At 72.2% G+C, this 56800-nt stretch carries 50 protein-coding genes and 1 pseudogene (1 of these 51 cut by a window edge); 17 read left to right on the top strand and 34 right to left on the bottom strand.

Annotated features, from left to right (window positions below):
- From ACZ61E_RS10495 to ACZ61E_RS10480, 4 genes and pseudogenes are all read right to left on the bottom strand, one after another.
- On the bottom strand, positions 1–500 hold the 5' end (the start) of the coding sequence (locus tag ACZ61E_RS10495; RefSeq protein WP_469699173.1) for a branched-chain amino acid ABC transporter permease. The gene continues 604 nt to the left of window position 1, outside the view; only the first 500 of its 1104 coding nucleotides appear in the window; it begins with the start codon at positions 498–500; its stop codon lies off the left edge, out of view.
- Positions 493–1383, bottom strand: coding sequence for a branched-chain amino acid ABC transporter permease (locus tag ACZ61E_RS10490; RefSeq protein ID WP_469699172.1), 891 nt, complete (start codon positions 1381–1383; stop codon positions 493–495). Before ACZ61E_RS10490 ends, ACZ61E_RS10495 begins: the two co-directional genes overlap by 8 nt.
- Before the next feature lie 77 nt (positions 1384–1460).
- Positions 1461–2381: pseudogene (locus ACZ61E_RS10485) on the bottom strand (ABC transporter ATP-binding protein); the annotation flags it as partial.
- Complete coding sequence (locus ACZ61E_RS10480) at positions 2378–3178, bottom strand: ABC transporter ATP-binding protein (RefSeq protein ID WP_469699171.1); 801 nt, start codon at positions 3176–3178, stop codon at positions 2378–2380. The gene ACZ61E_RS10480 and the pseudogene ACZ61E_RS10485, both read right to left, overlap by 4 nt.
- A 205-nt stretch (positions 3179–3383) precedes the next feature.
- On the opposite strand from ACZ61E_RS10480, the gene ACZ61E_RS10475 reads away from it, so the two are divergent.
- A complete protein-coding gene (locus tag ACZ61E_RS10475; RefSeq protein WP_469699170.1) occupies positions 3384–4583 on the top strand; it encodes an RsbRD N-terminal domain-containing protein in 1200 nt (399 codons plus the stop codon).
- Positions 4584–4691: 108 nt separating this feature from the next.
- Here ACZ61E_RS10475 and ACZ61E_RS10470 read toward each other — a convergent pair whose 3' ends face one another.
- A complete protein-coding gene (locus ACZ61E_RS10470; protein ID WP_469699169.1) occupies positions 4692–5846 on the bottom strand; it encodes a glycerate kinase in 1155 nt (384 codons plus the stop codon).
- A gap of 176 nt (positions 5847–6022) precedes the next feature.
- Between ACZ61E_RS10470 and ACZ61E_RS10465 the strand changes: the two genes are divergently transcribed.
- The 3 genes from ACZ61E_RS10465 (at position 6023) to ACZ61E_RS10455 (ending at position 8908) form a co-directional block, all read left to right on the top strand.
- Positions 6023–6523 carry an NUDIX domain-containing protein gene (locus ACZ61E_RS10465; protein WP_469699168.1) on the top strand — a complete coding sequence of 167 codons (501 nt, stop codon included), beginning with the start codon at positions 6023–6025 and terminating at the stop codon, positions 6521–6523.
- Positions 6524–6692: 169 nt separating this feature from the next.
- Positions 6693–8042 (top strand): hypothetical protein, encoded by a 1350-nt coding sequence (locus ACZ61E_RS10460; RefSeq protein WP_469699167.1) that lies wholly within the window; start codon positions 6693–6695, stop codon positions 8040–8042.
- A 140-nt stretch (positions 8043–8182) separates the two neighbouring features.
- A complete protein-coding gene (locus ACZ61E_RS10455) occupies positions 8183–8908 on the top strand; it encodes an SIR2 family NAD-dependent protein deacylase (RefSeq protein WP_469699166.1) in 726 nt (241 codons plus the stop codon).
- A gap of 50 nt (positions 8909–8958) precedes the next feature.
- Here ACZ61E_RS10455 and ACZ61E_RS10450 read toward each other — a convergent pair whose 3' ends face one another.
- The 6 genes from ACZ61E_RS10450 to ACZ61E_RS10425 all read right to left on the bottom strand — a co-directional run bounded on the left by ACZ61E_RS10450 (position 8959) and on the right by ACZ61E_RS10425 (position 16043).
- The gene (locus ACZ61E_RS10450; protein ID WP_469699165.1) at positions 8959–9477 is read right to left on the bottom strand and encodes a methylated-DNA--[protein]-cysteine S-methyltransferase; all 519 of its coding nucleotides are present in this window, start codon (positions 9475–9477) and stop codon (positions 8959–8961) included.
- Between the two features lie 13 nt (positions 9478–9490).
- On the bottom strand, positions 9491–10975 hold the full coding sequence (locus tag ACZ61E_RS10445; RefSeq protein ID WP_469699164.1) for an AlkA N-terminal domain-containing protein: 1485 nt from the start codon (positions 10973–10975) through the stop codon (positions 9491–9493).
- A 95-nt stretch (positions 10976–11070) separates the two neighbouring features.
- Positions 11071–12477 carry a phytoene desaturase family protein gene (locus ACZ61E_RS10440; RefSeq protein WP_469699163.1) on the bottom strand — a complete coding sequence of 469 codons (1407 nt, stop codon included), beginning with the start codon at positions 12475–12477 and terminating at the stop codon, positions 11071–11073.
- Between the two features lie 143 nt (positions 12478–12620).
- Positions 12621–13469 carry an inositol monophosphatase family protein gene (locus ACZ61E_RS10435; RefSeq protein ID WP_469699162.1) on the bottom strand — a complete coding sequence of 283 codons (849 nt, stop codon included), beginning with the start codon at positions 13467–13469 and terminating at the stop codon, positions 12621–12623.
- A 90-nt stretch (positions 13470–13559) separates the two neighbouring features.
- Entirely contained in the window at positions 13560–15371 is a 1812-nt protein-coding gene (locus tag ACZ61E_RS10430) for a gamma-glutamyltransferase family protein (protein WP_469699161.1), read from the bottom strand.
- A 213-nt stretch (positions 15372–15584) separates the two neighbouring features.
- A complete protein-coding gene (locus ACZ61E_RS10425; protein WP_469699160.1) occupies positions 15585–16043 on the bottom strand; it encodes a DUF2269 family protein in 459 nt (152 codons plus the stop codon).
- Positions 16044–16127: 84 nt separating this feature from the next.
- On the opposite strand from ACZ61E_RS10425, the gene ACZ61E_RS10420 reads away from it, so the two are divergent.
- The 3 genes from ACZ61E_RS10420 to ACZ61E_RS10410 all read left to right on the top strand — a co-directional run bounded on the left by ACZ61E_RS10420 (position 16128) and on the right by ACZ61E_RS10410 (position 18409).
- Positions 16128–16478 carry a PadR family transcriptional regulator gene (locus ACZ61E_RS10420; RefSeq protein ID WP_469699159.1) on the top strand — a complete coding sequence of 117 codons (351 nt, stop codon included), beginning with the start codon at positions 16128–16130 and terminating at the stop codon, positions 16476–16478.
- A complete protein-coding gene (locus tag ACZ61E_RS10415; protein WP_469699158.1) occupies positions 16475–17215 on the top strand; it encodes a permease prefix domain 1-containing protein in 741 nt (246 codons plus the stop codon). Before ACZ61E_RS10420 ends, ACZ61E_RS10415 begins: the two co-directional genes overlap by 4 nt.
- Before the next feature lie 141 nt (positions 17216–17356).
- Positions 17357–18409 (top strand): lipoate--protein ligase family protein, encoded by a 1053-nt coding sequence (locus ACZ61E_RS10410; protein ID WP_469699157.1) that lies wholly within the window; start codon positions 17357–17359, stop codon positions 18407–18409.
- Between the two features lie 204 nt (positions 18410–18613).
- Here ACZ61E_RS10410 and ACZ61E_RS10405 read toward each other — a convergent pair whose 3' ends face one another.
- The 8 genes from ACZ61E_RS10405 to ggt all read right to left on the bottom strand — a co-directional run bounded on the left by ACZ61E_RS10405 (position 18614) and on the right by ggt (position 28151).
- A complete protein-coding gene (locus tag ACZ61E_RS10405; RefSeq protein ID WP_469699156.1) occupies positions 18614–19615 on the bottom strand; it encodes a TIGR03842 family LLM class F420-dependent oxidoreductase in 1002 nt (333 codons plus the stop codon).
- A gap of 20 nt (positions 19616–19635) precedes the next feature.
- Positions 19636–21039 carry a dihydropyrimidinase gene (hydA, locus tag ACZ61E_RS10400; protein WP_469699155.1) on the bottom strand — a complete coding sequence of 468 codons (1404 nt, stop codon included), beginning with the start codon at positions 21037–21039 and terminating at the stop codon, positions 19636–19638.
- Between the two features lie 96 nt (positions 21040–21135).
- Complete coding sequence (locus tag ACZ61E_RS10395) at positions 21136–22407, bottom strand: aspartate aminotransferase family protein (protein WP_469699268.1); 1272 nt, start codon at positions 22405–22407, stop codon at positions 21136–21138.
- 86 nt (positions 22408–22493) lie between these two features.
- Positions 22494–23336, bottom strand: a complete 843-nt coding sequence (locus ACZ61E_RS10390; RefSeq protein WP_469699154.1) for a nitrilase-related carbon-nitrogen hydrolase — start codon at positions 23334–23336, stop codon at positions 22494–22496.
- A gap of 255 nt (positions 23337–23591) precedes the next feature.
- On the bottom strand, positions 23592–25103 hold the full coding sequence (locus ACZ61E_RS10385) for a hypothetical protein (RefSeq protein ID WP_469699153.1): 1512 nt from the start codon (positions 25101–25103) through the stop codon (positions 23592–23594).
- 281 nt (positions 25104–25384) lie between these two features.
- Positions 25385–25765 carry a PPOX class F420-dependent oxidoreductase gene (locus ACZ61E_RS10380; RefSeq protein ID WP_469699152.1) on the bottom strand — a complete coding sequence of 127 codons (381 nt, stop codon included), beginning with the start codon at positions 25763–25765 and terminating at the stop codon, positions 25385–25387.
- Positions 25766–25861: 96 nt separating this feature from the next.
- Positions 25862–26113: a helix-turn-helix domain-containing protein gene (locus ACZ61E_RS10375; RefSeq protein ID WP_469699151.1), complete on the bottom strand. Its 252-nt coding sequence runs from the start codon at positions 26111–26113 to the stop codon at positions 25862–25864.
- Positions 26114–26321: 208 nt separating this feature from the next.
- Positions 26322–28151, bottom strand: coding sequence for a gamma-glutamyltransferase (gene ggt / locus ACZ61E_RS10370; protein WP_469699150.1), 1830 nt, complete (start codon positions 28149–28151; stop codon positions 26322–26324).
- A gap of 213 nt (positions 28152–28364) precedes the next feature.
- Between ggt and ACZ61E_RS10365 the strand changes: the two genes are divergently transcribed.
- Together ACZ61E_RS10365 and ACZ61E_RS10360 are read left to right on the top strand one after the other, a co-directional pair.
- Positions 28365–29108 carry a hypothetical protein gene (locus ACZ61E_RS10365; RefSeq protein WP_469699149.1) on the top strand — a complete coding sequence of 248 codons (744 nt, stop codon included), beginning with the start codon at positions 28365–28367 and terminating at the stop codon, positions 29106–29108.
- Between the two features lie 11 nt (positions 29109–29119).
- Complete coding sequence (locus tag ACZ61E_RS10360) at positions 29120–29365, top strand: hypothetical protein (protein WP_469699148.1); 246 nt, start codon at positions 29120–29122, stop codon at positions 29363–29365.
- 477 nt (positions 29366–29842) lie between these two features.
- Here the strand turns inward: ACZ61E_RS10360 and ACZ61E_RS10355 are convergent, their stop codons facing one another.
- The 4 genes from ACZ61E_RS10355 to pcaDC form a co-directional block, all read right to left on the bottom strand.
- Positions 29843–30283 (bottom strand): DUF6278 family protein, encoded by a 441-nt coding sequence (locus ACZ61E_RS10355; RefSeq protein WP_469699147.1) that lies wholly within the window; start codon positions 30281–30283, stop codon positions 29843–29845.
- 111 nt (positions 30284–30394) lie between these two features.
- A complete protein-coding gene (locus ACZ61E_RS10350; RefSeq protein WP_469699146.1) occupies positions 30395–31174 on the bottom strand; it encodes an exodeoxyribonuclease III in 780 nt (259 codons plus the stop codon).
- Between the two features lie 93 nt (positions 31175–31267).
- Positions 31268–31900 carry an MBL fold metallo-hydrolase gene (locus ACZ61E_RS10345; protein WP_469699145.1) on the bottom strand — a complete coding sequence of 211 codons (633 nt, stop codon included), beginning with the start codon at positions 31898–31900 and terminating at the stop codon, positions 31268–31270.
- Positions 31901–32036: 136 nt separating this feature from the next.
- Complete coding sequence (gene pcaDC, locus ACZ61E_RS10340; protein WP_469699144.1) at positions 32037–33356, bottom strand: bifunctional 3-oxoadipate enol-lactonase/4-carboxymuconolactone decarboxylase PcaDC; 1320 nt, start codon at positions 33354–33356, stop codon at positions 32037–32039.
- A gap of 500 nt (positions 33357–33856) precedes the next feature.
- Here pcaDC and ACZ61E_RS10335 point away from each other — a divergent pair, with 500 nt between their 5' ends.
- Positions 33857–35506 carry a prenyltransferase/squalene oxidase repeat-containing protein gene (locus tag ACZ61E_RS10335; RefSeq protein WP_469699143.1) on the top strand — a complete coding sequence of 550 codons (1650 nt, stop codon included), beginning with the start codon at positions 33857–33859 and terminating at the stop codon, positions 35504–35506.
- Between the two features lie 179 nt (positions 35507–35685).
- Positions 35686–36603 carry an aromatic prenyltransferase gene (locus ACZ61E_RS10330; RefSeq protein WP_469699142.1) on the top strand — a complete coding sequence of 306 codons (918 nt, stop codon included), beginning with the start codon at positions 35686–35688 and terminating at the stop codon, positions 36601–36603.
- 71 nt (positions 36604–36674) lie between these two features.
- Here the strand turns inward: ACZ61E_RS10330 and ACZ61E_RS10325 are convergent, their stop codons facing one another.
- From ACZ61E_RS10325 to ACZ61E_RS10290, 8 genes are all read right to left on the bottom strand, one after another.
- Positions 36675–38612 carry an anthranilate synthase family protein gene (locus ACZ61E_RS10325; protein WP_469699267.1) on the bottom strand — a complete coding sequence of 646 codons (1938 nt, stop codon included), beginning with the start codon at positions 38610–38612 and terminating at the stop codon, positions 36675–36677.
- A gap of 300 nt (positions 38613–38912) precedes the next feature.
- Positions 38913–39158: a PhzA/PhzB family protein gene (locus tag ACZ61E_RS10320; RefSeq protein WP_469699141.1), complete on the bottom strand. Its 246-nt coding sequence runs from the start codon at positions 39156–39158 to the stop codon at positions 38913–38915.
- Between the two features lie 260 nt (positions 39159–39418).
- Positions 39419–41533 (bottom strand): MMPL family transporter, encoded by a 2115-nt coding sequence (locus ACZ61E_RS10315; protein ID WP_469699140.1) that lies wholly within the window; start codon positions 41531–41533, stop codon positions 39419–39421.
- Between the two features lie 16 nt (positions 41534–41549).
- Complete coding sequence (gene sigJ, locus ACZ61E_RS10310; protein WP_469699139.1) at positions 41550–42530, bottom strand: RNA polymerase sigma factor SigJ; 981 nt, start codon at positions 42528–42530, stop codon at positions 41550–41552.
- 130 nt (positions 42531–42660) lie between these two features.
- A complete protein-coding gene (locus ACZ61E_RS10305; protein WP_469699138.1) occupies positions 42661–43167 on the bottom strand; it encodes a PhzA/PhzB family protein in 507 nt (168 codons plus the stop codon).
- 19 nt (positions 43168–43186) lie between these two features.
- Entirely contained in the window at positions 43187–43837 is a 651-nt protein-coding gene (phzG, locus tag ACZ61E_RS10300; protein WP_469699137.1) for a phenazine biosynthesis FMN-dependent oxidase PhzG, read from the bottom strand.
- 232 nt (positions 43838–44069) lie between these two features.
- Positions 44070–45311: an FAD-dependent monooxygenase gene (locus ACZ61E_RS10295; protein ID WP_469699136.1), complete on the bottom strand. Its 1242-nt coding sequence runs from the start codon at positions 45309–45311 to the stop codon at positions 44070–44072.
- A 54-nt stretch (positions 45312–45365) separates the two neighbouring features.
- On the bottom strand, positions 45366–46271 hold the full coding sequence (locus ACZ61E_RS10290) for an aromatic prenyltransferase (protein WP_469699135.1): 906 nt from the start codon (positions 46269–46271) through the stop codon (positions 45366–45368).
- 317 nt (positions 46272–46588) lie between these two features.
- Between ACZ61E_RS10290 and ACZ61E_RS10285 the strand changes: the two genes are divergently transcribed.
- From ACZ61E_RS10285 to wrbA, 4 genes are all read left to right on the top strand, one after another.
- On the top strand, positions 46589–46825 hold the full coding sequence (locus ACZ61E_RS10285; RefSeq protein WP_469699134.1) for a hypothetical protein: 237 nt from the start codon (positions 46589–46591) through the stop codon (positions 46823–46825).
- A gap of 269 nt (positions 46826–47094) precedes the next feature.
- The gene (locus ACZ61E_RS10280) at positions 47095–47652 is read left to right on the top strand and encodes a cupin domain-containing protein (RefSeq protein ID WP_469699133.1); all 558 of its coding nucleotides are present in this window, start codon (positions 47095–47097) and stop codon (positions 47650–47652) included.
- Positions 47653–47657: 5 nt separating this feature from the next.
- Complete coding sequence (locus ACZ61E_RS10275; protein WP_469699132.1) at positions 47658–48800, top strand: DegT/DnrJ/EryC1/StrS family aminotransferase; 1143 nt, start codon at positions 47658–47660, stop codon at positions 48798–48800.
- Between the two features lie 124 nt (positions 48801–48924).
- On the top strand, positions 48925–49536 hold the full coding sequence (gene wrbA, locus ACZ61E_RS10270) for an NAD(P)H:quinone oxidoreductase (RefSeq protein WP_469699131.1): 612 nt from the start codon (positions 48925–48927) through the stop codon (positions 49534–49536).
- Positions 49537–49722: 186 nt separating this feature from the next.
- On the opposite strand, the gene ACZ61E_RS10265 is transcribed toward wrbA, so the two are convergent.
- Both ACZ61E_RS10265 and ACZ61E_RS10260 read right to left on the bottom strand, forming a co-directional pair.
- Entirely contained in the window at positions 49723–50688 is a 966-nt protein-coding gene (locus tag ACZ61E_RS10265) for a class I SAM-dependent methyltransferase (protein ID WP_469699130.1), read from the bottom strand.
- Between the two features lie 29 nt (positions 50689–50717).
- Complete coding sequence (locus ACZ61E_RS10260) at positions 50718–51827, bottom strand: type III polyketide synthase (RefSeq protein WP_469699266.1); 1110 nt, start codon at positions 51825–51827, stop codon at positions 50718–50720.
- A 152-nt stretch (positions 51828–51979) separates the two neighbouring features.
- On the opposite strand from ACZ61E_RS10260, the gene ACZ61E_RS10255 reads away from it, so the two are divergent.
- Together ACZ61E_RS10255 and ACZ61E_RS10250 are read left to right on the top strand one after the other, a co-directional pair.
- Positions 51980–53140, top strand: a complete 1161-nt coding sequence (locus tag ACZ61E_RS10255) for an AfsR/SARP family transcriptional regulator (RefSeq protein WP_469699129.1) — start codon at positions 51980–51982, stop codon at positions 53138–53140.
- 275 nt (positions 53141–53415) lie between these two features.
- Positions 53416–54933: an FAD-binding oxidoreductase gene (locus ACZ61E_RS10250; RefSeq protein ID WP_469699128.1), complete on the top strand. Its 1518-nt coding sequence runs from the start codon at positions 53416–53418 to the stop codon at positions 54931–54933.
- 90 nt (positions 54934–55023) lie between these two features.
- Here ACZ61E_RS10250 and ACZ61E_RS10245 read toward each other — a convergent pair whose 3' ends face one another.
- A complete protein-coding gene (locus ACZ61E_RS10245) occupies positions 55024–56589 on the bottom strand; it encodes a class I adenylate-forming enzyme family protein (RefSeq protein WP_469699127.1) in 1566 nt (521 codons plus the stop codon).
- Between the last annotated feature and the right edge of the window lie 211 nt (positions 56590–56800).

The following is a 56800-nucleotide window of genomic DNA, read 5'->3' as shown; positions in this document are numbered from 1 at the left end:
ACCGGGACGTCGCGCCCGTTGAACCCGCCGGTCAGACCTCCCGCGTTGAACAGGACGTGCTGCCCGATGAAGATCAGCGCCAGCGTCGCGATGCCCAGGTAGGCGCCGCGCAGCCGGCCGGCGATGGGGCTGAAGAGGCCGCCCGCCGCGCCCGCGAGGAGTACGGCGAGCACGGCCGCGAGCCAGGTCGGCAGGCCGAGTCCGGTGAGCTGCCGGCCGTTCTCCTCGCCGCTCTCGCCCGCGAGGACGCAGTAGCCGTAGGCACCGACGGCGAGGAAGAAGGAGTGGCCCATGGAGAGCTGTCCGGTGGCGCCGGTCAGGAGGTTGAGGCCGATGGCGCCGATGGCGGCGGCCATGGCGAAGAGTCCGGCCTGGAGCCAGAAGCGGTCGAGGTAGAAGGGCAGGGCGAGGAGCAGCAGGGAGCCCGCGAGCCAGGCGTAGGCGCGGGGGTGGCGCAGGAGGGCGCGCGCGGTGGCGGGGACCCGCGTGGTGTCAGACACGGGCGAGCTCCTTCGTACCGAAGAGTCCGGCCGGCCGGACGAGCAGCACCACGACCATCACGAGATACGGCGCGAGGTCGCCGAAACCGCGCCCGAGGAAGGTCAGATCGCTCTGGTAGCCGGTGGCGAAGGACTCGGTGACGCCGACGACGAGTCCTCCGGCGAGCGCCCCGGTCGTGGAGTCGAGGCCGCCGAGGATCGCGGCCGGGAATGCCTTGAGCGCGGCGAGTGAGGTGGCGCGTTCGAGGCCGGGCGTCGGGAAGACCGTGAGGAACAGCGCGGCGACGGCGGCGAGCGAGCCCGCGACCGCCCAGGCGGAGAGCGAGACCCGGCCCAGGCGCACTCCCATGAGTGCGGCGGTCTGCGGGTTCTCCGCCGCCGCGCGCATCGCGACGCCCCAGGTCGTGTAGCGGAAGGCGAGCAGGAACGCGGTGATCAGCAGCGCCGCGGCGACGAAGGCGGCCACCCGGGTCTGCGCGATGGTGATGTCGCCGATGGTGAGGAGTCTGTCGCCCCAGGGGTCGCCGAGCGCCAGGACGTCGGTGCCGATGCGGCGGGTGAGTTCGGTGGTGAGGAGGATGTCGACGCCGATGGTGACGATGGCGAGGACACTGTGGTCGGCGCCCCGGTAGCGGCGCATGACGGTGTACTCGACGGCCGATCCGACGACGGCGGCGCCCGCGATGCCGACGGCGAGCGCGGGCCAGAAGCCGATGTCGTCGTGGAGTACGGCGGTGACGTAGCCGCCCGCGAGGAGCAGCGAGGCGTGGGCGAAGTTGACCACTTCGGTGGCCTTGAAGATGACGACGAAGCCGAGGGCGATGAGGGCGTAGACGGAGCCCATGGAGAGTCCGCCGAGGAGGAGTTCGACGAAGGTGGTCATGATGGGGCCTCCTCGTTGGTGTGGTCGCCACGGGCGTTTCCGGCGCCACCGGCGCTCCCGGCGCTCCCGGCGCTCTCGCCGAGGTAGGCGCGGACGACGGCCGGATCGCTCTGTACCTGGGCGGGGGTACCGCCGGCGATCCGCCGTCCGAAGTCGAGTACGGTCACGGCGTCGGCGAGCCGCATCACCATCCCCATGTCGTGTTCGACCAGCACGATCGAGATGCCGAGGCTGTCGCGTACGCCGGCCACGACGGCCGCGGTACGGCGCCGTTCGTCGGCCGTCATCCCGGCGACGGGTTCGTCCAGCAGCAGCACGGTGGGCTCCATGCACAGGGCGCGGCCCAGCTCGACGAGCTTCTGCTTGCCGTACGGCAGGGCGCCCGCGGGCCGGTCCAGATCGGCGGCCAGCCCCACGAACTCGGCGATCTCGCCGACCCGGGCGCGGTGTTCACGGGCCTCGCGGGCGGCGGACGGCAGACGGAGCCCGGTGGCGAGGAAACCGGCGCGGGTGAGGCGGTGGCGGCCGAGCAGCATGCTGTCGGCGACGGTCGCGTGCGGCGGGAGCGCGAGGTTCTGGAAGGTGCGGGCCACACCGAGCGCGGCGATACGGTGCGGGGCGAGCCCGGTGAGTTCGGCCGCGCCGAGACGGACGCTGCCGGAGGTGGCGCGGTAGACGCCGGACAGCACGTTGAAGCAGGTGGACTTGCCCGCGCCGTTGGGGCCGATGACGGCGTGGACGCTGCCGGGTTCGACGGTGAAGGAGACGGAGTCGAGCGCGGTGAGTCCGGCGAACCGGACGGTGACGTCGGTGACGGTGAGGGCGGGGCTCTCGGTGGGACCGCCGGCGGGATCGCCCGCGCGTGGGGCCGTGTGCGGGGCTGCGTGCGGGGCCGTGTCCGCGTCCGGGTGACCGGCGGCGTTCCCGACCGTCCGTTCGGGATGTCCGGCCGAGGTGCGGCCCGGCGGGACGGCCGGCCTCCTCTCGGGGTCCGTCACGCGCTCCACCTCCGCAGCACCGGCGCGGAGTCCTGGGCCCGGCCCGCGTCCTCGGCGGCCGTCTCGTCGACGACTCCGAGGTAGCGGCGGCGTACCTCGTCGGAGGAGGCCAGTTCGGCCGCGTCCCCTTCGAGCGTCACCTCGCCGACCTCCAGGACGTACGCGCGGGACGCGAGCCGCAGCGCCATGGCCGCGTTCTGCTCGACCAGCAGGACCGCCGTGCCCCTGGCGTTGATCTGCTGGATGGTCTCGCCGATCCGGGCGGCCATGAGGGGGGCGAGTCCGAGGGACGGTTCGTCCAGGAGGAGCAGCCGGGGGCGCGCCATGAGGCCCCTGCCGAGCGCGAGCATCTGCTGTTCGCCGCCGGAGAGCAGTCCGGCGCGCTGGCCCGCGCGGTCCGCCAGCACGGGGAAGAGTTCGTGCACCTCGGCCAGGGACGCCGCGTACCGCTTACGGCCGCCGGAGGCGCCGAGCGCCCCGGCCCGGAGGTTGTCGGCGACCGTCATACGGGCGAACACCTGTCGCCCTTCCGGGACCTGGACGACACCGGCGGCGACGACACCGGCGGCGCTCAGGGCGCCGATGGACCGGCCGTCGAAGTGGACGGTGCCGCCGCCCGCCGTACCCCGATGGAAGCCGAGGGTGCGGGAAATGGCCCTCAGCAGCGTGGACTTGCCCGCGCCGTTGCCACCGAGCACCGCGGTGATCCCGCCGGACGGTACGTCGATCGACACCTCATGCAGGGCGCGGACCGGGCCGTAACCGACGGACAGGGCACGCACTTCGAGCGCGGCCATGCGTTCTCCTCTGCGTTTCGCCGGGCGTTCGGATGTCCTGATTCGGATGTCCTGACATGCCGTGGAGGCACACCTCAGCACCGGGCCGGGGCACCGTCCACGGCGCGGGACCGAATCGCTGCCGATGACCAGCGGTGCGGCGGCCGGATTGTGCACGCGCACAAGGGCTGTCGCACCACGCCTCCCGGTGGCATCCTCACCAGCCATGGGTGGCCGCAGAGCGCGCACTGATCGTGAGTGGTCGGTCCTGGTGACCGCGTCCCGGGTACTGCTGGAGCGCGTCCCGGCGCTCACCGACCAGTTGCTGGACGAACTCACGCTCCACTCCGAGCAGTTCGACGCGGCGGTGCCGCGCGACGAGCACTGGCGGCAGATCAACGAGGCGATGCGGTACGGGATCGAGGCGATCACGGCCCCGCGTACGGCCCCGCGCCGCGATCTGGCGTACGCGGAACAGCTCGGCCGGCGGCGGGCGGAACAGGGTCTGGCGCTCGATCTGCTGCTGCACGCCTACCGGCACGCGGGCTATCTCGTGTGGGACGAACTGCTGCGCGTCGTCGGCGAGACGGACCCCGACGACTTACCGATGCTCGTGCACACGGCGTCCCACATGTGGGCGGGCGTCGACCGGCAGGCGACGGCGGTCGCGGAGGCGTACCGCGGTACGGAGCAGTCGATGCGACGACGCAGCGACGAGCGGGTGCAGGCGCTGCTGGACGCGCTGCTGGAGGGCCGGTCGACGCCGGGCCTCGCGGCACGGGCCGCGGCCGGCCTCGACCTGCCCGAGCAGGGGCGTTACGCGGTGGTGGTCGTCCGGGTGGAGCGGCGGGACGGGCGCGAGCCGTTCCGGCGGGTTGCCGCGGCGGAGGGGATGCGCTTCTTCTGGCGGATGCGGACGGACTGCGAGATCGCGGTGGTGGCGTTCGACGGCGCGACGGGTCTGGCGGAGCTGACGGCGGAGCTGGTGCGGCCCTGCCAGGGGCCGGGCGGTGTCAGCCCGGTCGTGGACAGCCTGTCGGACCTCGGCCGGGCGCGGCGGCTGGCGGAGACGGCGCTGCGTACGCTTCCGCCGGACGCGCAGCGGATCGTCCGCCTGGACGAACGCCTCCCGACGGCCCTGGTGGTCAGCCAGCCGGAACTGGCGGCCCGTCTGATCGCCGATGTCTTCGGCCCGCTGCTGGACCTGGACCCGGCGGACCGCGCGGTGCTGCTGGAGACGCTGGACGCGTGGCTGGAGTACGGGGGGTCGGCGGGGCGGGCCGCGACGCGTCTGTACTGCCACCGCAACACGGTCTTCAACCGCCTGCGCCGCCTGGAACAACTGACGTCGCGCTCCCTGTCCCGCCCCCGCGACCTGATCGAGATGACCCTGGCACTCGACGCGTTCCGCCTGACGCCCGGGTAGCGGATCGGGCCTGTCCGGCGCTTGAGGACCCCACCGGGCCGGGCGCCTTCGCGCCCGGCCCGCGCTTGGGGGCGACGCCCCGGAGACCCGACCGCGGCGGGCCGGACGTCAGGTCAGGAAGTCGCGTGCGATCCCCGTCGACAGCCGCTCCAGCAGCGGCCCCGCCTCCGCCATGCAGCGGGCCGGGTCCGGCTCCAGGTCCGTCAGGGCGTACGCGCGCCGGATCCCCGCGCGGCCGAGGGCCTCCACGGGCAGCGCGAGCCGGCCGCAGACCGCGATCACCTCGATGCCGCGCGCGCGGGCCGCCGCCGCGACACCGGCCGGGGCCTTGCCGTGCAGCGTCTGCTCGTCCAGGGATCCCTCGCCGGTGATGACGAGCGTCGCCCGGTCCAGCGCGGGGCCGAACCCGAGCACGTCGAGCATGACCTCGATGCCGGGCCGGAAGCCCGCGGCGAGGCCCACGAGGGCGCCGTAACCGATACCGCCCGCGGCGCCGGCGCCGGGTGAGAGCGCCGATTCGGCCGCCTTGGCCCCGACGCTCTTCTCCAGGACGCGCGCGTAGTGCGCGAGAGCCGCGTCGAGCGTGGCGACGTCCTCGGGGGACGCGCCCTTCTGCGGACCGTAGACCGCAGCGGCGCCCTTCGGCCCGGTCAGCGGGTTGTCGACGTCGCTGGCGAGGACGATGTCCGTCTCGGCGATACGGGGGTCGAGCCCGGACAGGTCGACCGTCGCCAGCTCGCGCAGGCCGCCGCCGCCCGGTCCGACCGGCCGGCCTCCGGCGTCCAGGAAGCGTCCGCCGAGCGCGGCGAGCATGCCCGCGCCGCCGTCCGTCGTGGCGCTGCCGCCGACGCCGAACACGAGGGTGCGCGCGCCCGCGTCGAGCGCGGCGCGCAGCAGTTCGCCGGAGCCGTACGTACCGGCGGTGAGCGGTGCGAAGACGCCGTCCGGGAGATGCTGGAGGCCCGACGCCTCGGCCATCTCCACGACGGCCGTGCCGTCGCGCAGCGCGTACGCCGCGGTCAGTTCGTCGCCGAGCGGCCCGGTGACCCGTACCTCGCGCCGTTCGAACCCGGCGGCCACGGCCGCGGCGACGGTGCCGTCACCGCCGTCCGCGACGGGCAGCGACTCGACCGTCACGCCGGGGGCGGCGAGGCGCAGCCCGGCCGTCACCCGCTCCGCGACCTGCACGGCCGTGAGCGAGCCCTTGAACTTGTCCGCCGCGACGAGCACGTGCGCGGCCTCGGTTACTGCTCCGTCCGTCACCTTGTCATCCTTTGCTTTCGAACAGGCAGTCGCGCCGCACCGACCCTATCCGGCCACACGGCCTCCTGCCCATGGGCGGCGCTCACCTCCGGGGCGGCGGAAAGACCGGCGAACCTCCCGTGGACATGGGTGCGGTCACGGCGCCCCGGAGGGGGTCCCTGATCTAGGCTTTCCGCGTGACGACCTCTCGCGATGCCGACTACGTCTCCTACATCGCCGGGCTGCCCCGTGTGCTCGCCGGCGCCGCCGTGCTCTTCCGGGACCGGGAGGGGAGGGTGCTGATCGTCGAACCCGGCTACCGGCCCGGCTGGGCACTGCCCGGCGGGACGATCGAGTCGGACGAGGGCGAGACACCCCGGCAGGCCGCGCGGCGCGAGACGCTCGAAGAGATCGGGCTGGACGTCGAGTTGGGGCGGCTGCTGGTGGTGGACTGGAGCCAGGCACCGGACCGGCCGCCCATCGCCGCCTATCTGTACGACGGCGGCGTGCTGGACGACGAGCGGCTCGGCGAGATCCGGCTCCAGCACGAGGAGTTGCTGTCCTGGCGTCTGGTGGAGCGGGCCAGGATCCCGGAGTTGATGATCGGCTCGCTCGGCGGTCGCGTCCTGGCCGGGCTCGACGCCCTCGAAGAAGGCACGGGGGCCGTCGAGTTGGAGAACGGCCTGCGGGTCGGGTGACCGGCTCGCGTGCGGTGGTGACGGGTGCGGCACGAACTGCTCTCATATGTCATGTACGCGCCGCACTACCGTCCTGCCGCGGTTGACGTCGGTTCACATCGCGTTGGCTCGCCGTGCACGCGCGCCCTGCATGATCCAGAATCCCCAGGCCAAGGACACCGGAGGGAACATGCGACGGCAGACTCGCGGCTGGCTGACGGCCGCGCTCACGACAGCGGTGGTGGCGGCGGGCGCGGTCACCGCGTCGGCGCGGACGGCGGAGGCGGCAGAACCGGCGGAACAGGCGGACGCGGCCACGGCGGCGGACGCGACACTCACTCCGGTGGCGGAGACCACCGCCGGGCGGAGCGCGCCCAAGCCTCCCGTGCTCCCGGCGACCGTGAACGGCGGCGCCTGGAAGTCGGGCCACGTCCAGGGCATGGCCGTGGACCGCCGCAAGGGCTTCATGTACTTCTCGTTCACCAACCTCCTCGTCAAGACGGACCTCGCGGGCGAACCGGTCGGCTCGGTCACCGGCTTCACCGGGCACCTCGGCGACCTGGACTTCAACACCGGGGACGGCAGGGTCTACGGCTCCCTGGAGTACAAGGCGGCGGAGGCCTTCTACATCGCGATCTTCGACGGTGACCGCATCACCGAGATGGGCATGGACGCCCAGTCGGCCGATGTCGTCTCGACCGTGCATCTCCAGGAGGTCGTGGACGACTACACGGCCGACATGGACGGTGACGGCGTCTTCGACGGCAACACGGCCGACACCGCCGACCACCGGTACGGATGCAGCGGCATCGACGGCGTCGCGTTCGGTCCCGCCTTCGACCGCGGGGGCCGCGACGCCGGACGGGGCCGGACCGGTGGGCAGCTGCTCACCGTCGCGTACGGCGTCTACGCCAACACCACCCGGCAGGACAACGACCACCAGGTGCTGCTCCAGTACGACATCCGGCGGTGGAAGAAGTTCGAGCGCCCGCTCACCGAGGCAGACCCGCACACCAGCGGCCCCGGATCGCCCGACGGCAAGTACTTCAGCTACACCGGCAACACCACCTACGGCGTCCAGAACCTCGACTACGACGCGCACACCGGCAACTGGCTGATGGCCGCGTACAAGGGCACCAAGACGCGGTTCCCCAACTACTCCCTCTTCGTGCTCGACGGCTCCCGGCGCCCGGTCACGGGCCCGGTCGGCGGCCAGCCGACACCGGAGCGCGGACGGCTGCTGCCGCTCCTCGCGCAGGGGCTCCACCACCCGCCGACCGGCATTCACGGCTGGGAGTCGACCGGTCAGTACGGGCTCGTCTCGCTCGACGACGGGCGCTACTACCTCGCCGAGGCCGGCACGGTCGTGGAGGACGGCGTGACCAAGCAGACGGGCAGGGCCGTCATGAACCACTGGACCGGCAGCACACCCACCCCCTTCACCCCGGTCGCCGCCGTCGTCCACGACAGCGTGACCGACCCCTCCGACTACGCCGGCCACGCGCCCCACCCGGATCACCCCGGCCACCTCCGTCCGTAGGCGGGCGCGGCGGGCCCGCACAGAAAACCCGGCAGAGAGCAATGGCGGAGAACACCGACAGGAGGGCCCCGCAGAGGGCACCGCCCGTCCGAACGGCAATCGGGTCGCCCGCCCCCGGCTCCGCCGCATACCCTCGCGGCATGACTCTCGTCGCGATTCTCAGCGGCGCCGGGATCTCCACGGACTCCGGCATTCCCGACTACCGGGGGCCCAACGGCGTGTGGCGGCGCGACCCCGCGGCCGAGAAGCTGGTCACGTACGACTCGTACATGAACGACCCGGAGATCCGCCGCCGCTCCTGGCGCATGCGCCGTGAGAGCCCGGTCTTCCGCGCCGAGCCCAACGCCGCGCACCGCGCCGTCGCCGAGCTCGACCGGGTGGGCGACGGCGCGGTCCGGGTGATCACGCAGAACGTCGACGGGCTCCACCAGCTCGCCGGGACCCCCGCCCGCAAGGTGCTCGAACTGCACGGCACGGCGCGGGCGGTGGTCTGCACGGGGTGCGGGGCGCGGTCCACCATGGAAGAGGCGCTGGCCCGCGTCGAGACGGGCGAGGACGATCCGCCGTGCACCGACTGCGGCGCCGTCCTGAAGTCGGCGACGGTCATGTTCGGACAGCGGCTCGACCCGCAGGTCCTCGGGCAGGCCATGTCGATCGCCAAGGCCTGCGACGTCTTCATCGCCGTGGGGTCGACCCTCCAGGTGCAGCCCGCCGCCTCACTGGCGGGGATCGCGGCCGAGCACGGCGCGCGGCTCGTCGTGATGAACGCCGAGCCCACGCCGTACGACGAACTGGCCGACGAGATCATCCGGGAGCCGATCGGCACGGCGCTGCCCACGCTGCTGAAGCGGTTCCACGCGGGCTGAGGGGAGCGGGGACCGCAAGGGGAACGGCGGCGGGGCAGGCGGGCCCCGGTTCAGAAGAGCGTGCCCGCCTCCGCCCCCGGGCCCGTGCCCACGCGCGCGGCGCCCTCGAACGCCAGCAGACGCTGCTTGCGGTCCAGGCCGCCGCCGTATCCGGTGAGACCGCCCGTGGAGCCGATCACCCGGTGGCACGGCACGATGATGCTCACCGGGTTCCTGCCGTTGGCCAGTCCGACCGCGCGGGACGCCCCCGGGTTGCCCAGCGCGTCGGCCAGTTGACCGTACGACCGGGTCTCGCCGTACGGGATCGCCAGGAGCTGGTCCCAGACGCTGCGCTGGAACGGCGTGCCGTGCAGGCACAGCGGGACGTCGAACCCGGTGCGCTCACCCGCGAAGTACTCGCCGAGCTGGTCGATCACGGCGCCGAACGGGCCCGCGTCGGTCTCGCCGAACGTCTCCCGCGGCGGGCGGTGGCGGTGGTCGGTCATGTAGAGGGCGCTGAGCACCCCCTCGGTCGCCACGAGGGTCAGCGGCCCGTAGGGGCTGTCGATCTCGGTGTGTGCTCTGCTCATGCGGTGAACTCCTTTACGCGGGGAGGATGTTGATGGCGTGGTCCTCGGTGGCCCAGAGGTACTGAACGGCGTACGCGCGCCAGGGCCGCCAGGCGGCGGCGCGGGCCGTGAGCGCGGCGGGCGTCGACGGGAGGCCCAGCGCCCGCGCGGACCGGCGGACACCGAGGTCGCCCGGCAGGAAGGCGTCCGGGTCGCCGAGCGCGCGCATCGCGATCACCTCGACGGTCCAGGGGCCGAAGCCCGGGAGCGCGTGGAGCCGCGCCCTGGCCTCGTCCCAGTCGCTGTCCGTGCCGAGCGGGAGCGTGCCGTCGGCCAGCGCGGCGACGAGGGTCGTGAGCGTGGCGCGGCGGCTGCGCGGCAGGGCGAGGGCCTGGGGGTCCAGGGCCGCCAGCGCCCCGGTCGTGGGGAAGAGATGGGTGAGGCCGCCCTCCGGGTCGTCCACGGGTGTGCCGTACGCCGTGACGAGACGGGCCGCGTGGGTGCGCGCCGCGGCGGTCGACACCTGCTGGCCGAGGACGGCGCGTACGGCGAACTCGGCGGCGTCGGCGGTACCCGGCACCCGGCGGCCCGGTGCCTTGTCGACCAGCGGCGCCAGCAGGGGGTCGGTGCGCAGCTGCTCGTCCACGGCGACCGGGTCGGCGTCCAGGTCGAGCATGCGGCGGCAGCGGCTGATGGCGACGGTGAGATCGCGCGGGTCGGTCAGCGCGAGCCGGCAGGCGATGTGGTCGGGGCGCGGTGTCAGGGCGACGATGCCGTGTCCGTACGGAAGACGGAGCGTGCGCCGGTACGCGCCGTCCCGCCACTCCTCTACGCCGGGGACCGCTGTCGCCGCCAGATGGCCGAAGAGGTTGTCGGGGGTCAGCGGTGCGCGGAAGGGCAGCCGCAGACTGATCACGCCGGACGTACGGGGTCCGCGGGCGGCGGCGTCCGGGCGCCGGGCGGCGCGTGCCCGCAGTTCGGTCGGGGCGAGCGCGAACACCTCGCGGACGGTGTCGTTGAAGGCGCGGATCGAGGAGAAGCCCGCGGCGAAGGCGACCTCGGCCATCGGGAGGGTGGTGGTCTCGATGAGCAGACGGGCGGTCTGGGCCCGCTGGGCGCGGGCCAGGGCGAGCGGTCCGGCACCGAGCTCGGCGAGCAGTTGCCGTTCGATCTGACGCTGCGAGTAGCCGAGCCGTCCGGCGAGTCCCGAGACGCCTTCGCGGTCGACGACACCGTCGTGGATGAGCCGCATGGCGCGGGCGACGGAGTCGGCGCGGGCGTTCCACTCGGGAGAGCCGGGGCTGGTGTCGGGCCGGCAGCGCTTGCAGGCCCGGAACCCGGCCTGCTGGCAGGAGGCGGCGCTGGGGTGGAAGACCATGTTCTCGGCCTTGGGGGGCACCGCCGGGCAGCTGGGGCGGCAGTAGATGCCGGTGGTCAGGACGGCGGTGAAGAACCATCCGTCGAATCGGGCGTCCTTGGACCGGACGGCACGCAAGCAGCGCTCGGTGTCGGTGTGCATGCGTCAAGCATCGGTCACGCGGGGTGGGCGGGGCTGGCGGGAATCCGACATCGACCTCACGCTGCCAGGGGCCATGGCATCGGCTCTGGCGTCTCTCAGCCCGCCCGCAGCTTGCGCCACACCGCCTTCGCCGCGTTCTGGCCCGACATGCCGTGCACGCCCGGCCCCGGCGGGGTCGAGGACGAGCAGATGAAGACCGCCGGGTGCGGGGTGCCGTACGGCGACAGGGAGAGCTTGGGACGCACCAGCAGCCGCAGACCCGCGACGGAGCCGCTGGCGATGTCCCCGCCGACGTAGTTGGCGTTCCGGGCGGCCAGCTCCGGCGGTCCCGCGGTGGCACGGGCCAGGACACGGTCCCGGAAGCCGGGCGCGAAGCGCTCGATCTGCCGCTCCATCGCGTCGGTCAGATCGCCCTCCCAGGCGTGCGGCACATGACCGTACGCCCAGAAGACATGCTTGCCCTCGGGGGCGCGGGAGGGGTCCACCAGGCTGGGCTGGGCGGTGATCAGGAAGGGCGTGGCGGGGGCGCTGCCGCCGTACGCCAGGTTCAGCGCGGTGCTGATCTCGCCCTTCGTGGGGCCCACCTGCACGGTGCCGGCCCGGCGCGCGGCCTCCGCCGTCCAGGGCACGGGCCCGTCCAGCGCGTAGTCGATCTTGAACACGGCGGGGCCGTACTTGTACGAGTCGTAGACCCGGCCGAGGCCCGCGATACGGGCGAGCGCGGTCGGCGTGGTGTCGAAGACGTACGCACGGGCCGGGGGCAGGTCGTCGAGCCGCTTGACCTCGAATCCGGTGTGGACCGTGCCGCCGAGGTCGCGCAGATAGGCGGCGAGCGCGTCCGAGATGGACTGGGAGCCGCCGCGCGGCAGCGGCCAGCCGTTCTCGTGCGCGGCCAGCGCGAACATCAGCCCGACCCCGCCGGTCGCGACACCGCTCAGCGGGGCGATGACATGGGCGACGAGCCCGGCGAACAGCCCCTTCGCCTTCTCGTCCTTGAAGCGCCTCATCAGGATGTTCGACGAGGGGATCCCGGCCAGCCCGAAGCGGGCGAGTGTGAGGGTGTCGTGCGGCAGCCCCCTGGGGGGCAGGGCCATGAAGTCCCGGGCGAAGTTGTCCCACTTGCCGAGGAAGGGGGCGAGGAGCCGGCGGTACGCTCCCGCGTCGCGCGGGCCCAGAGAGGCCGCGGTCTCGGCGACGGAACGGGACAGCACGGCGGCCGTGCCGTCGTCCCAGGGGTGGGCCATGGGCAGCTCGGGGTGCAGCCACTCCAGGCCGAACCGCGCGAGCGGCATGTCGTTGAAGGCGGGCGATCCGGCGCCCAGCGGGTGTACGGCGGAACACGGGTCGTGGCGGAAGCCGGGCAGCGTCAGCTCCTCGGTCCGCGCTCCCCCGCCCACGGTGTCACGGGCCTCGAACACGGCGACGGAGAATCCTCGCCGGGCCAGCTCGACCGCGGCGGTCAACCCGTTGGGTCCCGCCCCCACGACGACGGCATCGAGCATCGACGGCACCTTCGGACTCCTTCGTCAGCCGATGGCAGAGGAACCAGGATATTCCTGACCCCTGACACCCCGTCGGCGGGGCGGCGGATGCCGCCTCCGGCACGGTCCGCCGGCTCCGTCGGGCTCCCGGACCGGCTCCGGCCCTAAGCCCCGGTCTCCGCCGGCGTACCCGTCAGCAGGTGCTCCCGCACCCGCCGGGCGGTCACCGCGTCCCGCGCCGCCGTGAACGGCAGCGCGTTGCCACCCGTGATCCGGAAGGGCTCGCCCGTGAGGGTCGTCTGCGCGCCGCCCGCCTCCGTCACCAGCAGCAGGCCCGCCGCGTGGTCCCAGGCCAGCTCCCAGCTGAAGGCGACGGCGTCGAGCGCGCCGCGCGCGATGTCCAGATACTCCAGCCCGGCCGATCCGCAGGGCCGCGCGGCGATGTCGTCGGCGCTCCGGACGCCCAGCAGCGCCCGCTTCTCCTCGGGGGTGGTGTAGTCCGGGTGCGAGGTCGCGACGTCGAGCACCGCGTCGGGCCCGGGGGCGCCGCAGCTCAGCGGGACACCGTCCAGCCGGGCGCCGCGGCCCCGTACCGCGGTCGCCATCTCGCCCGTCGCGGGCGCGTACGTCCAGGAGGCCAGCACCTCACCGCCCTGGGCGAGCGCCACGAGCATGCAGAAACCGGGCTCGCCCCGGACGAACTGGCGGGTGCCGTCGACGGGGTCGACTATCCACACCGGCGCGTCGCCGCTCAGCGCCCCGTACACGGCCGGGTCGGCGTGCACCGCCTCCTCGCCCACCACCACGGAGCCGGGCAGCAGGGCCGTGAGGGCCGCGGTCAGGTGCTCCTCGGCGCCCCGGTCGGCGCTGGTCACCAGATCGTGCGGGCCGGACTTCTCGACGATCTCGTGGGCGGCGAGCTGCCGGTAGCGCGGCACGACCTCGGCGGCGGCGGCATCGCGCATCGCCGCCTCGACAGCGGAAAGGTCACCGTTCAGAAAGTCATCGATCATGCCTCAAGAGAACCACAGAGGTGCGACAACGCAGGTGGGAGCGGAGATGACGGCTCGATGGCGGCTGGGCGTCCGGCCATCGCACGGCCCTCACCGGCCCACCGCGTACCCCTGCATCCCGCGCGGGTTGGCCGCGGCGAGAAGCACTCCCGTGCGCGGGTCCCTGGCGACCGCGCAGAGCCGCCCCTCGGACCAGGGTTCGCCGACGGTGACGTCGTGGCCCCGGTCGCGCAGCGCGTCCACGACGGACGCGTCCATGGCGGGCTCCACGGTGAGGCTGCCCGGCCGCATCCCGCGCGGGTAGAAGGAGCTGGGAAAGCTGTCGTTGTGCCAGTTGGGCGCGTCGATGGCGCCCTGGAGGTCGAGTGCGCCGCGCACATGCGGGCGCAGCGCGACGGCGAGGAAGAAGTGGAGCTGCCACTGGTCCTGCTGGTCGCCGCCGGGGGTGCCGAAGGCCAGGACGGGGATGCCGTCGCGCAGGGCGACGGACGGGGTGAGGGTGGTGCGCGGCCTGCGGCCCGGCGTGAGGGAGTTGGGCAGTCCGTGCTCAAGCCAGGCCATCTGGAGGCGGGTGCCGAGCGGGAAGCCCAGTTCGGGCACGACGGGGTTGGACTGGAGCCAGCCGCCGCTGGGCGTCGCGGCGATCATGTTGCCCCACCGGTCCACGACATCGAGATGGCAGGTGTCGCCGCGGGTCGCGCCGTCGCGGGCGACGGTCGGCTCGCCCGCGCCCGCGGCCGGTACGCCGAGGGCGTCGAAGCCGGCCTCGCCGGCGGCCACTGCGGTGGCGTGCGCGCCGAGGACGGGCGTGCGTCCGTCCGGGCTGCCGGGGCGCAGTCCGTAGGAGGCCGTGTCGCCGATCAGGGCGCGCCGCGCCGCGTTGTACGGCTCCGAGAGCAGGGTGCCGAGCGGTACGTCGGAGGCGTCGCCGTACCAGGCCTCCCGGTCGGCCATGGCCAGCTTGCAGCCCTCCGTAAGGAGGTGGACGTACTCGGCGGAGCCGTACGCCGGGAGCTCGGGTACGGGTGGCAGGAGGGCGAGTTGCTGGAGGAAGGCGGGGCCCTGGCTCCAGCCGGCGGCCTTGCAGAGGGTCCAGCCGTTCCAGTCGTAGGTCGCGGGCGTCTCGTACGCCGCGGACCAGCCCGCCAGGTCGGCGGCGGTCAGGGTGCCGGTGTGGTGGGAACCGCTGGTGTCGAGGGTGGGCCGGCCGGACTGGCGTATCAGCGCGTCGGCGATGAATCCCGTGCGCCAGATGGAGCGCGCGGCCTCGATCTGCGCGACGCGGTCGCCGCCGCCCGACTCCTCGGCCTCGGCGGTCAGCCGGCGCCAGGTGGCGGCCAGGGCGGGGTTGCGGAACAACTCTCCGGGGGCGGGGGCCCGGCCGCCCGGCAGGTAGACGTCGGCCGACGAGCGCCACTCGGTCTCGAAAAGCTCGCGGACGCTCTCCACGGTCCGGCCGACCCGCTCGACCGGCGCGTGGCCGTCCTCGGCGTAGCCGATGGCGTGACGCAGCACCTGTGCGAGGGACTTGGTGCCGTGGTCGCGCAGCAGCACCATCCACGCGTCGAAGGCGCCGGGCACGGCGGCGGCGAGCGGTCCGGTGCCGGGGACGAGTTCGAGGCCGAGGGAGCGGTAGTGCTCGACGGTGGCGCCGGCGGGCGCGGGGCCCTGGCCGCAGAGCACCCGGACCTCACCGTCGGCGGGGGCGATGATGATCGGTACCTCACCGCCCGGCCCGTTCAGGTGCGGCTCCACGACGTGCAGGACGAACCCGGCGGCCACGGCGGCGTCGTAGGCGTTGCCGCCCTCCTCCAGGACGGCCATCGCCGACTGCGAGGCGAGCCAGTGGGTGGAGGACACCATGCCGAAGGTGCCCTGGAGGGTGGGGCGGGTGGTGAACATACGGCTTCTCACCTCTTTGTTTCCTCGCGCCCGCCGGACCGGTCGGCGCGTGGGACGGTTCCTGGGGAGAATCCGGGGAGGGGGTCCGGAGCCGGACCCTCCCCCTCCGTCCGCTCCTCCGGCAGGCTACTCGGCGAGGGTCGTGGCCTCCGAGGGCGGACGGACGGCTCGTTCGACGGCGGATCGGCGCCGCGCCAGCGGGGGGGCGCGAGGTCAGGCGCCGGTGGTGGACCCGGGGCGCACGATCATCAGGACCACGACGACCGCCCAGAGCAGATTGAAGGCGCCGGTGAGCCCGGACAGCCTGGCCGCGGCACGTGCCGGATCACCGCCCTCCCCCTTCTCGGCCGCCTCGATCATGCGCTCCTGGCCGGGCAGTATCGCCAGCGCGAGGATCGCGGCGGCGATCGCCGTCAGCACGATCGACACGACGAGCCAGGCATCGGTGAGGACGCCGAGCTGCGCCCCGGTGGCGATGCCGAAGACCGGAACGGCCACCCCGACGATCGCGTAGCCGGCGCAGATCCGGTGGAGCAGCGCCGCGGCGGCGGAGGAGGGTCCGTCCGCCCCGGCCCGGCGCGCGTAGCGCGGGAACATCGACGCCGCGACGGCGATCGGCCCGACCACCAGGATCGAGGCGAGGACATGGATGGACAGCAGCAGCTTGGTCACCGCGGGGCCCTTCGGAGAGCGCGTGAATAAGTTGGCTGCCAATAGGTACCACGCCAACGCGTTTCATAGGTAGGCTGGCTACCCATGAAGACAGACGCGGTGCGCGGGCACCTGGACGGACTGTTGCTGGCCGTGCTCGAACCCGGTCCGCTGCACGGCTACGCGATCATCGCCGCGGTCCAGGAGCGCAGCGGGGGCGCGCTCCAGCTCCGTACGGGCACGATCTATCCGGCGCTGAACAGACTTGAGCGGCTCGGACTGCTCGGCAGCAGCTGGGAGTCCGTGGGCGAGCGGCGGCGGCGCTGCTACCGGCTGACCGACGCCGGGCGCGGCAGCCTGGAGAGCGAACGGTCGGCGTGGCGGGAGTTCACGACGGCGATCGGTTCGGTCCTGAACCCGGGCACCGACGCCCCGGCGCCGAGGCCCGCGACATGAGCGACATGAGCGGCGTGAACGACGTCAGCGACGTGAACGAGATGAGTGGCATGGGCGGCGACGACCGCGGCAGCGGCACGCGCACCGCGCCCGGCGACCCGGTCGCCGGCCATGTCGCGGCGCTCTCCGCCGCGCTGCACGGCCCGGTCGGGGCCAAGTCCCGGCTGATCCAGGAGATACGGGACGGGCTCACCGACACGGTGGAGGCACACACCCGCGACGGCGTGCCCTACGCGGAGGCAGCCCGGCTGGCAGTACGGGAGTTCGGCTCCCCCGAGGAGCTGGTGCCCAGCTGCCAGCGGGAGCTGACCATCGCCCAGACCCGGCGGACCGCCCTGTCGGTCACCCTCACCGTGCCGTTCCTGATCGCCTGCTGGCATCTGGTCTGGAGCGCGGGGCAGGGCTGGCAGCTCCACCACACGGCGCAGCTCGTCGCCGTCCAACTGGCGGCCCTCGCGGCCGTCGCCACCCTGCTCGCCGCGGCGGCGCTCGCCGCCACCGGTGCGACGGCCCGCGTGCTGCGGACACCGGAGCGGCTGCCGCTGGCGGTCGCCTGGGCCGGCACGACGGCGGGGGTGGCGATGGTGCTCGCCACGCTCGCTCTGGCCGTGCTGTCCCCGCTCGCCGCCAACTGGCCGCTGGTCACCCTCGCGGCCGTGGTCACCGCACTCTCGCACGGCTTGGTGGCCTCCTCGGCCCGCGCCTGCCGCCGCTGCGCGCGGCTGCCCGTGGCCTGACCCGGCGCGGACGGACCGATGGACGGCGGACGGCGGACGGCGGACGGCGGACGGCGGACGGCGGACGGCGGACGGCCACGGGATGATCCGCCCGCGCCTCGGCGTTGCAGCGCACAGACAACAAGAGCTGGAGGCGGAGCGGTGCACGGTGAGTACAAGGTGCCCGGCGGCAAGCTGGTCGTCGTGGATCTGGACGCGCGGGACGGCGTCCTGCGTGACGTCCGGGTCTCCGGGGACTTCTTCCTGGAGCCGGACGAGGCGATCCATGCCATCGACCGGGCGCTCGAAGGCGCGCCCGCCGACCTCGACGCGGTCGCTCTCGGCGCCCGTGTCCAGGCGGCGCTGCCGCCCGGCACCCAGATGTACGGGCTGACGAGCGACGGCGTCGGTATCGCCGTGCGGCGCGCGCTGGCCCACGCCACCGACTGGACGGACTACGACTGGCAGCTCGTCCGCATGGAGCCGCAGCCGCCGGCGCTGCACATGGCCCTGGACGAGGTCCTGACGCACGAGGTCGCGGCGGGCCGCCGGGCGCCGACGCTGCGGGTCTGGGAGTGGGCCTCCCCCGCCGTGGTGATCGGCAGCTTCCAGTCGCTGCGCAACGAGGTCGATCCGGCGGCAGCGGCGCGGCACGGTGTGACGGTCGTACGGCGGATCTCGGGCGGCGGGGCCATGTTCATCGAGCCCGGCAACACCATCACCTACTCGCTGTCCGTCCCCGACGCCCTCGTACAGGGCCTGACGTTCGCCGACAGCTACGCGTATCTGGACGACTGGGTGCTCGGCGCGCTGGGCGACATGGGGGTCAGGGCCTGGTACCAGCCGCTCAACGACATCGCCACCGAGGCGGGCAAGATCGCGGGCGCGGCGCAGAAGCGGGTGGTGGGCGGCGGCGCCGTACTGCACCACGTGACGATGGCGTACGACATCGACGCCGCCAAGATGCTCGACGTCCTGCGCGTCGGCAAGGAGAAGCTCTCCGACAAGGGCACGCGCAGCGCGGCGAAGCGGGTGGACCCGCTCCGGCGCCAGACGGGGCTGCCGCGCGAGGCGGTCATCGAGCGGATGGTCGAGTCGTTCCGCGGACGGTACGGCCTGACGGAGGGCAAGGTGACCGACGAGGAGCTGACACGGGCGCGGGAGCTGGCCGGGACGAAGTTCGGCACGCCGGAGTGGACGGCCCGGGTGCCGTAGCCGGTCCCCTGCGCGGCCCGCGGAACGGTTGTTGGCCCGCTGGTGCGGTGCGATCGCGAGGCGCGGGGCTTGTTCTCGCACGGGGCGTGCGTGGGCGCGTCCGACAACGCGACGAGCGTGGGTCCCCGCCGTGCGCCCGGCCCGGCCGCCCGCGCGGTGAGTGAGTCACCGCGCGGCGGCCGTCGGACGCGCCCACGCAGCGGCTCAGGAGTTGAGCGCGGGAATGATCTCGGAGCCGTACGTGTCGATCGTGGCCTCCTTCGCGTCGTGCATGTTGTAGACGGCGAACTGGTCGACTCCCAGGGCCTGTAGCGTCTTCAGCTTCTCGATGTGCGCCTCGGCCGGGCCGAGCAGGCAGAAGCGGTCCACGATGTCGTCGGGCACGAAGTCCGCGGACGGGTTCCCGGCGCGGCCGTGGTGGCTGTAGTCGTACCCCTCGCGCTGTTTGATGTACGTGGTGAGGGCGTCCGGCACCAGGTCGGAGTGCTCGCCGTAGCGGCTCACCAGGTCCGCGACGTGGTTGCCGACCATTCCGCCGAACCAGCGGCACTGGTCACGGGCGTGCGCCAGGTCGTCACCGACATAGGCGGGGGCGGCGACGCAGATGGTGACCGAGTCCGGGTCGCGCCCGGCGTCGGACGCGGCCGTACGGACGGCGTTGACCATGGTCTCGGTGAGGTACGGGTCGGCGAGCTGGAGGATGAAGCCGTCGGCCTTGGCGCCGGCCATCGCCAGCGCCTTCGGCCCGTACGCGGCCATCCAGACCGGCAGCTTGCCCTCCCGCACCCAGGGCAGCCGGATCGGGTTGCCGTCCACCAGCGCCTCGCGCCCCTCGGCGAGTTCGCGGATGACGTCGATCGCGTCGCCGAGCCGCGCCAGCGTGTTGGGCGGGCGGCCGGCGACCCGCATCGCGGAGTCGCCGCGGCCGATGCCGCACACGGTGCGGTTGCCGTACATCTCGTTGAGCGTGGCGAAGGTGGACGCGGTCACCTCCCAGGTGCGGGTGCCCGGATTGGTGACCATCGGCCCGACGATCAGTTTGGTGGTGTGTTCGAGGATGCGGCTGTAGATGACGAACGGCTCCTGCCAGAGCACGGCGGAGTCGAAGGTCCAGCCGTACCGGAAGCCGTTGCGCTCGGCGCGCCGCATGAGGCCGACGACCGCCGATGCCGGCGGGTCGGTCTGGAGGACGAGTCCGAAGTCCATGGCGGGGCCACTCCCAACTTTCAGGTGAGGTACTGACAGGTGGAGCGGGGGGTGTAACTGCCGTGCCCCGGACGCCCGGTGTACTTGCGGCCGTCGATGACGACCTCGCCGCGGGACAGCACGGTCTCGACCTGTCCGGTGATCCGTTTGCCCTCGTACACCGAGTAGTCGACGTCCATGTGGTGGGTCTCGGCGGACAGGGTCTGCTCCGCGTGCGGGTCGTAGATGACGATGTCCGCGTCGGCGCCCGGCGCGATGGTGCCCTTCTTGGGATAGAGGCCGAACATCCGGGCCGGGCTCGCGCAGGCGATCTCGATCCAGCGGCGCCGGGAGATGTGCCCGTCGACGACGGCCTGGTGGAGGAGATCCATCCGGTGCTCGACGCCGGGCAGCCCGTTGGGGATCTTGGAGAAGTCGCCGCGGCCCATCTCCTTCTGCCCGTTGAAGCAGAACGGGCAGTGGTCGGTGGAGACGACCTGGAGGTCGTTGGTGCGCAGTCCGCGCCAGAGGGCCGACTGGTGTTCGCGGGGCCGCAGCGGGGTCGAGCAGACGTACTTGGCGCCCTCGAAGTCCGGCTCGGCGAGATTGTCGGTGGACAGGAAGAGATACTGCGGGCAGGTCTCGCCGAAGACCGGAAGTCCCTTGTCACGGGCGGCGGCCAGCTCGGCGACGGCCTCCTCGGCGGACACGTGCACGACGTACAGGGGCGCGTCGGCTACGCGGGCGAGCTGGATCGCGCGGTGCGTCGCCTCGGCCTCCAGCAGCACCTTGCGCACCTCGCCGTGGTGGCGGGGGTCGGTGCGGCCGGCGGCGAGGGCCTGTTCCACGAGGACGTCGATCGCGATGCCGTTCTCGGCGTGCATCATGATCAACCCCCCGTTGTGGGAGGCCCGTTGCATGGCGCGCAGGATCTTGCCGTCGTCGCTGTAGAACACGCCGGGGTAGGCCATGAACAGCTTGAAGGAGGTGATGCCCTCCTGGACGAGGAGGTCCATCTCCTTGAGGGAGTCCTCGTTGACGTCGGCGAGGATCATGTGGAAGCCGTAGTCGATGGCGCAGTTGCCGTCCGCCTTGGCGTACCAGGCGTCGAGGCCCTCGCGCAGCGCCTGGCCGGGCGACTGGATGGCGAAGTCCACGATGGTGGTGGTGCCGCCCCAGGCGGCGGCGCGGGTGCCGGTCTCGAAGGTGTCGGCGGCGAAGGTGCCGCCGAACGGCATCTCCATGTGCGTATGGCCGTCGACGCCGCCGGGGATGACGTACTTGTCGGTGGCGTCGATGACCCGGTCCGCGGTCCAACTCGCGGCGACGTCGGAGCCGTTCGCGGCGAGCGCGACGACACGGCCGTCCTCGGTCAGCACATCGGCGTGGACCTCGTCGGCGGCGGTGATGACCAGACCGCCGCGGACGAGCGTGCGTTTACTCATGACTTGGCCTCCGTGACCGGACGGAACGTGAACGTGACGTGGCTGCGGCGCGGGGTGAGCGGTGGGCGGTGGCCGGTGGCCGGTGGGCGGCGTCGACTAGACGCTGTCCAGGGCGCGTTCGAGGATCGCCGCGCCCTCCTCGGCCTCCGCGACCGTGAGGGACAGCGGCGGGGCGACGCGCAGCACGCTGGAGTCGTGCCCGCCGCCCTTGCCGATCAGCAGGCCGCCCTCGCGCGCCGCCTCGGTGACCGCCGCGGCGGCCTCCGGGTTCGCCTCGCCGGTGCCCGGCTTCACGAGTTCGACGCCGATCATCAGGCCGCGCCCGCGCACCTCCCGTACGGCGGGGACTCCGGCGCCCGCGGCGCGCAGCCGCTCGATCAGCAGGCCGCCGACGCGGCGCGCGTTGCCGGGGAGGTCGTGGTCCAGGAGGTACGCGAGATTGGCCACGCCGGCCGCCATCGTGACCGGGCTGCCGCCGAACGTGGAGATGGAGTTGGCGTCGAGGCAGTTCATGATCTCGGCGCGGGCGACGACACCGCCGATGGACATGCCGTTGCCGATGCCCTTGGCGAAGGTGAGGATGTCCGGCGGGCCGTTCTCGGCGTGGGCCTGCCAGCCCCAGAAGTGCTCACCGGTGCGGCCCCAGCCGGTCTGCACCTCGTCGCTGATCCACAGGATGCCGTGCCGGTCGAGGACTTCGCGGAACGCGGCGTACAGACCGTCCGGCGGTGAGGTGAAGCCGCCGACGCCCTGGATCGGCTCGGCGATCAGCGCGGCGGGCGCGCGCGTGTGCCCGAGCAGGTCCTCCAGGTCGGCGACGCACGCGGCGACGAAGTCCGTGTCGGACAGGTGCGCGTACGGACCCCGGGTGCGGACGCCGCCGTGCACGTACAGCGTCTGGAGCGGCGAGAGGCTGGTCGGGGACCAGGCGCTGTTGCCGGTGACGGAGACGGTCGAGAAGGACCGGCCGTGGTAGCTGTTGCGCATCGCGAGGATCTGGTTGGAGCGGCGGTACGCGGTCGCGAGCAGCAGGGCCGTGTCGTTGGCCTCGGTGCCGGAGGTGGTGACGAAGACCCGCGCGTCCGGGATGCCGGAGAGTGCGGCGACACGCTCGGCGAACTCCACCATCGGGCGGTTGAGATAGAGCGTGGACGAGTGGATGATCCGCCCCGCCTGCTCGGCCACCGCCTTGGTGACCTCGGGGAGGGCGTGGGCGGTCATGGTGGTGAGGATGCCGCCGAAGAAGTCGAGGTAGCGGTTGCCCTCGGCGTCCCAGACGTGCCGGCCCTCGCCGTGGGTGAGTTCGATGGGCCGCCGGTAGTAGAGGGCGAGCCAGTCGGGGAGGACGGCGCGGTGCCTGCCGTGCAGGTCGGTGGCGGGGAGGCGGACGGCCGCACCGTGGGTGGCGCGGCCGGGACCGGACGGGGCGGCGGCCGGATCGGCGGGTGCCTCGGTCACGGCTGCACCAGCCCCTCGTACGCGTCCGGGCGCCGGTCCCGGTAGAACGCCCACTGCTGGCGCACCTCGTCGATGACCCCGAAGTCCAGGTCCCTGACGACCAGTTCCTCGGCCTTGTCGCTCGCCGGCTCGCCGACGAACTGTCCGCGCGGGTCGACGAAGTACGACGTCCCGTAGAAGTCGTTGTCGCCGTACTCCTCCTGGCCGACGCGGTTGATCGCGGCGATGAAGTACTCGTTGGCGACGGCGGCGGCGGGCTGTTCGAGCTGCCAGAGATAGCTGGAGAGACCGCGTGAGGTGGCCGACGGGTTGTAGACCAGTTCGGCGCCGTTCAGGCCGAGTTGGCGCCAGCCCTCGGGGAAGTGCCGGTCGTAGCAGATGTACACGCCGACCTTGCCGACGGCGGTGTCGAAGACGGGCCAGCCCGCGTTCCCCGGCTTGAAGTAGTACTTCTCCCAGAAGCCCTTGACCTGTGGGATGTGGTGCTTGCGGTACTTGCCGAGGTACGAACCGTCGGCGTCGATGACGGCCGCGGTGTTGTAGTAGAAACCGGACTGCTCCAGCTCGAACACCGGCACCACGACGACCATCCCGGTCTCCCGCGCCAGGGCCCGCATCCGGGTCACGGTCGGTCCGTCGGGGACGGCCTCGGCCCACCGGTAGTGCTCGGGCTCCTGCACCTGGCAGAAGTAGGGGGCGTTGAACACCTCCTGGAAACCGATGACCTGGGCGCCCTGCCGGGCCGCCTCGCGGGCGTGCTCCTCATGCTTGGCGATCATGGATTCGGTGTCGCCGGTCCAGGTCGCCTGGACGAGTGCGGCGCGTACGACTCTGGCCACGAGCTGCTCCTTCGGCGGAAGGTCGAGCGTTTGCGGGGCGTTTCCCGAGCGCGTTCCAAGCGCTCGTCGAGCGCTTTCTACGCCCGTAGACACGGTGCGTAGGAGGAGAACCTAAGCCCGCCGTCCCACCGGGGCAAGACCATCGCTGTTAAGCCGCGGAGTCGATCATGATTCGCACCCGCCCGGTCCACAGGGTGTCGGGACGCCGTCGCCGGAGCGGTCCGGCCGGGCCGGAGCCCGGCGCAACCGGCTCCGTCAGGCGCCGCCCCTGCCCGCGCTCCGCAGCGCGCGGGCGAGGTCGCGTTCGTGACCGGTGGAGACGCCACGCGCCGCTTCGATCAGCCACGGCGCCAGACGCGACGGGTCGACCGCCGCGATGCGCGCCGTGTCCTCGGGCGTCCGGGCGCGGACGAACGCGGCGAGCAGCGCCCGCACCTCCTGGGCGCGGCGCGCGGCGCCGAGGGCGAGGGCCGCGTGGCCGATGTCCTCGGGGGGCCGGGAGACGGCCTGGCGCAGCAGCACACCGCAGTCGGCGTCGCGGCCCGCCATGGCGAGGGCGCTGGCCGCGGCCGCGAGCCGGTCGGGCGGCAGGGACGACGCCTCCCACAGCACCGACGCCCAGTCGGCGCCGAGTTCGGCCCGGTGCAGTTCGGCTGCCAGGAAGGGCAGTTGCTCCGCGGGCCTGGCCGCGGCCTCGCAGAGCGCCACGTGCGCCTCACCGCTGCGGCCGGCGGCCCGCAGCTGTGCGAGCACGGCCACCGTGTCGAGGGCGGCGCGGCGCGCCTCGGCCTGCTCCCGCGTCAGTCCGCTGTCCAACCCCTCCGTGCGGGGGCGCTCGGAGCCCGGCGAGCCGCCGAAGCGGGCGCCGCGCGGCGGTGCGGTGGCGGAGGGCGGTACGAGGGGGTCGACCGCCGGATCGGTGCCTTCGGTGAAGGCGAAGCGCGCGCCCCGCTGCTTGCGCTGTTTACGGCGCTGGCCGGGCACCTGCGCCAGTTCCTGTGAATCCTCGGGTCCGACGGCGGGGTTGGCGCCCGTGTCGCTCCCGTCGCGGGCCTCGCCGGCGCCGTCCGGCTCGGGGCGGAACCAGTCGTCGGGCACGGTGGGGCGGCCACCGTCGGGACGGCCGAAAACCGACTGGTCGTCGGTCATCGGTTCCTCGGCCCGGTACCACCCGCCGGCGGCCGTGGGGCCCGTCTCCGGGGAGCCGTACTCCGGGCGGGTGGGCGCGGTGTGCGCGGGCGAGGAGGAGCGCGCGTCGGGCGCGCCGAGTGAGCCCCGCGTACCGTGCGGGGGGTGTGCGACCGGTGCGTTCGACGGGTCGGAGACAGCCGTGAGGCGCTCGCGCAGTTCGGCGCAGCGGGCGGTCGCGCGCGCGTAGTCGTCACGGACCCATGCCAGGTCGTATTCGAGCTGGTCCGCCTCCGGCGAGCCCTGGCGGACCTGCCGGAGGCGGCGCATCACGTCGTCGGCGCGGCTCGCCGCGGTGGCTTGTTCGTGCCGCATCAGCCGCAGCCGCTCGTTCAGCGCGTCGGAGCCGCCGGGGAGCCGGTCGTGCGCGGCGGCGGACGCGGCGTGCAGTCTGCCCGCCCGCGCCGTCTCGCGGTCGACCGGCCGGTTCTCATGGCTCGCGGCGAGGTCGTGGAGCAGTGACTCCACGACGTCCCAGGGCGGCACTTCGGCACCGTCGAGGCAGGCCCTGAGCCCCTCGGGGTCCCGCTGCCGGAAGACGGCGTACCAGCCGCCGTCCGGGTCGAGGAGCTCCGTCATCCCGCGGAAGTACCGCGCGAAAGCCCCGATTTCAGCCGGAAGTTCGTGCCTGGTCATCGCTGTCTTACCCGCCCCTGCCCTGCCGCACCGCCTTGGGCCGACCGTCCGGCCCGCCGGCATGAAACCGCAGCCGTGTTACGTGACGGCTACGCGGGATTTTCGCGCACGGTGCGGTGCGATCACTCAAGTATGTGCTCACGGAGTGGTCGACGTCACGTTTCCGAGGAAAAAATGTGGTTGACGCTCAAGGTTGTTTCACAAGTCGGCGCGCCGACGAGGCGTCAGAAACTGACCACGATTCCGGTGTGGACCTGCTTGCCGCGGCGTACGAGCGCGGCCGGCTTGGCGACGAGCCAGAACTGCCAGGTGTACTTGCGGGCGAGGAACTTGTTGACCTGGGCGGCCTCCTCGCCTTCGAGGAGCCGGGCCGTCCCCTCGGCGGTGGCGGCGCCCGGCGCGATGCGCCCGCGCGCGTCGCACGCCGTGACGACGACCCGGTTGTCGTTGCGGAGCCGCTTGACCTTCCAGGAGTCACTGCGGGTCCAGATGTAGAGGACACCGCCGTCCACGGCGTGCCAGACCGGGGTGTCCACTCCGGTGCCGTCCTTCCGGTACGTGGTGAGGCTGACGTAGCGGCTTCGGCGGAGCGCGTCGAGAGTCATGCGCACGAGACTATGCCGCGCCACCGGACGGGCGGACTCCGGGACCGGCGGCCGGGGGGCGCAGGGGGCGGAGACCAGGGGCGGACGGACTGCGGATCAGGCCGGCATCGGCGAGCAGGCCGCCACGATCTCGTCCATCGACAGCCCAAGCGCCGAGGCAAGCGCCGCGACCGTGAAGAAGGCGGGCGTCGGGGCGCGGCCGGTCTCGATCTTGCGCAGCGTCTCGGGCGAGAGCCCGGAGACGGCGGCGATCTCGACCATGCTGCGCGGACCGCGCGCCTCGCGGAGCAGACGGCCCAGCCGCTCGCCGCGCTCGCGCTCTTCCGGGGTCAGTGGGGTACGCACCATGGCGTCATTGTAATACCGCCACGACCGGTATAATTATTGGAACGGTGGAGATCGAACGGACGCGTCCCCGGACGCCGTACGCGCCGCGGGCCGGGCGGGACTCCACGGGCACGCCTGAGCCGTGTCCGTGGAGTCCCGCGCGGTGTCCGGCGCGCCGCCGGCCGCCGGGCGGGCTTCATGGGCCCGTCCGGTGGCCGGGGCCTTCGGGTCAGGGCCGGTTCGCGGGGCGGACCACCATCGCGGAGCCGCCGCCCCTGCGGTCCTTCTCCGCCGCCGCCACCCAGCGGCCGTCGGGCAGCCGCTGGACGCCCGTCGCGGCGCCGATCTCCGGGTTCTTGGTGAACGCGTGCCCCAGTGCTTCGAGTTGGCCGCGCAGCGGGCTGTCGTAGAGACCCGGCTCCAGCTCGGTCGTCGCCGAGTTGCGCTGGCTGGCGCGGGGCGCGGCGATCGCGTCGACCAGCGGCAGACCCCGGTCGAGATGGCCGGTGAGGGTCTGGATGACAGTCGTGATGATGGTCGCGCCGCCGGGTGAGCCGAGCGCCACGAGCGGCCGGTCACGGTCGTCGAGCACGATCGTCGGGGAGATGGACGACCTCGGCCGCTTGCCGGGGCCGGGCAGGTTCGGGTCGTGGACGGCCGGGTTCGCGGCGGCGAACGAGAAGTCCGTCAGCTCGTTGTTGAGGAGGAAGCCCCGGCCGGGCACCGTGATGCCGCTGCCGCCGGTGGACTCGATCGTCAGCGTGTAGGCGACGACGTTGCCCCACTTGTCGGCGGCCGTCAGATGGGTGGTGTTCTCCCCCTCGTACGTCGTCGGCGCCGCCGTACCGCCGGGCGCGCACGCCACCGGGTTCGCCGGGTCGCCGGGCGCGAGCGGGCTCTTGAGTACCGCGTCGTCCTTGATGAGGCATGCGCGCGAGTCGGCGAAGCGCTGCGACAGCAGGCCCTTCGTGGGGACGTCCTCGAACGCGGGGTCGCCGAGCCAGCGGCCCCGGTCGGCGAACGCGATGCGGCTCGCCTCGATGAAGCGGTGCAGATACCGCTTCTGCGAGGCCCGCGACAGATCGGTGTTCTCCAGGATGTTGAGCGCCTCACCGACGCTCGTGCCGCCGGAGGACGACGGCGCCATGCCGTAGACGTCGAGCCCCCGGTAGGAGATCTTCGTCGGCGCCTGCCGCTTCGTCCGGTACGCGGCCAGGTCTCCGGTCGTCAGATCGCCGGGCCGCACGTTGCGGGTGGCGTCCGGATCGACGGGCGGGGTGCGGACGGTACGGACGATGTCGCGGGCGAGGTCACCCTTGTAGAGCGCGTCGGTGCCGCGCCGGCCCAGTTCCGCGTACGTACGGGCCAGGTCGGGGTTCTTGAACACCGAACCGGTCACCGGCAGTTCGCCGCCCGGCAGGAAGAGTTCGGCCGAGGCCGGGAAGTCGGCGAACCGGTCCTGGTTCGACGCGGTCTGGGAGCGGAACGTCTCGTCGACGGTGAAGCCGTCCTTCGCCAGCCGCTCGGCGGGCGCCAGCAACTGCCGCAGCGACCTGCTGCCCCAGGAGTCGAGCGCCCGCTCCCAGGTGGCCGGGGTGCCGGGCGTACCGACGCCGAGTCCGCTCGTCATGCCCTCGGCGAAGGGGATCGGCTTGCCGTTCTCCTGGAAGAGGGTGGCGTCGGCGGACTTGGGAGCGGTCTCGCGGCCGTCGATGGTGTGGACGGAGCGGGACTTGGCGTCGTAGTAGACGAAGTAGCCGCCACCTCCGATCCCGGCCGAGTAGGGCTCGGTGACACCGAGCGCGGCGGCGGTGGCCACCGCCGCGTCCACGGCGTTGCCGCCGCGCCGCAGGACCTCGATACCCGCGGCGGACGCGTCCTGGTCCACGCTCGACACGGCTCCGCCGTGGCCGACGGCGAAGGGCGTCTTGGCGGGCGTCTTGGCGGGCGGTTTCACCGGCGCCTCCGTGGGAGGCGCCGCGGCGCCCACCGAGAGCATGGCGGCGGCGAGGGCCACGACAGAGACATTGCGTGCGGTGCGTGGGGCGGGGCGGCGCATCTGTACCTCCGGTCGACGTCCGTCCGCGGAGCGTAACTTCACCGCTCGCGCCCCGCCATAAGCATTGGTCCGATGACATGAAGGGTTTACCGAGGAGGTCGCCGGACAGTCCACCGGCCGGTCCGTCCCCCATCGCCGCCCGGGCCGCGTCCGGGGGGCGTGAACTCCTCGCACCATGTCCGGTACGGCGACGTCCCGCTAACATGCGCGCCCATGACAGACGACGTACGCAATATCGTTCTCGGGGTGCTCGCCACCGGCATCAGCGCCGCTCTCGGCTGGATGGCCCGGACCTATCTCTGGCGCCGCAAGCTGCGCAGGAAGCAGGCGTTCTTCGGACTGCCGGGCAACTCCGAGTGTCTGCTGGTCGTCAACCGGGAGGCGGGCGGCGACGGCGCCGTGCACCGTCATGACGTCTTCGCGCTGCTGGAGATGTCCGCGCTGATCAAGGACTGCGGCGCGCACGCGCAGATAGTCCAGCACGACTCCGCGCAGCAGGGGTTCGGGGAGCGTACGGAGTTCTGTCTGGGCGGTCCCGCGTCGAACCGCCGGATGGCCGCCCATCTCTCCTCGCTGCTGCCCGGTGTGAAGATCAACACGGATCCGGATCCCGGCCCGGACCGCGGGGCCTTCCAGATAGGCAGCGAGCGCCACCGCGCGGAGCCGGGCGTGGCGGAGTACGTCATCCTGGCCCGCCTGACCGCCGGCCAGGACTCCCGGCCGGTCTTCCTCTTCTGCGGGCAGCGGGCGATCACCAACCAGGCGGCCTCGCGCTATCTGGCCAGACACCACGAGAAGCTGTCACGGAAGCACGGCCGCGACTCGTTCTGTCTGCTGCTGAAGGTGGTCAACTCGCAGGCGTACGGCCCCGATGTGGTCGAGCTGGTCGCGGACGTCACCAGGGCGGCGCAGGAGCCGGCCCCCGTCGTACGCACCTCGCACCGGGCGACCGGCTGAGGGGCGACCCGGTGCGGGACCACCGCCGGACCGCCACCACCGCGGAGCCGCCGGTGACGGCGTGGAAGACGCGGACGGCGCGGACGGCGCGGACGGCGCGGGAATCGGCGGGGAAGGAGAAGAGCGGCACCCTCGTCGTACGTGGCGACGACGCGGGCCCGCTCCATGTCGAGCACGGCCCTCCCGGCGCGCAGCTGACCTTCTCCCCGGCCACGCCCGACCCGTGGTGCCGGTCGGTCCCGTGGCGCGAGAAGTGATCTCCGGCTGCTGCCAGAGGGTCCCCCCGCGACAGGCGGGAGGCGGGCCGTGTCCCTTGAGCTACCGCACGTCGGGCGGCGGCGGGACCATCCCCGCGAGCGCGGGGCACGGCGGACGCGTACGGACTCCCGGGTGGCACCCGAGGCCGGCGCGGCATCCGTGATCTCTTCCGTCGAGACCACCGTCACCATGGGGATGAACGACGAATCGTAGTCCAGATTCGGCGCGATGGGCTCGTCCGCGCATCCGAACTCCCGGACCGGGGCATCCGGTCGGCGGGGTGTGGGTGGGTCGTGGAATCGGCCGCGGCCCCCGCCGCGGACTGCCCGTCGGACCGTGGTCGACGGCCATGCGCTGCCCTCCCCGTTCTCGGCGATGTCGAGGTCAGCGCAAACTATCCAGCCCGCCAAGGGACTTCACGCCCGACACGCATAAATCGGTCATAAGCCGTATTAACACCCCGAGAGTGGGGGCGATCACGCTTCGGCCGCCTCCGCGTACACCTGCGACAGTTCGGGCGCGCCGCTGACGGCCCAGTCCAGACCGGCTTCCACGACCTGGATCTCACGGCCGGAGACGAGCCGGACGACGGGATGGCCGCCGGGCCAGATGTGCCAGGCCGCCCCTTCGACCGTACGCACGATGACCGTACCGAGGTACAGCCCCGCGTCGTTGCCGAGCCAGGGCAGCTCCTCCGGGTCGTCGCGCCAGTGGGGCGGCAACTGGTCCAGGGCCTCCAACGAGGCCGGGGAGTCGTCCAGTTCGAGGCCGGACGCCCCTGCCCGGACACGCAGCAGCTCGCACTCGGAGAGCAGCTCGGCCACGCCTTCCGCGTCGCTGCCGACGACGGATGCCGACGACGCCCCCTCATCAGCACCGTTGCGTTTGCGCCAGTTGTCCAAGAAAGGGATGTTCATACCACTCAGCCTGCCATTTCCCCGTGCCCGCGCACCTCGGGGCACGCGGGCGGTATCAGAGGCAGAATGCCCGCGGCCAGACCCGACGATGCCGGCCCGGCCCCCGGAACATCAGAGGTCGAGATCGACGACGACCGGAGCATGGTCCGAAGCACCCTTGCCCTTGCGCTCTTCACGGTCGACATAACTGTCCTTGACGGCGGCGGTGAAGGGCCCGTTGCCGTAGACGAGGTCGATCCGCATACCCCGGTTCTTCGGGAACCGGAGTTCGCGGTAGTCCCAGAAAGTGTACGGCTGGTCGTACTTGAGCGGTCGCGGCATCACATCGGACAGACCGCCGTCCCGCAGAGCGGCGAGCGCGGCGCGCTCGTCGGGCGTGACATGGGTGGCGCCCTCGAAGAGCGCCGGGTCCCACACGTCCTGATCGGTCGGCGCGACGTTGAAGTCACCGAGGACGGCGAACGGCCTCTCCCCCGCGCTGTCCTCGGCCACCGCCGCGCGCAGCGCCTCCAGCCAGCGCAGCTTGTACGCGTAGTGATCGTGCGCGACCTCGCGGCCGTTGGGCACGTAGACCGACCAGACCCGGACGCCGCCGCAGGTGGCGGAGATCGCGCGGGGCTCCTCGACGCCCTCGTACTCCGGGCCGCCGGGCAGGCCCTTGACGACGTCGTCGAGACCGGCGCGGGAGATCAGCGCGACCCCGTTCCACCTGCCGGTGGCGTTGACCGCCGACTCGTAACCCAGCTCGCGCAGAGCGTCGGCGGGGAACTGCTCCAGGGTGCTCTTGGTCTCCTGGACGCACAGCACGTCCGTGCCCGTGCTCTCCAGCCACGCCAGCAGACGCGGCAGCCGGGCAGTGATCGAATTGACGTTCCAGGTGGCGATGCGCATGGACGACAGCCTATCCGCGAGGTCCGACAGTGACCCTCCCGGCGATCACCGGGACGGCGCCTCGGGCGTCGCCGACCGCACAGTTCGCCGGCCTCACAGTTCGGTGGCCTCACCGGGCGCCAGCCTGGCGTGGCCGGAACCCCCGAGCCGGCCGACATGGCCGTCGTACAGAGGCAGCGCCAGATCGGTGAGCAGCGCGTCGTGGATGTCGAAGGTGCGTCGCGGCTTGACCTCGCGTACGTAGTCGATCACTTCGGAGATCTTGTTCCACGGCGCGTGCACCGGGACCATCAGCGTCTCGACGGGACGGTCGGGGACCGTGAACGCGTCGCCGGGATGGAAGAGCGAACCGTCCACCAGATAACCGACGTTGGTGACCCGCGGCAGATCGGGGTGGATCACCGCGTGCAGTTCGCCGTGCACCTGTACGTCGAAGCCCGCCGCGGCGAACGCGTCGCCGTGGCCCACCGTGTGCACCCGTCCCGGAAAGGCCGCGGAGAGCTGCTCGGCGACGCTGCGCAGGGTCCAGATCTCGGTGGCCGGGTCCGCTTCCAGGGCGGTGCGCAGCCTGCCCTCGTCGAAGTGGTCGGGGTGCTCGTGCGTGATGAGCACGGCGTCGGCGCCGAGCGCCGCGTCCTCCTCGCTGAAGACACCGGGGTCGACGACGAGCGTGCGCCCCTCCTTCTCCAGCCGGACGCAGGCGTGGGACTTCTTGGTGAGCTTCACCCTGACCACCTCGTGTCGCGGATTCCTGGACGGCGTTCCCTTACGGCCACCGGTTTCGCACCTCCCATGGTCGATACCCGCCACCACGAGGGCAAACGGGAGTGGTGCGGCCAGGGCCCGGCCCGTGGGGCGCCCTTCAGCCCTCGGGGGTGGTCTCCTCCTGGACGACCGCGCCGACGACGCGGAACGCCGCGGTCGCCGCCGGGAGACCGCAGTAGACGGCCGTCTGGATCAGCACCTCCTTGATCTCGGCCGGGGTCAGCCCGTTGCGCAGGGCCGCCCTGGTCTCGACGGCGAGTTCATCCAGGTGCCCGCCCGCGACGAGTGCCGTCAGCGAGACACAGCTGCGGCTGCGGCGGTCCAGGCCCTCCCTGCTCCACACCTCGCCCCAGGCGTAGCGGGTGAGGAGTTCCTGGAAGTCGCCCGCGAACTCGTCCGTGTCGGCCATGACACGGTCGACGTGGGCGTCACCGACGACCTCCCTGCGCACCCGCATGCCCGCCTCGTACTGATCCGGGCGTACGGCGGCCACGGCCTGCGGCTGCTCGGCGGACGCGATTTCGGCGACGGGGGCGGCCGTCGGCGACAGGGTCGGCGGGCCCGCGGGCGTCCCCGGGCCCGGATACGTGGCCCAGTCGGGCAGCACCGTCAGGCCGGTCGAGGTGTCGGAGGGGTTCTGCCAGGCGGTGGAGAAATGGCGGACGAGCAGGTCCGTGACGGCGGCGGGCTGCTCGACGGGCGCCAGGTGCGAGGCTCCCGGCACCAGCGCGAGGCGGGCGTCCGGTATCCCGGCGACCAGGGTGCGGGCCTCGGCGGGCCCGGTGACCTTGTCCTCGGCGCCGACCAGGACGAGCGTCGGCACACCGATGCGGCCCAGCTCCGCCCGTACGTCGAAGGCCGCCAGGGCCTCGCACGCGGCGATGTAGCAGCCCGGATCGGTCGTGCGGACCATCTGGACCGCCCACTCGACGATCGCGGGCTGCGCGGCGGCGAAACCGGCAGTGAACCAGCGTTCGGGCGCGGAGCGGGCCATCGGGTCGAGTCCGTTCGTACGGACGATGACGCCGCGCTGGCGGAACTCGTCCGCCGTGCCGAACCTCGGGGACGACGCCACCAGGGCGAGTGACGCGACCCGGTCGGGGCGGCGCAGGGCCAGTTCCGCGCCGATCGCACCGCCGATGGAGCAGCCGGCGTAGCCGAACCGCTGCACTCCGAGCCCGTCGAGGGTGGCGAGGAGCCGGTCCGCCAGCTCGGGGACCCCGGTGGCGGGGTGCGCGGGCGCGCCTCCGTGACCGGGCAGGTCGAATCGGAGTACGCGCCAGTGTTTCGCCAGCTCGGGCGTCTGCCTGTCCCACATGTGCCAGGTCGTACCGAGAGAGGGACCCAGGATCAGGGTCGGTGCGTCTTCTGGCCCGTCGACGCGGTATTGCAAGGTCTTCGTGGTCGTCTCGCTCACCCGCTCACGCTCCCACACCCATCGACCCGGTACGGGAGGGGGTCGGGGAGCCGGGGACCCGCACGCGGCACGGCACGGCGCCACGGCGCTCTCGCGGCGGCGCCGCCCGCCGTTGTCCGGGAACGGGAAAACTTCTCCGGGAATTCCGGGAGGTCCTGGAAATCCCGGAAATCCGGGAAAGCATTCGCGCCGACGCGGTCGCGCCATTCCGTTCATCGCTTCCGGGCCGTCTCGGGCGCTGTGGCCGCCGTGAGTTGTCGGCAAGCCGGCGCCAAGTCGCGGAACAGTACCGGCCAAGCTCCGTGGCCGAACCTTCGCTGTATGGAGCGCCTCTGTCGGGGGACGCCGCCCCATTCATTTCCACGGCGCGGGCGCGCCGCCGTCGCCTCGATGAGCAATCCGTCAGCGATTCGACGTGCCTTTCCCGGGGCTTTTCGCCGGCCGGGCGGTCCTGGCACGCGACTCGTCACCGACCCCAGGCAGCCAGACAGGAGCATGGCATGAGATCACCGAATGTACCGCGTTCGGCCCCTATTCCGTGGCCCGCGGAAGTCGACCCGGATCAGGTCCGCCGCGCCACGTCCGGGCTGATCGCACATGTCAGCGGCGGGGTCGGTCCCGGCGGCGCGATACGCGAGGAATGCCGGAGCCGGGTGCTGGAGACGGCGCTCGCGCTGACGCTGATGTCCCGTACCGGTGTGGAGTCACCGGCCCGGGACAACGCGCTCGCCTTCCTCGACGCGCACCTCGACACCCCGCGGGAGTTCGACCGCGTCCTCGCCACGCTCGCCGTCGCGCGGGCCGCCGGCCGGACGTCCGACGGTGACGCCGGCCTGATCGACAAGCTGACCGACGGCCTGCTCGGCGCCGCACCGGAGTTCATCTCCGCCCGCCGTCGCCGGATGCTGTACGCCGTGCTGTCGGTGCTCGGCTGCCCGCTGCCGCCCGGTGTCGTGCCGGCGTCGGACGAGCGGGCTCCCACCGATCCCATCCACTCCTGGGCGGCGGTCCAGCAGGCGTCCGTCACACTGATCCTCGCCTCGGCGACGGGAGTCGCCAGCGGGGCCGCCGACGACGCGCTGCGCACGCTGAGCGGCCTCCGTCCGGCGGCGAAGGTGTGGGAGGGGTACGTACTGCTCGACCTGCTGTCGCTGCACGCGCTCGCCGGTGTCCCCGGGCAGGAGGCGACGGTGCGCGGCGGTCTGGGGACACTGCTGCGGCACCAGCGCGCGGACGGCGGCTTCCCGTTCGTGCTGGAGATGCGGAACTGGTGCACGTCGACGGCGGGGATCGCCCTGACGGCGGCCGGAGCGGCACCGGACGTGCCCATGGCCATGGCCAGGATGCTCGCCGCCCATCGGGTGGACGACTCACGGCGCGCCCTGTGCCGTTCCCTCTCCCGCGGCGCCACGCTCGGCGGCGGCTGGTCCATCGGCCCCGAGGTGGCGCAGAACGACGTCGACTGCACCTCGTGCGTGCTGGAACTCCTCCAGGAGCTCGATCCGGTCGCCTTCGGCGGCACCGTGCGGCGCGGCGTGGACGCGCTGCTGGCCGTCCAGGGCGCCGACGGCGGCTTCCCGACGTACGTCGCGGGCGCCACCTCCGAACCGTGCATGACGGCCGCGGCCGTCAACGCGCTCGCGCCGCACCCCTCCACCGCGCCCGCGCGGGAACGCGCCCTCGCGTTCCTCGCCGACAGCCAGCTGCCCGACGGGGGGTTCGAGCCGGGGTGGAGCAGCAGCCGGCTGCACACGATGTTCCGCGCGCGTCTGGCCGCGTGCACCGCGGACCCGCGCGACGGCCGCACGGCAGCCCTGGCGGGGCGGATCGAGCGCTCGGCGTACGACACGCAGAACGCCGACGGCGGCTGGGGCATCCGGCCCGGTGATCCCAGCGACGACATCAGCACCGCCTACGGGCTGATCACGCTGTGCTACGGGGCCGATGCCCGCCCCGTGGGGCGCGCCCTGTCCTGGCTGCTGGCACGGCAGCAGGCGGACGGCGGTTACGGCGGCCCGCCCGACATGGTCGGCCCCCGTCCGTTCTCCTACCACCTGCCGGTCCTCACCGACATTCCCGTGCTCCTGGCGTTCGGCCATGTGCGTTCCCGGGTCCAGGGCGCGGCGGGCCGGCTCCAGGGGGTGGCCTGAGCGCGCCGCCAAGCCGGCGCCAACTCGGGCCACAGCGGGGGCCAAGGCACGGAGCCAGACTGGGGAGCGCCGGGCGCCGGAACCGGCCGCGGCGACGTACCGCGCGCACGGGCGGCCGACCGGCCCGTACCGACCAGACATCCAAGCCAGACATCCAAGAGCGACACGTGGGGGATTCAATGTCCGGAGCCGCTGACGTCGAACGCGTCTACTCGGCCATGGAGAGAGCAGCCGGTCTGCTGAACCTGACCTGCGCACGACAGAAGATCCTGCCGATCCTGACCGCGTACGAGGACGCCCTCGCGGATTCGGTGATCGTCTTCTCGATGTCCGGCGGCGACCACGCCGCGGAGCTCGACTTCAGCTTCACCATCCCTTCGGGGGACGTCGATCCGTACGCCTTCGGTCCGTCGACCGGCATCCCTGCGGAGACGGACCATCCCATCGCCTCCCTGCTCACGGACACCGGCGAGCGGTGCCCCGTCGCCATGTACGGCGTCGACGGCGAGGTCTCCGGCGGCTTCAAGAAGACCTACGCGGCCTTCCCCATCAATGACCTGCTCGATCTGCGGAAGCTCGTCGCCGTGCCGTCCATGCCGCCGGCGGTCGCGGAGAACGCCGCACTCTTCACCCGCTACGGCCTGGACAAGGTGCAGGGAATCTCGATCGACTACCAGCGCAAGCAGGTGAATCTGTACTGCGGTGACGTTCCCGCGGGATCCCTCGAACCGGAGACGGTCCGGTCGATGCTCCGTGAGATGGGGCTGCGGGAACCGAGCGAGGAAGGGCTGGAATTCGTGAGGAAGTCGTTCGCGGTGTATCCGACCCTCAGCTGGGACTCGTCGAGGATCGAACGGATCTGCTTCGCGGTGATAAGCACGGATCCGACGCTGGCACCCACCCGGGTCGAATCGGATGCCGCGCTGTTCTCCGAGTACGCCAACAACGCGCCGTACGCGTACGCCGGAGAGCGCCGTACCCTCATTTACGGTCTCGCTGTCTCACGCACGAAGGAATACATCAAGCTCGGCTCGTACTACCAGATCAGCGACCACCAGCGGAAGTTGGTGAAGGCGTTCGACGCTCTGGAGGACTAGGTCGTGCACGGGACGGGGGACGCGCACCACTCGCGGGAGCGGGGGGTGCGCGTCCCCCTTCGGTGTGCGCCTCAGTCGTCGAGTACCGCGCGCAGGGCATCGGCGAACAGCCGGGGCCCGTCGACGGTCAGCACCGACTCGGCGTGGAACTGGAAGGAGGCGAAGTGCGGACCGCGGAGCATGTCCACCTCTCCGGTGGCCGGGTCGGCGCTGACCCGCACCCGTCCCACCCCCGGCACATCGCGGTGTCCGGTGCGGCAGACGGCGGCGAAGGTGTTGTAGTAGCCGACCCGCTCGGGCCGGCCGAAGAGGTCGACGGAGCGCTGTACGCCCTGGTTGGGCTCGTCCCGCCGTGTCAGGTCGAAGCCGAGCCTGCGGCTGAGCACCTGGTGGCTCAGACAGACCGCCAGGAAGGGGATATGGTCGGCCAGCAGCCTCTGCACGGCCGAGTCCAGCACCGCGATCTTCGGGTCGCCGAGGGCGTGGGGATCACCGGGACCGGGCCCCATGACGACGACGTCGAACCCGTCGAGGGCGTACGGCTGGTCGTAGCGCAGCACCTCGGCGGTGACGCCGAGCGCTTCCAGCTGCTGCACCATCATGGCGGTGAACGCGTCCTCGGCGTCGACCACCAGAACCTTCAGCCCCTCCAGCTCGGGCACCGTCAGCGGCCGGGCGGCCGTGGACGCCAGCCAGAAGTCGGCGATGCCGGTGTTCCGGGCGCGCAGGGCCTCCCGTACCACCGGATGGTCCGCGAAGCGGCGGGAGACTCCGTGGTCCGGACCCGGTGCCGGACCCGCGAGCGGCTCCGTGCCGGGGGTCGCACCGGTGTCCGTGCCGAGGCCCGCGCCCAGGGCGTCGAGCAGCCCGGCCGCCTTGGCCCGGGTCTCCGCGGCCTCCGCCGCCGGGGACGAATGGCGCACCAGGGTCGCCCCGACGGCGAGTGACACGCGCCCGTCCGGCGCGATGTCCGCGGTGCGGATCAGAATGGCCGAGTCCATCGATCGCACGCCCGACGGCTCGTCGCTGATCAGCGCGGCGACACCGCTGTAGTAGCCGCGCCCCCGGGGCTCGTGACGGGCGATGACCCGGGCCGCGCTCTCCACGGGGCCGCCCATGACGGTCGGCGCGAACAGGGTCTCGCGCAGGATCTCGCGTACGTCCCGGCGGGTGCGGCCCTCGATGAAGTACTCGGTGTGGGCGAGCCGAGCCATCTCCTTGAGCGCGGGGCCGGTGAGCCGACCGCCGTCCTCGCAGATCCGGGACATCGTCTTCAGTTCCTCGTCGAGGACCATGTACAGCTCGTCCGTCTCCTTGCGGTCACCGAGGAACGCGGTGAGGCCGTCGAGGGTCGGGCCGCCGGGCGGGTAGCGGTAGGTGCCGCTGATGGGGTTCATCACGGCGTGGCCCTCACGCACCGAGATGTGTCGCTCCGGGGTGGCCCCGACGAACGTCCGGCCGTTCACATGGATGACGAACGTCCAGTAGGCGCTGGGCTCCAGGGCGACGAGCCGCCGGAAGACGGCCAGCGCGGTGTGCGCCGAATCGCCGCCGAGGTCCGCCAGGAACGTGCGCTTGATGACGAAGTTGGCGCCCTCGCCGCTGCCGATCTCCTCGGCCACGACACGCCTGACGACCTCGGCGTACTCGTCGTCGGACAGGTCGAAGCGCTGACCGGACAGGGCGACCGGGGTGCCGGGCAGCCGGTCCAGGGTCGGCGCCAGCGGCAGCACGGCCTGCTCGGTGACGGTCAGGGCGATGAGGGGCGATCCGTCGTCCGGCGCCGCGAAACCCCGCTCGGCGAGCTGCCGGTAGGGCACCAGGACCAGCGCGCCGTGTGTCGTCGCGGCCGGCGGGCGTGCGGGCTCCGGCAGCGGCAGACCGTCCAGCGAGGCGGGGTGCGTGACGTCGCCCAGCAGGAGGTCGACGGTGCCGGGGGTGCCCGTCTCCGGCCGGTGCAGCAGGGCGAAGTCGGGTGGCGCGGATGCGGCGAGCACCCGGTCGAGCAGATCGGGTGCGGCGGATACGGCGGCGTCACCGGGGTCCGGGACCCGCCGCTCGTCGTACGGAGCGTTCAGAGGGGCGATGACGGGTTGGCCAACCACCGGTCGGCTCCTTTCGCGCAGGGGGCACCGAAGGCGGTGCCGGGAACGGGGTGCGGAGATGCACGCGGACCCCGGGGGTCGTCGCGTCCCGCAGCCGGGTCCCGCACCCGCCGGGAGTGGTGACGGTGTCGCCTCGCACGGAGTCGTGGAGCCGGGCCGCGGCGCCGCGCCGCCACGGCTCCGCGGCCGGGCGTCGGGCCTCGTTCAGGTGGGGACGCCCTCCCGGCGGACCGCCGGGAGGGCGATGCCCGGCGCCCCGAACTGCCGGTACGAGTTCATGAATTCGCGCCGCCGCCCGATGTCACCGTCGCGCTCCACCCGGAGCCGGTCGGGGTCCTGGGTGTCCCGCGTGAACAGCGGGTGACGCTCCAGCCGGTCCTGGCCACGGGTGTTCATGTACCGCGCGACGACCGCGCGGTTGTGCTCGCGTACCTCTGTGTCGTCGGACATGAGCCGCCTCACTTTCCACTGCGGAGGGGTGGGCCGGTGCCGTGCCCGACCGCTCGCTCGCTCGCTCGCGGAACGGTCCGGGTGACCGGTCCATGAGGCCGGTCCGGCTGCGTACACCCTGTGTCAGCGGACTTGTGATGCTCTTGGCGAGGAGCGGGAGGCCCGCGGTCCGGTACGGGTCCGGCGCACCACGCACGGACGGTGGCCCCCCGCGCACGGATGATCGTGTGCGGGGGGCCACCGTCGTGGCGCGGGTTCGCTCATGAACCCCTGAGCGCCGGTTCGAGGTCGCGCTTGTCCTCGTCCAGCGGCGGGGGGACGTCCTGACGCCTGAACAGCGCGCTGGGCCACCACATCCACCGGTCCGCGTCCAGCGTCAGGGCGGTGACCAGCACCGAGCGGACGATCATGGTGTCCAGCAGTACGCCGAACGCCACCGCGAAGCCGAGTTCGGCCGCGAACACCAGCGGCAGCGAGGCCATCGCCGCGAAGGTGCCGGCCAGCACCAGACCCGCCGAGGTGATCACACCGCCGGTGGTGGAGAGACCGATCAGCGCGCCGCGCCTGGTGCCCTGTTCCAGTGCCACCTCGCGTACCCGGGTGACCAGGAAGATGTTGTAGTCGATGCCGAGTGCGACCAGGAACACGAAGGTCAGGAGCGGGAAGTTGGCGTCCGTCCCGGCGAAGTTGAACACGTGCTCGAACACCAGGTTGCTCACCCCGATGGCCGCCGCGAACGACAGCACCACCGTCGCGATGAGCAGCAGCGGCGCGACGACCGCCCGCAGCAGCAGCGCGAGGATCAGGAACACCACGACCAGGACGATCGGGATGATCAGCTTGGAGTCGTGAGCCGCCGCCTCCCGGGTGTCGAGCATGATCGCCGTGTTGCCGCCGACCTCGGCGTCCGCGCCCTCGACGTCATGGACCGCCGCTCTGGCCCGGTCGACGGTGTCCATGGCGCTCGTGCTGGTGGGAGAGTCCTCCAACTCCCCCAGGATCATCGCCTCGTCGCCCTTGACCACCGGCTTCGAGACGGCCGCGACTCCCGGTACGCCGGCCAGGGCGGTGCTGACCTGCTCGGCCGACGACGCCTTGGCCACGACATAGACGGGGTCGCCCGCGCCGGCCGGGAAGTGCTCGTTCTTGATCTCCTCGCCGACCACCATCTGCGGCTTGTTGGTGAACTGGTCCTTGTTGGAGAGCCCGTCGGACTTGAGCCCCAGCGCCCCGATGGCCATGACGCCGAGGGCGAGGGCGGTGCCGATCCACACGACGCGGGGCCGGGCGGAGACGGCGTTGCCGACGCGGGTCCAGATGCCCTCCCTGGTCGCCGCGGCGGCCCCGTACACCGGCTTCACCGGCCAGAAGACCCACCGGTCGCAGATGACCAGCAGGGCCGGCATCAGGGTGACCATGGCGAGCAGTCCGACCAGGATGCCGACGGCGCTGGCCGGTCCGAGCCCCTGGGTGGAGTTGAGGGTGGCCAGCATCAGCAGCATCAGGCTGACCGCCACGGTCGCGGCGCTGGCGACGATCGCGGGACCGGAGCGGTGCAGGGCCACCGCCATCGCCTCGTGCCGGTCCTCGTGGCGGCGCAGTTCCTCCCGGTACCGGGAGGTGAGCAGCAGCGCGTAGTCGGTGGCGGCGCCGAACACCAGCACGGTCAGGATGAAGCTCGTCTGTGTGTTGACGACGAGTCCGGCGTGCTTGGCCAGCAGGTAGATCACCGCCTCCGAGGTCATCAGGGCGCCGCCGGCGGTCATCAGGGGAAGCAGGGGCAGGATCGGGCTGCGGTAGGTGAGCAGCAGGATCACGACCACGACCGCCGCGGTGATCGCGGTCAGACCGCCTCCGCCGCCGAAGGCGTCGATGGAGTCGGACGCGTAGCCGGCGGGTCCGGTGACATGGAAGCCGAGCCCGTCCGCGTCCGCCCTGCCGACGTCGGTCATGTCCTTGACGACCTTGTTGATCCCGTCCCAGCCGCTCTTGTCCTTCTGCACCTGGACCACGGTCTGGATGGCCTTGCCGTCCTCGGACCTCAAGGGGCCCTGGGGCTCGCCGACCACCTTCTCGACGCCCTGGAACGCCTGGACGTCGGCCTGGGCCTTGGCCATGTCGGCGGCGGTGACGCCGTCCTGCCGGTCGTAGACGACAAGGGCCAGCACGGTGTCGGTGTCCTGGAACCTCTCGGCCCGCTCGACGACGGCGGTCGACTCCGCGTCACCGGGCAGCCAGGCCGAGTTGTCGTTCTCCTGTACGTCGCCGAGCTTCCCGGCCAGCAGGACGGCGGGGATCAGCAGGACGACCCAGAGGGCGAGGACAACCCATTTCGCCCTCCTGCCACTGGGTAGGGAAGCCAGTTTTCGCAACATGTGAATTCCTCGGTTGTCAGTCGACGTAAGAGAGCTTGTCGGGATTGGCGATGGCGTAGATGCCGCACACCTGGTCGCCCTCCGGCGTGAGATCCACGACGACGACGGCGTAGGGGGCGTCGCCGGCGAGCAGCAGAACGGCGGGGTCGCCGTTGACGCTGCGGAAGGCGATGCGGAGGGTCTTGCCGGAGCTGGGGGCGACGACGGCGAGCAGGCGGGCGACGGAGTCGCGGCCGCGGATGGGCCGGAGGCCGGTCGCGCCCTGGGCCTTGCCCCCGCCGTCGCTCCACATGACCACGTCCGGCGCGAGGATCTCCAGGAGCGCGTCCAGGTCACCGCCGAGCGCGGCGGCCAGGAAGCGTTCGGTGACCTGCTGCCGCACGTGCGGCGCGGGCTCGTAGCGGGGGCGCCGGGCGTGGACGTGCTCGCGGGCGCGGTGGGCGAGCTGGCGGACGGCGGCGGGGTTGCGGCCGAGCATCTCCGCGATCTCGGTGTGGGCGTAGCCGAACACCTCGTGCAGGACGAACACCCCGCGCTCCAGCGGTGTGAGGGTCTGGAGGATCACCATCAGCGCCATCGACACGGACTCGGTGCGCAGTGCCACGTCGGCGGCGTCGTCGGCGACGGGGGCGACGGGGAGGGAGCTGACCAGCGGTTCGGGCAGCCACGGGCCGGTGTAGGTCTCACGGCGGCGGCTGATGGCGGCCTGGTGGGCGAGGGCCCGGTTCACCGCGATGCGCACCAGATAGGCGCGCGGGCTGTCGATCGGCTCCGCGTTCGGTGCCCGGTTCCTGTTGGTCCAGGACAGCCAGGTCTCCTGGAGGACGTCCTCGGTGTCGGCGATCCCGCCGAGCATGTTGTAGACGAGGGAGAACAGCAGCTCGCGGTGCTCGTTGAACACCTGTGTCGCGGCGTTCGCCGCCGGATCCGATGCCGCCGGCCCGGGGCCGTCTCCGGAGACGGCCGGCCGGGAGCCGGGCGGGGGGTGATGCGTCATGAAGCCTCCCGTCGCGATTGCGTTCAGACCTGAGAGCTGTCCGGGCGGCCGGAGTGTGACATCCGAGCCGGAAATGTGACCCACGTCACAAACTTGGCCGTCCCGGCCCGGCCGGTGACCAAAGGGCAGCTCAGGACGGGATCCAGTCCCGCTCGATGCGCGGCGTCTCGATGCCGAGGGCACGCATGTGCTCGATGGGATTGGTGTACTCGCGGCTGGCGGCGATCATCCCGTCACTCAGAGTGAAGCCGTGGATGAAGTGGTTGCGGTAGTGCCCCTCGGGATATCCGGGGAAGCGGATCGTCCCCTCGCCGTCGCACTCGACCCAGATGACGGCCGGATCCTGCGTCTCGTAGATCCGCACGTCGATCCACCGCCAGTCGGGCAGCACCTCCAGCGAGAGCACGCCGTGCCGCTCCAGCCTCTCCCGGCCCCTGACGACGATGGGCCGGCCGATGTCGGTGTTGAACAGGGACGCGGTGCCGTCCCGCGTGTAGAGGGTGTACCGGCGCGACCGGGCCTCCGCGCCGGTCTCCATGTACCGCTCCACCGCCCGCCGGTTGCGGGCCCGCAGGTCCTGCTGATCGGTGAACACCGGTGCGACGGAGCCCGGTTGGGCGGACCGTGCCGAGGTCATGGCATCTCCTGGTGTGGGCTCAGGGCTGAAGCCGGGTCGCCGACCAGCCGTCCGCGGTTCGCTCGTAACTCAGCCGCTGGTGCAGCCGGTCGTGCCGGGCGTACCAGAACTCGATCCGGGCCGCGGTCACTTGGTAACCGCGGTACCGCTCGGGGCGCGGCAGCGGTCCGGGCTCGCCGTGGAGCCGTTCGGCCTCGGCCAGCATGGCCGCCGCGTCCCTGAGCGGCTCGCTCTGGCGCGACAGGGTGGTCATCGGGTGGGCGGCCGGGGGGCGCGCGTGCCAGAGCGCGTCGGACTCGGTGCCGGACAACTGCCGGGCGGGTCCGCTGACGCTGATCTGCTGGCCGGTCTCGCGCCAGTAGAGAACCCCGGAGACCCACCCGGTCTCCGCGATGTCGCGCCCCTTCCTGCTGGTGGCGTGCGTCTCGAAGACGAAGCCGTCGTCCGTCACGTGGTTGAGCACGACGATCCGGGTCGATGCCCGGCCGGCCGCGTTCGCGGTGGCGAGGGCCATCGCCCTCGGCTCCCTGACGTCGTGCTCGTGCGCGTACGCGAGCCAGTCGCGCAGCACCGGGACCGGGTCCGCCGGCGGGTCGTCGTACTCCTTGAAGACGAAGTCGAGTGAGCCGGTGAGGGATTCGCTCCGGCTCGCACTGTTGATCAGGCTCATTCGTGGTATCTCCGATGCGTTGTGGCGCGTTCTCACGCGGCTGGTTCCCCGGGCGACGGTCACGGCGCCGCCCCGACCCCCGTCGAGGTGCTCGCGCCGGACTCGTGGCGGGCCGGCGAGGGCGTGGTGCGCGGGCCGTGCCCGAGGGACCGGGTGCGTCGCGTGGGGCCGGGTCCTTTCTTCGAACCGGCGTCGTCCGCCCGTGAGCCGGACGCCGGTCCGGGGACAGGGCCTAAGCGGTGTCCCGCCGTTCCGGGCCGGGCGGGGTCAGGGAGGGACGGCCGTTGAGCGCGGCGATCTCGTCGGCGGCCATCTGCCGGTACATCTCGGCCATGCGGGCGAGGCTGCCGCGGTTCCACGGAATGGCCGTTCCGGCGCGTTCCATCGCACGGCCGGCCTGGACGACGGCCGCGGTCGCCTCCAGCCGGGCGGCCTCGTACGCGGCGAGCCCCGCCGGGATGTCACCGTCGGCCCGCGCCAGCTCAAGGGCGAGAACGCGCCCGTCGAGCACGGCCTGTGAGGCGCCGTTGGCGCCGGCCGGATACATCGGGTGGGCGGCGTCGCCGAGCAGCGTCACACGGCCGCGCCCCCAGGCGGGGAGCGGGTCGCGGTCGACCATGGGGTACTCCAGGATGTGGTCGGCCCGCTCCAGCAGGTCGGCCACGTCGAGCCACCCCATCGACCAGCCCTCGTAGTACGGCAGGACATCCTCCAGCCGGGCCGTGCGGTGGTCGTCGACCGCGTTCACCGCGCCGCCTCCGGGGAGGGAGCCCGGTTCGGCCACCCGTACCAGACAGACCCAGTTGATCCGGTCGCGGCCGATCGGGTACGCCACCAGCGACGCGTCGCCGTCACGGACGATCGCCATGGAGGTGCCGGTCAGGAACGGCCTGTCCACCTTCGTGACGCCACGCCACATCCGGTGGCCCGACCAGGCCGGCGGCCCCTCGTCCGGGTGGAGTCGGGCGCGGACGGCCGAGTGCAGCCCGTCCGCCCCGATCAGCGCGGCGGCCTCGACTGTCTCGACGGACCCGGTCCCGCGGTCCTCCACGCGGGCGTGGACGGCGTCGGGCCCCTCGGTGAAGTCCAGCAGCCGCGTGCCGGTGCGCACGGCGTCGGGGCCGAGCCTTTCACGCACCCGGTCGAGGAGCATCAGGTGCAACTCGCCCCGGTGGACGGAGTACTGCGGCCAGCGACAGCCCTGGTCGATCCCGCGGGGCTCGGCGAAGAGCTGGTCGCCGGAGCTGTCGCAGTAGACGTGCTCGGCCGTGGCCACACCGAGGGCGGCCAGGTCCTCGCCGAGGCCGAGTTCGGTGAGCTCGCGGACGCCGTGGCTGAGCAGGTTCATCCCGACGCCGAGCGGCTCGATGCGGCGGGCGCTCTCCACCACGAGTGCGTCGATGCCGGCGGCGTGCAGGCTCAGCGCGGCCGTGAGCCCGCCGATCCCGCCGCCTGCGATGAGTACGGGTGTCATGACGTCTCCTCGTCGAGATGGGTGCGGGTGCTTGTCGGACGTGTGACGCGGACGTCACTTGCGCGCGGGTGGGCGTACCCGGTCGGACAGTTGCGCCGTCTTCTGGTGGTAGGCCGCGACCTTGTAGCACTCCTCGCCCGCCGACAGGGCGCCGGCGTAGACGAGTACGCGCTCGCCGGTGTACGTGTACGGCACGTTGGCCGCGAACTCGGCGATCAGCGGCTCGTACCGGGCGGGAAGCGCCGCGGGATCCGTGCTTCTCGCGGAGAAGGACATCCGCTCGGCCTTCGACGAGTCCCAGCCGAAGGTGGGGTACATGGCGAACGCGGTCCGTATGAAGTCCGTCATCCGCTCGCTCGGTTCGGGCAGTCCGTAGGCACGGACCATCGACAGGACGGCTTCCGGTTCGAGCTGTCCGGCCACGAGCCCGCTGAAGTACACGTTCCACGTGCGGTGGGCGTAGTCGATCGCGACGGCCGACACCTTGCCGTCGAGGCCGTGGGCGGCGAAGGAGTCGGCGTGCTCCGCCAGACCGGGTGGCATGGAGGGGATGCCGGCGAGCGTCGACAGCCGCTGCGGTTCACCGAGGGGGAAGGACACGTACGCCTTCTTGAAGCCGCCGACGACGCCGTAGTCCACACCGAAACTGTCGACGGGGCAGCGCTTCTGGATCTCCGCGAACAGCGTGCCGACCGGATGGTCCGTCGCTTCGAGGAGCCCGTGCGACACGGCGACGGCGTACGGGTCACCGGCGTCCGGGGGCACCGTGAAGTCGAACGCCAGCTCCCCGGCGTAGCGTTCGCCGGTCGCCAGGCTGAACACGACATGGGCGTCCGCGAGCCCGTCCCCGAATGCCTCCAGGGCGGGCCGGACCTTCTCCCGCGAGAACTCCACGCGCGCCAGCCGGGCCGCTTCCCCGATCGCCGCGTACATGTCTTCCAGATGACTGGACTCGGGCATTCGCCCCTCCAAGGCAGTGCGGACCAGCGGCCGGTGCCCCCGGGGCCGGCTCGGGCATATGGCGATATCGTCACGTCCGCCACTTGGTGCCCGCTTGGCGCCGATGCGCGGCCGCCGCCGGCCCGCCGCCCGGCCGAAACCCACCCGCCCTCAGGCCCACGCCACGCCACTCGCCGGGCCCCTTGACGAGTGCCGCCCGTCTCGGTGAACCTCTCCGTCAAGCGGGTCCGCCGGGGGTTTCGCATCCGGGGGGTTGTGGGTGGGCCCACGCGCGAAGGGGGAATTGTGAGCACACCTCGACACCCGGGCGAAGGAACATGAGTCGGGAGCCCGCGACAGCGGGTCTGACCGCGGACGACATCGTCGGCCTGCTGCGGGTCTCCAAAGGCTCCGTGTACCGCTACGCCCATCAGTACCGATGGCGCCGCTACACCGACGCGGGCCGTTCCTACTACCATCCCGACGACGTCACGGCCACCCTCGATCATCTGGATCAGGGCAGGGGCGGCAGGCGCGGGCAGACCCTTGACGGCCCCGCCGCGAAGGACCTATAACTATTCTCGTCGCCCCGGGTCCGCCCCTCTCCGGTTCAACTGGACTCTCCATCGGGCGACTTCGTGCTGTGACGGCCCGAAACCATCACTGACATCCAGGCCCAGCCCCTCTCCGCGGGCGGGCCTTTTCTCTTGACGCCCCTTCAGTGGCGTCGGCAGCCCTCGCTGCCCACCCGCGCCTCCCGGACACCGCCGACCCCGTCGCGGTGACCTCGCGCGAGCCATCGGCATCCGATGTCCCATCGCCAGACCACGAGGAAGCGATTCACATGAGCGGCCTGATAGTTCCCCCCGGTCAGGGGCGAAAACTGATCACCAAGGCACAGGAAGTCACCTTCAAGGTCACCGCCGAGGACGGTTCCTCCCTGTCGTGCTTCGAGGTCGTCGTACCGCCCGGCTTCGACGTCGGGGCGCACACGCACACCCGGTCCCAGGAGTTCTTCTACGTCCTGGAAGGGGAGTTGGAGCTGCTGGCCTTCGAGCCGGCCGAACGCACCGGGGACGACTGGCACGACTGGAAGTCCGCCGACGGTGACCAGGTCGTCCGCGCGGGGGCGGGCGGCTGCATGTTCGTGCCGCCCGGCTGCCCGCACGCGTTCAGGAACGCCACGGACAGACCGGCGCGGATGCTGTTCCAGAGCTACCCCTCGCCCGACCACGAACGGTACTTCGAGGAGATCGTGGAGATCTTCGCCTCCGGTGACTCCGTGGACGCCGGAGCCGTGGAGGCGATGCGCGAGCGCTACGACGTCCGCCAGATCACCCCGCTGCGCCACGAGCCGCCCGCGCCCGCGGCCACCCGGTCGACGACGGCGCACGGGAGGTGACCGCGGTGGACCGTATCCCCCTCGTCCACTCCAGTCTGGGAGAGAAGGAACTGGCCGCCGTGGCCGAGGTGTTCACCTCGGGCTGGCCCGCCGGCCAGGGACCGAGAGGCAAGGCCCTGGAAGCCCGGCTGGCCGAGCGGTACGGGGTCGCCGACGCGGTCGCGCTGAGCAACTGCGGCGCCGCGCTCCATCTGGCCATGCTCGCGCTCGGAGTCGGACCGGGCGACGAGGTGATCGTCGCCGACTACACCTTCCCGGCTCCCGCGCACGCGGTGAAGTACGTCGGCGCGGACCCGGTCTTCGCGGACGTACGCGCCGACACCGGCACCGTGGACCCGCGGTCGGTGGCCGACCTGATCGGTCCCCGGACCGTGGGGGTGATCGCGGTGGACACCGTCGGCCTGCCCGCCGACTACGCGGAGCTGACGGCGGTCGCGGACCGCCACGGGCTGTTCCTCGTCGAGGACGCCGCGTGCGCGGTGGGCGCGACCTACAAGGGGCGGCAGGCGGGTGCGCTGGCACCGGTGGCCTGCCTGTCCTTCCACGGACGCAAGGGGGCCACCAGCGGCGAGGGCGGGGCACTGATCACCGCGGACCCGGCGCTCGCGGCGGACGCGAGGCTCCGCTCGTCCTTCGGGATCGGAAGCATCTTCGACCAGGCCCGGACCATCGGCCTGCCGATCCCGGTGTTCACCGACATCGGCTACAACTACAAACTGTCGGACATCGCCGCCGCAATCCTCCAGGTGCAGCTGGACCGGGTCGGGGAACTGCTGGAGCGCCGCAGCGCCGTCGCGGACCGCTACGCGGAACTGCTCGCGGACGAGGAGCTGCTGACGGTGCCTCATGTCCCGGAGGACCGTACCCACGCCTGGCAGTCGTACATGGTGACGCTGGACCGGGCCGTGGACCGCGGCGCTGTCGCCACCGCGCTGCGCGCCCAGGGCATCGGCTCCGGGCACGGCACCTGGGCAACCCACGTGCAGCCGGTGTACCGGAGCGAGCGCCAGTGCCCGGTCTCGGCGGACCTCTTCCGGCGCAATCTCGCCGTGCCGATGCACGCCGAACTCACCATGAGCCAGGTCGAACGGGTGGTGGAGGTGCTGCGGACCGCGCTGCGGTCCCACGCGGGCCCTCGCGCCGTCTGAAGCCCTGAAGACGTCCGGCCACCGCCCCGGGTTCGCCGGACGGGCCGCGCGTACGGCCCGTCCGGCAACCGTGGCGCGGTCGCCCGTGTCCCGCGACCGACACAGACAGAGAGGGAGCCTCTTCATGGAAGCCGTCAACGCGGCGATCATCTACTACAGCGCGACGGGCGCCGTCCACAGCATGGCGCGCGCCGCGGCGGAGGGCGCGGAGAAGGCCGGCGCACGGGTGCGGTTGCGGAAGGTCCCCGAACTGGCCCCGCGGGCGGCGATCGAGGCCAGACCGGCCTGGGCCCGGCACTTGCGGGACACCGCCGACATAGCCGAGGCCGCCCTGGAGGATCTGGAGTGGGCGGACGCCGTGGTCTTCGGTACGCCCACCCGCTTCGGCAATCCGGCCATGCAGCTGAAGGCGTTCATCGACACCACCGGCGGACTGTGGCGGCGGAACCGGCTCGCCGACAAGGTGTACTCGGTCCTCACCTCGACCGGCTCCGCGCACGGCGGACACGAGTCCACCATCCTGGCGCTGGGGAACGTGTTCTACCACTGGGGCGGCGTCATCGTGCCCCCCGGCTACACCGACCCCGCGGGGAACGGGGCCGGCAATCCGTACGGCACCTCCCACTGGGCCGCCGACGGCCCGCCAGGGGAAGCGGTCCTGAACTCCGCCCACTACCAGGCCCGGCGCGCCGTCGTCGTGGCGGCGGCCCTGAAGGCGGGCCCCCGCACCCTCTGATCCGCCGCCGACGGGCCGGTGACTGAGGGCTGTCCCGTGATCCCCGGCGGGCGCGCGACTTCGGCTACGGCGCCTCGCCGCGTTGTCGGATCGCCCGAACACGCCCAGTAGGAGGACGACCCTCCGCCTTGCGACGCACCGCATCCGACGCCGCGCTCTGATCCACCAGGGATCACGGGACGGCCCTCAGCGGGCGAAGATCAGCGTGGTCGGCGACGGTGTGCGCTGGAAGACGACCTCGTCGAAGCCGGCCTTGCCGAGCCAGGCCCGGTAGTCGTCGCGCCGCCAGGTGCCCCCGTGCCTGCTCTTGAGCAGCATCTCCCCCGCGAAGGTCAGGGCGAAGGCGGGGCCGGAGCGGTCGTCGTCCACGACGTAGTCGGAGACGACCAGCGTGCCGCCGGGGCGCAGCGCGCTCCGCACCCTGGCGAAGATCTCCACGTTGCCCTCCGGCCCTTCCTGGTGGGCGATGTTGGAGTAGGTCACGATGTCGTGCGCCGAGGTGCCGAAGTCGGTGGTGTGGAAGTCGCCGTCGAGGTAACTGACGCGGTCGGCCACGCCGTGCTGCGCGAGCAGCCGGCGGGCGATCGTGTTGATCGGCGCCCAGTCGAGCTGGGTCGAGCGGGCGGCGGGGTTGAGCGCGAGCCAGACGGCGGAGTAGACGCCCGATCCGCCGCCGATGTCGAGGACGGAGATCTCCCCGGCCTCGGCCAGCCGCAGCGTGTCCGCGGCGATCGCCGCCACGGGGGCCGACTGGGCGGCGAGCGCCTGGACGAGGTTCTCCCAGTGCGGGTTGTCGGCCACCTCGACCACCGCGTCCCTCAGGGGTCCCCCGGCCCGCACGACGTCGGGCAGGTCCGCCAGTGAGGCCATGTGCCCCATCTTGACCTTGGCGAAGCCGGTCAGGGATGCGGGCAGACCGTCGACCAGGAAGGCGGACGCCTCGGCGGTGTTGGCGTACCGGCCGGCGTCCACTTCGACCAGGCCGATGCCGACCAGCCCGTCGAGGAGTGTCTGCGCGCCGCGGTGCGAGATCCCGGCGAGCTCGGCGAGCTGGACCGCGGAGGTCGCGCCGTTCTCGAGGTGGGTGAACACCGAGTGGGACGCCGCGGTCCCCAGGAGGCCGGTGGCCCAGTAACCGGTGATGAGCCGCATGATCCGATCCGATGCCGGTCGACCGCTGTTCATATCGTTCCTCCCGAATACGCGTACGGCGCCGACGCGTCGGACGGATTTCCTGGTGTTTCGACGGTCCAACTGCCCAGTGCCATTTCGGCGGTAATTCCGGGGCCGAAACCGGCGATCATTCCCGTGGCGGCCGACGGCAGTACCGTGTCCTCCTCGAACTGTCTGCGCAGCGCTTCGAGCACGACCGCGCTGGCGATGTTTCCGTAATCTGCCAGGGTGGACCAGCTGTGCCGGAACACCTTGCGGTCGACATTGAGGAACTTGGCCAGATCGTCCAGGATCCGCGGACCCCCGGCGTGAATGATGTAGAAATCGAGATTGCCGACGTCCCAGCCGTGACCCCTGGCGAAATCCCGCAGGACCGGGGCGAGCGGTTCCATCGTTCCGGGCACGCGGCGGTCGAGCTGGAAATGGAAGCCGGTGTCGCGCACGGCGTACGAGATCCAGTCCTCGGTGTGCGGAATGAGATGGGCGGCGTTGCGCTCCAGACTGACGCCGGTGCCGCCGTTTCCCCGCACGACGGCGGCGCCGACCGCGTCACCGAACAGGCCGTCGGACAGCAGCGCGCCGATGTCGTCGTCGGTGGGCTGGTAGCAGAGCGAGCACAGCTCGCAGGAGACGATCAGGACGTTGCTGTCGGGGTGGGCGGCGCAGAAGTCGTGGGCCCGGTTGATGGCCGCTCCTCCGGCGGCGCAGCCCAGTTGGGCGATCGGCAGCTGGCGCGTGTCGTACCGGAAACCCATGGTGTTGATCAGCCAGGCGGTGAGGGACGGCATGAGGAAGCCGGTGCACGAGACGTAGATGATGGCGTCGATGTCCCGGGCGCCGAGGTCCGCGTTCGCGAGCGCTTCCTCGATGACCGGCGGGCACCGCTTCTTCGATTCCAGCTCGTAGACGCGGTTGCGCTCCTCGAAGCCCGGGTGCCGGAGCGTCTTCCCGATGGGCTGCACAATATGACGCTTGCGTACTCCGGTGTTCTGGATCAATCGAAGGGCCAGCGGCAGCTGCGGCTTTCCCGCATGTACCTTCGCGGCGAATTCCATGGTCTCTTCCGCCGTGATTGTGTATTCCGGAACATGCACCGACGGCTTGCATAGGGTTGGCATGCCGACTTCCGCCTCTCTGAGGTTGAGAAAGTTCCGCTGTCCCACAGCGTGTATGCGCCAATGTCGCGCGGTTCGCTTGCCACCGACTTGGTGTCGACTTGGCCCTCGCCCCTCTTCTGAAACAGAGGAAAGAAATGCACAGGAGTTCAGAGATGATGAACGAGGAAATCAGCGCCGACAGGGCTGTCGCCGGTCTCCGGGTCGCCGACACCCGCCGGACGCAGGTCCTTCTCGGGCAGCGGCCGGGAGGCGGTGTCGGCGAGGCCCGGTGCATCGCCGAACTGGAGCGCGAGGTACGGGATCTCCAGCGGGCGAACGCGACTCTCAAGCGGTATGTGGCGAAGGTTCTGGAGCTCAACCTCGAATTCCCGCCGCCCGACGCCGGCTTCGAGACCTCGGGGATCGCCGGGATCGCCGGGGCCGTCCGCCCGAGGCACGGCGCCACCACCGTCACGTTCCCCCGGCGCCCGGCGCCGGCCCCTCTCCGGAGGGCCGAGGCGCCTTCACTCGCCGGCCCCGGCCGGTCACCGGACCGGCCGCCCGCCGGGGTGGAGTTGCGGATGCTCGGCCCGGTGGAGGCGGTGGTCGGCGGTCGCCGGATCGATCTGGGAGCGCCGAAGCAGCGCGCGGTGCTCGCGCTGCTGGTGAGTCAGGTGGGGCAGCCGGTGTCGGTCGACGTACTGCTGGAGGAGTTGTGGGAGGGGCGGCCGCCTCCGTCGGCGATCACCTCGCTGCACGCGTACGTGGCCAATCTGAGAAGGGTGCTGGAACCGGACAGGGCGCCGCGGAAACCCGCGACGGTGCTGCGCACCCGGGGCCGCGCCTATCTGCTCGACAACCGCGCCGTCGAGGTCGACGTCCACCGCTTCGGTGAGCGCGCGAAGGCCGGGTGGCAGGCGTTCGACCAGCGCGATCCGCAGCGGGCTCTGCGGGAATTCGAGGCGGGGCTGGCACTGTGGCGTGGCCGGGCGTACGCGGAGGTGGCCGATGCCACTCATGTGGCCCCGGAGGTCGTGCGGCTGGAGGAGTTGCGGCTGTGGGTGGTCGAGGGACGCTGCGCGACGCTCATGGCGGTGGGCGCGCACGAGATAGCGGTGTCGGAACTGGCCGCCTTCACCCAGGCCCATCCGCTGCGCGAGTACGGCTGCGAGCTGTTGAGCGTGGCGCTGTACCGGACCGGACGGCAGGCCGACGCGCTGGCGGTGCTGCGGTCCCATCAGAAGCGGATGGCGGAGGAGTTGGGGATCGACCCCAGCCCGGCGCTCCAGCATCTGGAGAGGGAGATTCTGCACCAGGCTCCGAGCCTGGACTGAGGAGCCACGGATTCACGGGTCCGCCCCCCGGTACGCGTACGCGTGCACGGGTTCACGGATGCACCGGGTTTCCGGAGTACCGCGAGGACTGGGGCCCGTCCCCGGGCGCCGTGCGAGTCCGCCGCGCCCCCCTGCCCCCGTCCGCCCGCCGCCGAGCCGGCCTGGGCGGCGGGTCTCCCCGTTCCGGCCCCGTCGCCGGGCGGACCCACCCGTCGCGGACCCCGTCGGCCCGCGACCCCGACCCCGATGCTCAACCCCGATGAAAGAGGCAGCGCATGACCAGCAGAAGATCCTTCCTCGTCGGCGCGGGCGCGACCGCGCTGGCGGTCACCGCGTTCCAGGGCTCCTCCGCCGCCCGGACCGCCTCGGGCGGCAAGTGGCACCAACTGCGCCGGCATCTCAGCGGACGGCTGGTGCTGCCGTCGGACCCGGACTACCGGCGGGCCAAGCAGCTCTATCTGACCCAGTTCGACGACAGCCGTCCCCGGGCCGTCGCCTACTGCGCCCGCGCCGCCGACGTGGCGCTGTGTCTCCGTTTCGCCCAGGACCACGCCCTGCCCGTCGCCGTGCGCAGCGGCGGCCACAGCGCGGGGGGCTGGTCCACCACCGAGGGGCTCGTCATCGACGTGTCCCGGATCAACTCCACCACCCTCGGCCGCGACACGGCGACGATCGGCCCCGGGGCGCAGCTCGTCGACATCACGAACACGCTCGCGCCGGCGGGGCTGACGATATCCGGCGGCTACTGTCCGACGGTCGCGGCCGGCGGGTACTTCGCGGGCGGCGGCATGGGTCTGTTCACCCGGAGTATCGGCATGGCGTCGGACAAGGTGACATCGGCCGAGGTCGTTCTCGCCGACGGCGGCGTCGTGACCGCCTCACCACGCCGTGACAGCGACCTCTTCTGGGCCGTCCGCGGCGGCGGTGGCGGCAACTTCGGTGTCGTGACGTCCTACGAGGTGGCCCCGACGCCCCTCACCGATCTCGCCGCCTGCAACCTCGCCTGGACGTTCGACCAGGCGCTGGACATGCTCGACGGCTGGGCGCGCTGGCTGGTCGACGCGCCGCGGGCCGTCGGCAGCGGGGTCCTGGTCACCCTGGAGGACGCCGCGCCGGGCAAGGTGCCGCTGGCGACCGTCTTCCTGGGATCCGTCGACCCCGGCGGCGACTTCGAGGGCGAGATCGACCGGCTCGTCTCCCTGATCGGCCACACCCCGTCGTTCCGCCGGACGCACACGGCGCCCTACCAGGACATCCTGATGGACCTCTACCAGTGCGGTGGTCTCACGGTGCGGCAGTGCCACCGCGCCGACACCTCCCCCGGCGGCCGACTCACCCGCCCCGCTTTCGGGTTGTGGCGCAGCCGGCTGTTCGGTGAGGGGGCGATGCCGAGGGAGGGCTGGGCCCGGGCCCTGTCGGTCCTCGACAGGGAGCGACAGGCCGGGCAGATGCGGCAGTTGCAGGTCGTCGCCGTCGGCGGGGCGGTCAACTCGGTGTCGCGCACCTCCACCGCGTACGTGCACCGCGACAGCCTCTTCTCGGCGAGCTTCCTCACCTCGAACTCCGTGGCGCCGGTCCCGGACGAGGCCAGGGAGTCGGCCGGACGATTCGTCGACGCCGGTTTCGCCGTGCTCGATCCCTACTCGAACGGCGAGACGTACCAGAACTTCTACGACTCCCGTCTGCCGGACTGGCAGCGTTCCTACTACGCCGAGAACTACGCGCGGCTGAAGCGGGTCAAGAGGAGTTACGACCCGCACAACGTCTTCCGGTTCGCGCAGAGCATCCGCTGATCCGTACGCGGAGGGGGCCCGGTCCCGGCGTCGGTGCCGGGACCGGGCCCCGCGGCCGGTGCGGAGAGCGGGTACGGCGGGCGTCTCCCGTCAGCGGCTCCGCTGTTCGCGGAGGCGGCGGGTCAGCTCGACCCTGCGGGTCTTCAGCGTGGCGGTGCGCGGCAGTTCGGCGAGCGGGATCTGGACCGGCTCGGCCAGCTGCGGGTAGTCGGCGACGGCCGCCCGCCAGCGGTCCGGGTCGAGCGGTCTGTCCCCGTCGGTGCAGACGACCGGGATCGCCACCGACCCGGGGCCCGGCACCACGACCAGCTCGATCAGCTCCTCCAGCCTGTCCAGCACCAGGTCCTCTATCTCCAGGCTGCTGCCCACACCGGGAATCGCGTCCACCTCCCGGTCGAGCATGTGCAGGCAGCCGAACCTGGTGCGGTATCCGACGTCTCCGGTGCGCCACCATCCCTCGTGCACGTTGGCGTCGTAGCGCTCCTGCTCGCCGAAGTACGTCTTCGCTATCCCGTCCCAACGGGCTTCGATGAGGCCCGGGTTCCGCGCCGACGGCCGTTTGCCGTTCTGGCTCACCAGCCTCACCCGCGCACTGCCCGGCAGGGGATAGCCCACGCAGCGCCCGTCCATCCGGCGCATGGATCTGCGGAAGTACGGCCGGCCGACCGCCGGGCCGACCTCGCTCTGCCCGTATATCTGGAAGAACTGCGGCGTCCGTCGCTCGGAGGAACCGAGCAGCCGGCGGACCGTTCTGGGGTGGAGCGCGTCGAAGGTGCTGCTGAAGTACTTGACCGACGCGAACGGCTTGCGCGGATCGTCGGCCAGGCTCTCCCACGCCAGGAACGAGTTGGGAAGCGCCTCGATCAGCCCCGGCCGGTGCTCGGCGAAGAAGTCGGCGACGTCGTCGGGAGCGCCCTCGTTCACCAGGAGCACGGGCATCGACCGGAAGAGGCACAGGGACATCGCCGCGAACATCCGCGAATGCCCGAAGGCGATGTGGATCGCCACGGTCTCCCGCCTGCGCATCAGCGCCAGCAGGAACAGCTGCGGCCGGAGCCGGGAGCGCATCGTGCGCGGCGTGTGCACCACCAGCTTGGGGAGCCCCGTGGTGCCGGAGGTGTGGGTGATCAGCGCCGGCTCGTCGAGCCCCTGGAGCACCGGCCGCACCGGCGGCGATCCCGCCAGCCCGGCGAGGGAGGTCACCGCGGGCCCGGAGCCGTCCACACTGATCAGGCCCTTGGTGAGGCCGGCCGGCGGCACCTCGGCCAGCGTCCTGAGCTTGGCCGCGTCGGTGAGCAGGTGCGGCTGGTCGAGCCGCTGGAGCAGGGCCACGACGGTCGCGCTGTCCAGGGCGTGCGACAGCATCACGGGAACCGCGCCGGCACGCGCCACCGCGGTGGCCAGCAGCCAGATGTCGAAGTTGGCCCTCTTGTGGATGACGACGCGCTCACCCGGCAGCACTCCGGCCGCCCTGATCCGGCCCGCCAGGTCCGACACATGGCCCGCGAGTTCCGACACCGTCAGGCGCCGTCCCGCCCCCGGCAGTGCGTCGAGGTCGTGGTCGAGGGTGAGCGGCGTCGTACCACCCCGGGCCGCCGCCCGCTCCGGTACGACTCCCAGGTACAGGCCGCGCTTGTGGATCGAATCATGGCTCATGAGGCCCCCATCCAGACCAGCTCCGGTTCCCGGTGTCCAATGCGCCTGTCCACAGCTTCCCGGCGGGCGCTTGGCCCGGACTGCCGCACGAGTTGGCACCGGCTTGGCGGCCCGCGGTCGTGGCGGGTCCCGGGGGGGGGGGGGGGGGGGGGGGGGGGGGGGGGGGGGTGGGGGGGGGGGTCGGGGGCCCATGAGGGGGCGCGGGGGCGAG

The organism is Streptomyces sp. NPDC104581 (assembly GCF_055583685.1).
Note: the sequence above shows the minus strand (reverse complement) of the source record. Positions and strands in the feature narration are given on the sequence as shown.

Coding starts and splice junctions, on each gene's coding strand:
- ACZ61E_RS10250 (WP_469699128.1), top strand. CDS start 53,416: ATGACCAGCAGAAGATCCTTCCTCGTCGGCGCGGGCGCGACCGCGCTG.
- ACZ61E_RS10260 (WP_469699266.1), bottom strand. CDS start 51,827: ATGCCAACCCTATGCAAGCCGTCGGTGCATGTTCCGGAATACACAATC.
- ACZ61E_RS10475 (WP_469699170.1), top strand. CDS start 3,384: ATGGGTGGCCGCAGAGCGCGCACTGATCGTGAGTGGTCGGTCCTGGTG.
- ACZ61E_RS10320 (WP_469699141.1), bottom strand. CDS start 39,158: ATGTCCGACGACACAGAGGTACGCGAGCACAACCGCGCGGTCGTCGCG.
- ACZ61E_RS10450 (WP_469699165.1), bottom strand. CDS start 9,477: ATGAGCAGAGCACACACCGAGATCGACAGCCCCTACGGGCCGCTGACC.
- ACZ61E_RS10245 (WP_469699127.1), bottom strand. CDS start 56,589: ATGAGCCATGATTCGATCCACAAGCGCGGCCTGTACCTGGGAGTCGTA.
- ACZ61E_RS10290 (WP_469699135.1), bottom strand. CDS start 46,271: ATGCCCGAGTCCAGTCATCTGGAAGACATGTACGCGGCGATCGGGGAA.
- hydA (WP_469699155.1), bottom strand. CDS start 21,039: ATGAGTAAACGCACGCTCGTCCGCGGCGGTCTGGTCATCACCGCCGCC.
- ACZ61E_RS10295 (WP_469699136.1), bottom strand. CDS start 45,311: ATGACACCCGTACTCATCGCAGGCGGCGGGATCGGCGGGCTCACGGCC.
- phzG (WP_469699137.1), bottom strand. CDS start 43,837: ATGAGCCTGATCAACAGTGCGAGCCGGAGCGAATCCCTCACCGGCTCA.
- ACZ61E_RS10365 (WP_469699149.1), top strand. CDS start 28,365: ATGACAGACGACGTACGCAATATCGTTCTCGGGGTGCTCGCCACCGGC.
- ACZ61E_RS10430 (WP_469699161.1), bottom strand. CDS start 15,371: ATGTTCACCACCCGCCCCACCCTCCAGGGCACCTTCGGCATGGTGTCC.
- ACZ61E_RS10355 (WP_469699147.1), bottom strand. CDS start 30,283: ATGAACATCCCTTTCTTGGACAACTGGCGCAAACGCAACGGTGCTGAT.
- ACZ61E_RS10380 (WP_469699152.1), bottom strand. CDS start 25,765: ATGACTCTCGACGCGCTCCGCCGAAGCCGCTACGTCAGCCTCACCACG.
- ACZ61E_RS10350 (WP_469699146.1), bottom strand. CDS start 31,174: ATGCGCATCGCCACCTGGAACGTCAATTCGATCACTGCCCGGCTGCCG.
- ACZ61E_RS10405 (WP_469699156.1), bottom strand. CDS start 19,615: ATGGACTTCGGACTCGTCCTCCAGACCGACCCGCCGGCATCGGCGGTC.
- ACZ61E_RS10285 (WP_469699134.1), top strand. CDS start 46,589: ATGAGTCGGGAGCCCGCGACAGCGGGTCTGACCGCGGACGACATCGTC.
- ggt (WP_469699150.1), bottom strand. CDS start 28,151: ATGCGCCGCCCCGCCCCACGCACCGCACGCAATGTCTCTGTCGTGGCC.
- ACZ61E_RS10335 (WP_469699143.1), top strand. CDS start 33,857: ATGAGATCACCGAATGTACCGCGTTCGGCCCCTATTCCGTGGCCCGCG.
- ACZ61E_RS10375 (WP_469699151.1), bottom strand. CDS start 26,113: ATGGTGCGTACCCCACTGACCCCGGAAGAGCGCGAGCGCGGCGAGCGG.
- ACZ61E_RS10415 (WP_469699158.1), top strand. CDS start 16,475: ATGAGCGACATGAGCGGCGTGAACGACGTCAGCGACGTGAACGAGATG.
- ACZ61E_RS10440 (WP_469699163.1), bottom strand. CDS start 12,477: ATGCTCGATGCCGTCGTCGTGGGGGCGGGACCCAACGGGTTGACCGCC.
- ACZ61E_RS10265 (WP_469699130.1), bottom strand. CDS start 50,688: ATGCGGCTCATCACCGGTTACTGGGCCACCGGCCTCCTGGGGACCGCG.
- ACZ61E_RS10255 (WP_469699129.1), top strand. CDS start 51,980: ATGATGAACGAGGAAATCAGCGCCGACAGGGCTGTCGCCGGTCTCCGG.
- ACZ61E_RS10480 (WP_469699171.1), bottom strand. CDS start 3,178: ATGGCCGCGCTCGAAGTGCGTGCCCTGTCCGTCGGTTACGGCCCGGTC.
- ACZ61E_RS10280 (WP_469699133.1), top strand. CDS start 47,095: ATGAGCGGCCTGATAGTTCCCCCCGGTCAGGGGCGAAAACTGATCACC.
- sigJ (WP_469699139.1), bottom strand. CDS start 42,530: ATGACGCATCACCCCCCGCCCGGCTCCCGGCCGGCCGTCTCCGGAGAC.
- ACZ61E_RS10460 (WP_469699167.1), top strand. CDS start 6,693: ATGCGACGGCAGACTCGCGGCTGGCTGACGGCCGCGCTCACGACAGCG.
- ACZ61E_RS10445 (WP_469699164.1), bottom strand. CDS start 10,975: ATGCACACCGACACCGAGCGCTGCTTGCGTGCCGTCCGGTCCAAGGAC.
- ACZ61E_RS10490 (WP_469699172.1), bottom strand. CDS start 1,383: ATGACCACCTTCGTCGAACTCCTCCTCGGCGGACTCTCCATGGGCTCC.
- ACZ61E_RS10330 (WP_469699142.1), top strand. CDS start 35,686: ATGTCCGGAGCCGCTGACGTCGAACGCGTCTACTCGGCCATGGAGAGA.
- ACZ61E_RS10385 (WP_469699153.1), bottom strand. CDS start 25,103: ATGACGGAGCTCCTCGACCCGGACGGCGGCTGGTACGCCGTCTTCCGG.
- ACZ61E_RS10305 (WP_469699138.1), bottom strand. CDS start 43,167: ATGACCTCGGCACGGTCCGCCCAACCGGGCTCCGTCGCACCGGTGTTC.
- ACZ61E_RS10420 (WP_469699159.1), top strand. CDS start 16,128: ATGAAGACAGACGCGGTGCGCGGGCACCTGGACGGACTGTTGCTGGCC.
- ACZ61E_RS10315 (WP_469699140.1), bottom strand. CDS start 41,533: ATGTTGCGAAAACTGGCTTCCCTACCCAGTGGCAGGAGGGCGAAATGG.
- ACZ61E_RS10455 (WP_469699166.1), top strand. CDS start 8,183: ATGACTCTCGTCGCGATTCTCAGCGGCGCCGGGATCTCCACGGACTCC.
- ACZ61E_RS10435 (WP_469699162.1), bottom strand. CDS start 13,469: ATGATCGATGACTTTCTGAACGGTGACCTTTCCGCTGTCGAGGCGGCG.
- wrbA (WP_469699131.1), top strand. CDS start 48,925: ATGGAAGCCGTCAACGCGGCGATCATCTACTACAGCGCGACGGGCGCC.